General features: G+C 60.7%; 57 protein-coding genes and 1 tRNA gene (2 of these 58 cut by a window edge). 31 read left to right on the top strand and 27 right to left on the bottom strand.

The genetic code is table 11. The features are described 5' to 3' along the window. Positions 1-60 carry the 3' end of an EamA family transporter gene (locus GR198_RS24860; RefSeq protein WP_029872867.1) on the top strand. 777 nt of this gene lie to the left of the window's left edge, so 60 of the gene's 837 nt are visible here — the last part of the coding sequence; its start codon lies beyond the left edge, outside the window; its stop codon occupies positions 58-60. Here GR198_RS24860 and GR198_RS24855 read toward each other — a convergent pair whose 3' ends face one another. From GR198_RS24855 to GR198_RS24845, 3 genes are all read right to left on the bottom strand, one after another. Continuing rightward, a complete protein-coding gene (locus GR198_RS24855) occupies positions 61-294 on the bottom strand; it encodes a hypothetical protein (RefSeq protein ID WP_050573681.1) in 234 nt (77 codons plus the stop codon). 2 nt (positions 295-296) lie between these two features. Beyond that, positions 297-1127, bottom strand: a complete 831-nt coding sequence (locus tag GR198_RS24850) for an enoyl-CoA hydratase (RefSeq protein WP_029872869.1) — start codon at positions 1125-1127, stop codon at positions 297-299. Between the two features lie 95 nt (positions 1128-1222). Continuing rightward, on the bottom strand, positions 1223-1453 hold the full coding sequence (locus GR198_RS24845) for a DUF1127 domain-containing protein (RefSeq protein WP_003547308.1): 231 nt from the start codon (positions 1451-1453) through the stop codon (positions 1223-1225). Positions 1454-1526: 73 nt separating this feature from the next. Here GR198_RS24845 and GR198_RS24840 point away from each other — a divergent pair, with 73 nt between their 5' ends. The 7 genes from GR198_RS24840 to GR198_RS24810 all read left to right on the top strand — a co-directional run bounded on the left by GR198_RS24840 (position 1527) and on the right by GR198_RS24810 (position 8322). Beyond that, positions 1527-2426 carry a LysR family transcriptional regulator gene (locus tag GR198_RS24840; protein ID WP_204337216.1) on the top strand — a complete coding sequence of 300 codons (900 nt, stop codon included), beginning with the start codon at positions 1527-1529 and terminating at the stop codon, positions 2424-2426. Positions 2427-2741: 315 nt separating this feature from the next. Continuing rightward, entirely contained in the window at positions 2742-3206 is a 465-nt protein-coding gene (rplM, locus tag GR198_RS24835; RefSeq protein WP_003558420.1) for a 50S ribosomal protein L13, read from the top strand. Position 3207: 1 nt separating this feature from the next. Continuing rightward, positions 3208-3675 (top strand): 30S ribosomal protein S9, encoded by a 468-nt coding sequence (gene rpsI, locus GR198_RS24830; RefSeq protein WP_164045951.1) that lies wholly within the window; start codon positions 3208-3210, stop codon positions 3673-3675. Between the two features lie 307 nt (positions 3676-3982). Continuing rightward, the gene (cml, locus tag GR198_RS24825; protein WP_164069727.1) at positions 3983-5170 is read left to right on the top strand and encodes a CmlA/FloR family chloramphenicol efflux MFS transporter; all 1188 of its coding nucleotides are present in this window, start codon (positions 3983-3985) and stop codon (positions 5168-5170) included. Between the two features lie 221 nt (positions 5171-5391). Then, positions 5392-6354: an agmatinase gene (gene speB / locus GR198_RS24820; RefSeq protein WP_003547297.1), complete on the top strand. Its 963-nt coding sequence runs from the start codon at positions 5392-5394 to the stop codon at positions 6352-6354. A gap of 60 nt (positions 6355-6414) precedes the next feature. Further along, a complete protein-coding gene (argC, locus tag GR198_RS24815) occupies positions 6415-7347 on the top strand; it encodes an N-acetyl-gamma-glutamyl-phosphate reductase (protein ID WP_164069726.1) in 933 nt (310 codons plus the stop codon). Between the two features lie 183 nt (positions 7348-7530). After that, on the top strand, positions 7531-8322 hold the full coding sequence (locus GR198_RS24810; protein ID WP_029872874.1) for a sulfite exporter TauE/SafE family protein: 792 nt from the start codon (positions 7531-7533) through the stop codon (positions 8320-8322). A 26-nt stretch (positions 8323-8348) separates the two neighbouring features. On the opposite strand, the gene GR198_RS24805 is transcribed toward GR198_RS24810, so the two are convergent. Further along, positions 8349-9452 (bottom strand): COX15/CtaA family protein, encoded by a 1104-nt coding sequence (locus GR198_RS24805; RefSeq protein ID WP_164054549.1) that lies wholly within the window; start codon positions 9450-9452, stop codon positions 8349-8351. Between the two features lie 115 nt (positions 9453-9567). Between GR198_RS24805 and GR198_RS24800 the strand changes: the two genes are divergently transcribed. Both GR198_RS24800 and GR198_RS24795 read left to right on the top strand, forming a co-directional pair. After that, the gene (locus tag GR198_RS24800; protein ID WP_164069725.1) at positions 9568-9777 is read left to right on the top strand and encodes a DUF2842 domain-containing protein; all 210 of its coding nucleotides are present in this window, start codon (positions 9568-9570) and stop codon (positions 9775-9777) included. Positions 9778-10000: 223 nt separating this feature from the next. Beyond that, positions 10001-11242 (top strand): GNAT family N-acetyltransferase, encoded by a 1242-nt coding sequence (locus tag GR198_RS24795; RefSeq protein ID WP_164054548.1) that lies wholly within the window; start codon positions 10001-10003, stop codon positions 11240-11242. A gap of 10 nt (positions 11243-11252) precedes the next feature. Here GR198_RS24795 and GR198_RS24790 read toward each other — a convergent pair whose 3' ends face one another. Then, positions 11253-13433, bottom strand: a complete 2181-nt coding sequence (locus tag GR198_RS24790; protein WP_164069724.1) for a GumC family protein — start codon at positions 13431-13433, stop codon at positions 11253-11255. Positions 13434-13622: 189 nt separating this feature from the next. On the opposite strand from GR198_RS24790, the gene GR198_RS24785 reads away from it, so the two are divergent. The 4 genes from GR198_RS24785 (at position 13623) to GR198_RS24770 (ending at position 18261) form a co-directional block, all read left to right on the top strand. Beyond that, entirely contained in the window at positions 13623-14198 is a 576-nt protein-coding gene (locus GR198_RS24785; RefSeq protein ID WP_003547282.1) for a polysaccharide biosynthesis/export family protein, read from the top strand. Between the two features lie 3 nt (positions 14199-14201). Continuing rightward, complete coding sequence (locus GR198_RS24780) at positions 14202-15383, top strand: glycosyltransferase family 4 protein (RefSeq protein WP_029872878.1); 1182 nt, start codon at positions 14202-14204, stop codon at positions 15381-15383. Between the two features lie 74 nt (positions 15384-15457). Next, entirely contained in the window at positions 15458-17020 is a 1563-nt protein-coding gene (locus tag GR198_RS24775; RefSeq protein ID WP_029872879.1) for an undecaprenyl-phosphate glucose phosphotransferase, read from the top strand. Then, the gene (locus GR198_RS24770; protein ID WP_029872880.1) at positions 17017-18261 is read left to right on the top strand and encodes an O-antigen ligase family protein; all 1245 of its coding nucleotides are present in this window, start codon (positions 17017-17019) and stop codon (positions 18259-18261) included. Before GR198_RS24775 ends, GR198_RS24770 begins: the two co-directional genes overlap by 4 nt. 27 nt (positions 18262-18288) lie before the next feature. Here GR198_RS24770 and GR198_RS24765 read toward each other — a convergent pair whose 3' ends face one another. The 3 genes from GR198_RS24765 to GR198_RS24755 form a co-directional block, all read right to left on the bottom strand. Further along, complete coding sequence (locus GR198_RS24765) at positions 18289-19122, bottom strand: carbohydrate ABC transporter permease (protein WP_029872881.1); 834 nt, start codon at positions 19120-19122, stop codon at positions 18289-18291. Continuing rightward, on the bottom strand, positions 19122-20015 hold the full coding sequence (locus tag GR198_RS24760) for a carbohydrate ABC transporter permease (RefSeq protein WP_029872882.1): 894 nt from the start codon (positions 20013-20015) through the stop codon (positions 19122-19124). Before GR198_RS24760 ends, GR198_RS24765 begins: the two co-directional genes overlap by 1 nt. A gap of 128 nt (positions 20016-20143) precedes the next feature. Then, positions 20144-21481 (bottom strand): extracellular solute-binding protein, encoded by a 1338-nt coding sequence (locus tag GR198_RS24755; protein ID WP_029872883.1) that lies wholly within the window; start codon positions 21479-21481, stop codon positions 20144-20146. Between the two features lie 176 nt (positions 21482-21657). Between GR198_RS24755 and GR198_RS24750 the strand changes: the two genes are divergently transcribed. From GR198_RS24750 to GR198_RS35525, 4 genes are all read left to right on the top strand, one after another. Then, positions 21658-22272, top strand: a complete 615-nt coding sequence (locus GR198_RS24750; RefSeq protein ID WP_029872884.1) for a GNAT family N-acetyltransferase — start codon at positions 21658-21660, stop codon at positions 22270-22272. A 470-nt stretch (positions 22273-22742) separates the two neighbouring features. Next, on the top strand, positions 22743-23924 hold the full coding sequence (locus GR198_RS24745; protein WP_029872885.1) for an ROK family transcriptional regulator: 1182 nt from the start codon (positions 22743-22745) through the stop codon (positions 23922-23924). Between the two features lie 73 nt (positions 23925-23997). Next, the gene (locus GR198_RS24740; protein WP_003547265.1) at positions 23998-24291 is read left to right on the top strand and encodes a helix-turn-helix domain-containing protein; all 294 of its coding nucleotides are present in this window, start codon (positions 23998-24000) and stop codon (positions 24289-24291) included. A gap of 92 nt (positions 24292-24383) precedes the next feature. Beyond that, positions 24384-24533 carry a hypothetical protein gene (locus tag GR198_RS35525; protein ID WP_029872886.1) on the top strand — a complete coding sequence of 50 codons (150 nt, stop codon included), beginning with the start codon at positions 24384-24386 and terminating at the stop codon, positions 24531-24533. 3 nt (positions 24534-24536) lie between these two features. On the opposite strand, the gene GR198_RS24735 is transcribed toward GR198_RS35525, so the two are convergent. Then, positions 24537-24749, bottom strand: a complete 213-nt coding sequence (locus GR198_RS24735) for a hypothetical protein (RefSeq protein WP_029872887.1) — start codon at positions 24747-24749, stop codon at positions 24537-24539. 197 nt (positions 24750-24946) lie between these two features. On the opposite strand from GR198_RS24735, the gene GR198_RS24730 reads away from it, so the two are divergent. Further along, entirely contained in the window at positions 24947-25180 is a 234-nt protein-coding gene (locus tag GR198_RS24730) for a DUF982 domain-containing protein (RefSeq protein ID WP_028741415.1), read from the top strand. A 5-nt stretch (positions 25181-25185) separates the two neighbouring features. Here GR198_RS24730 and GR198_RS24725 read toward each other — a convergent pair whose 3' ends face one another. Further along, a complete protein-coding gene (locus GR198_RS24725; RefSeq protein WP_028741416.1) occupies positions 25186-25407 on the bottom strand; it encodes a hypothetical protein in 222 nt (73 codons plus the stop codon). A gap of 536 nt (positions 25408-25943) precedes the next feature. On the opposite strand from GR198_RS24725, the gene GR198_RS24720 reads away from it, so the two are divergent. Next, the gene (locus GR198_RS24720; RefSeq protein ID WP_029872889.1) at positions 25944-26576 is read left to right on the top strand and encodes a class I SAM-dependent methyltransferase; all 633 of its coding nucleotides are present in this window, start codon (positions 25944-25946) and stop codon (positions 26574-26576) included. 187 nt (positions 26577-26763) lie between these two features. Here GR198_RS24720 and GR198_RS24715 read toward each other — a convergent pair. The 7 genes from GR198_RS24715 to bcsN form a co-directional block, all read right to left on the bottom strand. Beyond that, positions 26764-26840: transfer RNA gene (locus tag GR198_RS24715), tRNA-Pro, on the bottom strand. Between the two features lie 98 nt (positions 26841-26938). Beyond that, positions 26939-27607 (bottom strand): HAD family hydrolase, encoded by a 669-nt coding sequence (locus tag GR198_RS24710; protein ID WP_029872890.1) that lies wholly within the window; start codon positions 27605-27607, stop codon positions 26939-26941. A gap of 75 nt (positions 27608-27682) precedes the next feature. Continuing rightward, positions 27683-30043, bottom strand: coding sequence for a cellulose synthase (locus GR198_RS24705; protein WP_164069723.1), 2361 nt, complete (start codon positions 30041-30043; stop codon positions 27683-27685). Further along, positions 30040-31086 (bottom strand): glycosyl hydrolase family 8, encoded by a 1047-nt coding sequence (locus tag GR198_RS24700; RefSeq protein ID WP_029872892.1) that lies wholly within the window; start codon positions 31084-31086, stop codon positions 30040-30042. Before GR198_RS24700 ends, GR198_RS24705 begins: the two co-directional genes overlap by 4 nt. Then, positions 31083-33551, bottom strand: a complete 2469-nt coding sequence (locus GR198_RS24695) for a cellulose biosynthesis cyclic di-GMP-binding regulatory protein BcsB (RefSeq protein ID WP_029872893.1) — start codon at positions 33549-33551, stop codon at positions 31083-31085. The genes GR198_RS24700 and GR198_RS24695 overlap by 4 nt, the downstream gene beginning before the upstream one ends. Then, complete coding sequence (bcsA, locus tag GR198_RS24690) at positions 33548-35740, bottom strand: UDP-forming cellulose synthase catalytic subunit (RefSeq protein WP_029872894.1); 2193 nt, start codon at positions 35738-35740, stop codon at positions 33548-33550. The genes GR198_RS24695 and bcsA overlap by 4 nt, the downstream gene beginning before the upstream one ends. A gap of 171 nt (positions 35741-35911) precedes the next feature. Further along, the gene (gene bcsN / locus GR198_RS24685) at positions 35912-36892 is read right to left on the bottom strand and encodes a cellulose biosynthesis protein BcsN (RefSeq protein ID WP_029872895.1); all 981 of its coding nucleotides are present in this window, start codon (positions 36890-36892) and stop codon (positions 35912-35914) included. A 325-nt stretch (positions 36893-37217) separates the two neighbouring features. Between bcsN and GR198_RS24680 the strand changes: the two genes are divergently transcribed. Continuing rightward, positions 37218-37532 (top strand): DUF1236 domain-containing protein, encoded by a 315-nt coding sequence (locus GR198_RS24680; RefSeq protein ID WP_029872896.1) that lies wholly within the window; start codon positions 37218-37220, stop codon positions 37530-37532. A gap of 40 nt (positions 37533-37572) precedes the next feature. Here GR198_RS24680 and GR198_RS24675 read toward each other — a convergent pair whose 3' ends face one another. Next, entirely contained in the window at positions 37573-39219 is a 1647-nt protein-coding gene (locus GR198_RS24675; RefSeq protein ID WP_029872897.1) for an ATP-binding protein, read from the bottom strand. 378 nt (positions 39220-39597) lie between these two features. Here GR198_RS24675 and GR198_RS24670 point away from each other — a divergent pair, with 378 nt between their 5' ends. Further along, positions 39598-39945, top strand: coding sequence for a response regulator (locus tag GR198_RS24670; RefSeq protein ID WP_011651319.1), 348 nt, complete (start codon positions 39598-39600; stop codon positions 39943-39945). A gap of 9 nt (positions 39946-39954) precedes the next feature. Here GR198_RS24670 and GR198_RS24665 read toward each other — a convergent pair whose 3' ends face one another. The 6 genes from GR198_RS24665 to GR198_RS24640 all read right to left on the bottom strand — a co-directional run bounded on the left by GR198_RS24665 (position 39955) and on the right by GR198_RS24640 (position 44433). Then, on the bottom strand, positions 39955-40494 hold the full coding sequence (locus GR198_RS24665; RefSeq protein ID WP_020049428.1) for a MerR family transcriptional regulator: 540 nt from the start codon (positions 40492-40494) through the stop codon (positions 39955-39957). Between the two features lie 151 nt (positions 40495-40645). After that, entirely contained in the window at positions 40646-40984 is a 339-nt protein-coding gene (locus tag GR198_RS24660; protein WP_003547228.1) for an integration host factor subunit alpha, read from the bottom strand. 104 nt (positions 40985-41088) lie between these two features. Then, on the bottom strand, positions 41089-42060 hold the full coding sequence (locus GR198_RS24655) for a beta-ketoacyl-ACP synthase III (RefSeq protein WP_029872898.1): 972 nt from the start codon (positions 42058-42060) through the stop codon (positions 41089-41091). A 20-nt stretch (positions 42061-42080) separates the two neighbouring features. Beyond that, positions 42081-43127, bottom strand: a complete 1047-nt coding sequence (gene plsX, locus GR198_RS24650; protein WP_011651316.1) for a phosphate acyltransferase PlsX — start codon at positions 43125-43127, stop codon at positions 42081-42083. A 98-nt stretch (positions 43128-43225) separates the two neighbouring features. Continuing rightward, the gene (locus GR198_RS24645) at positions 43226-43780 is read right to left on the bottom strand and encodes a YceD family protein (protein ID WP_029872899.1); all 555 of its coding nucleotides are present in this window, start codon (positions 43778-43780) and stop codon (positions 43226-43228) included. 11 nt (positions 43781-43791) lie between these two features. Then, the gene (locus GR198_RS24640; RefSeq protein WP_029872900.1) at positions 43792-44433 is read right to left on the bottom strand and encodes a ubiquinol-cytochrome C chaperone family protein; all 642 of its coding nucleotides are present in this window, start codon (positions 44431-44433) and stop codon (positions 43792-43794) included. A gap of 138 nt (positions 44434-44571) precedes the next feature. Here GR198_RS24640 and GR198_RS24635 point away from each other — a divergent pair, with 138 nt between their 5' ends. After that, complete coding sequence (locus tag GR198_RS24635; protein WP_020049423.1) at positions 44572-45105, top strand: outer membrane protein assembly factor BamE; 534 nt, start codon at positions 44572-44574, stop codon at positions 45103-45105. 97 nt (positions 45106-45202) lie between these two features. Here the strand turns inward: GR198_RS24635 and GR198_RS24630 are convergent, their stop codons facing one another. The 3 genes from GR198_RS24630 to ribH form a co-directional block, all read right to left on the bottom strand. Continuing rightward, positions 45203-47341: a sodium-translocating pyrophosphatase gene (locus tag GR198_RS24630; RefSeq protein WP_029872901.1), complete on the bottom strand. Its 2139-nt coding sequence runs from the start codon at positions 47339-47341 to the stop codon at positions 45203-45205. A gap of 198 nt (positions 47342-47539) precedes the next feature. Further along, positions 47540-48022: a transcription antitermination factor NusB gene (gene nusB / locus GR198_RS24625; protein WP_025394041.1), complete on the bottom strand. Its 483-nt coding sequence runs from the start codon at positions 48020-48022 to the stop codon at positions 47540-47542. A gap of 3 nt (positions 48023-48025) precedes the next feature. After that, complete coding sequence (ribH, locus tag GR198_RS24620) at positions 48026-48481, bottom strand: 6,7-dimethyl-8-ribityllumazine synthase (protein ID WP_029872902.1); 456 nt, start codon at positions 48479-48481, stop codon at positions 48026-48028. Positions 48482-48827: 346 nt separating this feature from the next. Here ribH and GR198_RS24615 point away from each other — a divergent pair, with 346 nt between their 5' ends. The 8 genes from GR198_RS24615 to rfbD all read left to right on the top strand — a co-directional run. Further along, a complete protein-coding gene (locus GR198_RS24615; RefSeq protein ID WP_018483612.1) occupies positions 48828-49187 on the top strand; it encodes a hypothetical protein in 360 nt (119 codons plus the stop codon). Between the two features lie 203 nt (positions 49188-49390). Further along, positions 49391-49909: a cupin domain-containing protein gene (locus tag GR198_RS24610; RefSeq protein WP_029872903.1), complete on the top strand. Its 519-nt coding sequence runs from the start codon at positions 49391-49393 to the stop codon at positions 49907-49909. Positions 49910-49935: 26 nt separating this feature from the next. Next, positions 49936-50451: a GNAT family N-acetyltransferase gene (locus tag GR198_RS24605; protein WP_029872904.1), complete on the top strand. Its 516-nt coding sequence runs from the start codon at positions 49936-49938 to the stop codon at positions 50449-50451. A 310-nt stretch (positions 50452-50761) separates the two neighbouring features. Beyond that, the gene (locus tag GR198_RS24600; protein ID WP_017959873.1) at positions 50762-51568 is read left to right on the top strand and encodes a hypothetical protein; all 807 of its coding nucleotides are present in this window, start codon (positions 50762-50764) and stop codon (positions 51566-51568) included. Positions 51569-51920: 352 nt separating this feature from the next. Further along, positions 51921-53888, top strand: a complete 1968-nt coding sequence (locus GR198_RS24595) for a hypothetical protein (protein WP_029872905.1) — start codon at positions 51921-51923, stop codon at positions 53886-53888. A gap of 24 nt (positions 53889-53912) precedes the next feature. Beyond that, entirely contained in the window at positions 53913-54491 is a 579-nt protein-coding gene (rfbC, locus tag GR198_RS24590; RefSeq protein WP_029872906.1) for a dTDP-4-dehydrorhamnose 3,5-epimerase, read from the top strand. Positions 54492-54496: 5 nt separating this feature from the next. Further along, entirely contained in the window at positions 54497-55552 is a 1056-nt protein-coding gene (gene rfbB, locus GR198_RS24585; RefSeq protein ID WP_029872907.1) for a dTDP-glucose 4,6-dehydratase, read from the top strand. Between the two features lie 3 nt (positions 55553-55555). Beyond that, positions 55556-56325, top strand: the 5' portion of a protein-coding gene (gene rfbD / locus GR198_RS24580) for a dTDP-4-dehydrorhamnose reductase (protein WP_029872908.1). 118 nt of this gene lie beyond the right edge of the window; only the first 770 of its 888 coding nucleotides appear in the window; the start codon lies at positions 55556-55558; the stop codon falls past the right edge of the window.

Raw genomic sequence — 56325 nt, 5'->3', positions numbered from 1 at the left:
TGGCGCTACGTCGCCGCCGTCGTTATCGCGATCGGCGGGCTGCTTCTGAAACTGGCGTGATCATTTGAAACCAAATTCACGGCGAAGTATCTGAAAAAGCTCGCCTGCCGCCTCTTCATCTAATTGAATGGTTTGACTGAGTTTACCTGGCTCTTGACGGCTAACTCTTCCGTAAGTTGATATTTGGATCAATTTTCGGCCATCATATTCATGGGCGAAAATTTTCGCATCTATGGGATCATGCAGCTGAAAACGCTGCATTTTTGCCAGCTCAAATTTCGTGATCCGCGCCACTATTACTCACCCTTCCATTCGGCCTTGCGCTTGCCGAGGAAGGCGCCGATCCCTTCCTGCGCATCCTCAGTCAGCATGTTCTCGACCATCACCCTGGCGGTATAATCATATGCCGCCTCCACCGGCAGTTCGAGCTGCCGGTTAAAGGCTTCCTTGCCGATCTTCAGCGTCAGCGGCGACTTGCTGGCGATCACTGCCGCATATTTGGAAACCACCTGCGCCAGATACTGCATCGGCACGATACGGTTGACGAGGCCGAAATCCTTGGCGGTCGAGGCGTCGATCGTCTCACCGGTCAGCAGCATCTCCATCGCCTGTTTGCGGTGCGCGGCACGGGAAACGGCCACCATCGGCGTCGAACAGAAGAGGCCGATATTGACGCCCGGGGTGCAGAATGTCGAACTATCGGTGCAGATCGCCAGATCGCAGGAAGCAACGAGCTGGCAGCCCGCAGCCGTTGCAAGCCCGTCGATCTCGGCGATGACAGGCTTCGGCAGATGCGCGATCTTCAGCATCAGATCGGCGCAAAGCCGGAAGGATCTTTCGAAGAAACCGACCCCCTGATCTTCATCGGCGCGATGGGCGGTGAGTTCCTTGAGATCATGCCCGGCGGAAAAGACATTGCCGGTCGAGGCGATGACGACCACGCGCGCATCCGGCTCCGCCCCGGCCGTCTCGAGCTCCTCCAGCAGCGCTTCGAGAAGCGCGATCGAAAGCACATTGGCCGGTGGGTTGTTGAGCACGAGCCGCAGCACGCCGTCGCGCAGCGAGCGGGTCAGCAAGCCGCCCTCTTCCGCTCCGGCGTCCTTCCGGAAGGATACGATTTCGGCCATGCTGCTCTCCCTGCGCTCGATTCCAGGCAGACGTTTTGCCACAAGGCGCCGGAAATTTCGAGCAGGATCCGCACTCCACGCGGAGACCGCTGCCGTCAGGACCAGAACCACGACTTGGATGTCTCAGCGCTTGCCTGCGCACGGGTCAGACCGACATCGCAAAGCTCGTCGTCGGTGAGTTCCAAAAGCGTGCGGCGGCTGCGGCGCTTTTCGAGGTGATGCTCGATCGTCATCAGCAGCCGCAGGCTCCAGCGCGCCATGCCGTGAAGTCTCGACCGAACGATATCGCGAGGTGTGTCAAGGATCCCGCTTAATTCCAGGGCCATCTCTTCTTCCTTTCTTCAACGGATGAAAGATGCGCTGGAAGATGCCGCGAAAGAAGCTTATGGATATTATGATATGCATAAGGATTTCTTTTGTATGCCTCTCCACCTCGATCAGCTTGCCGCCTTCGTCAATGTCGCCGATCTCGGAAGCTTCACGGCTGCGGCCGACAAGGAAGGCCTGACCCAGCCGGCCGTCAGCCTGCAGGTGAAGGGGCTCGAACAGCGGCTCGGCGTACGCCTGATCGAGCGTGTCGGGCGGCGGGCGCAGCCGACCGCTGCAGGCCTCGACCTGCTCGTGCATGCAAGGCGGCTGCTTCAGGAATCGGCCGCCGCGGAAGAAGCGATGATGCCGTACAGAGATGGCGCCTGCGGCCGTGTGCGCATCGGCAGCGGCGGCACGGCGTCGATCCATCTGCTTCCTCGCGCCATCGCCGTTGCCAGAAAATCCATGCCCGGCCTCGAAATCACCGTGCGCATCGGCGATGCCGACGACATTCTGCGTGATCTGGAGGCCAACAGCCTCGACATCGCCGTCGTCGCCCTGCCGGCATCCGGAAGGAACTTCGAGATCGAGCCGTTCTACGAGGAGGAATTGCTGGCCGTCGCCCCTGCGGGCAGCCTGATGCCCGAAGGCGGGCCGGACGCCGCCTTCATGCGCGACAGGACGCTGCTGCTTTATGAGGGAGGCAATACCAGGCGGGCGATCGACGCGTGGCTGGCTGCACCGGATACCAGGATCCGGCCTGCGATGGAGTTCGGCAGCATCGAGGCGATCAAGGAGCTGGTGGCCGTAGGGCTCGGCTGGTCGATCCTGCCGGGGCTGGCGCTGAAGCGCGACCGCGCCGGCCTTGTGACGACTTCATCGCTGAACCCGCGGCTCACGCGCCGCCTCGGCATGGTTCTGCGCCGGGACAAACATCTGACACGCGGCCTTCGCGAAATGATGAAATGCCTGCGCGCGTTCAAAGGTTGAGAACCGCTTTGGATCAGGGGACGCGATTTCAAACCGGCAGAGATGACCTGAAAAACGTCAGGCGCAGCAGTCCGCGACCGCAGAAATATGAGGTATCAAAATACCACATATCTAAGTATTTGTTTTTACTCCAAAATTTTTCCAATCCTTTGGGATGTCGATATTGACCCAATGTTACATTCCCTTTATACACCGCCCCAGAACGCAGCCTGTCCGGGCTGCTTTCTTTTTGGCATGCCTAAAGCCCGCCAATCCAAGCAACAAGAAACGCCCTTCAAGCCTTCGGGCCAAGGGTCCCAAAAGAGAGTATTCACTATGGCAACCTTCTCCCAGAAGCCTGCAGAGGTGGAGAAGAAGTGGGTGATCATCGACGCCGAAGGGCTGGTCGTTGGCCGTCTCGCTTCCATCATCGCTATGCGCCTGCGCGGCAAGCACAAGGCAACCTTCACGCCTCACGTTGACGACGGCGACAACGTCATCGTCATCAATGCCGAAAAGGTCGTTTTCACCGGCAAGAAGTATTCCGACAAGGTCTACTACTGGCACACCGGTTATGCCGGCGGCATCAAGGAACGCAGCGCACGCCAGATCATCGAAGGCCGCTTCCCGGAGCGCGTCCTCGAAAAGGCCGTCGAACGCATGGTTCCGCGTGGCCCGCTCGGCCGTCGCCAGATGAAGAACCTGCGCGTTTACGCCGGCTCCAACCATCCCCATGAAGCCCAGCAGCCGGTCGCCCTCGACGTTGCCGCGCTCAACAAAAAGAACGTAAGGAGCGCCTGATATGGCTGACCTCTCCTCCCTGAAGGATCTCGGCACGGTTTCCGAAGCTACTGCTCCGGCCCACGTCCGCAAGGTCGACTCGCTCGGCCGCTCCTACGCGACCGGCAAGCGCAAGAACGCTGTCGCCCGCGTCTGGGTCAAGCCGGGCTCCGGCAAGATCACCGTCAACGGCAAGGAATTCGCGGAATATTTCGCACGTCCGGTGCTGCAGATGATCCTGCGCCAGCCGATCGTTGCGGCTGCCCGTGACGGCCAGTTCGACATCGTCGCAACCGTTGCCGGCGGCGGCCTTTCCGGCCAGGCCGGTGCCGTTCGCCATGGCGTGTCCAAGGCGCTCACCTACTTCGAACCGGGCCTGCGCGCGGTACTGAAGAAGGGCGGCTTCCTGACCCGCGACAGCCGCGTCGTCGAACGCAAGAAGTACGGCAAGGCGAAGGCCCGCCGCTCGTTCCAGTTCTCCAAGCGTTAATCGCTTCGGACAGACGGAATTTACGAAGGCCGGGGCAACCCGGCCTTTTTGTTTTGCGCTGTTTAAACCAATCGGAAGCGTGCCGGCATGCCATTGTCGCATTCCCGCTCTGCTGGTAGAAACTTGGCAAAGCGCTTCGGAAATGAGCGAAGCCGCAGTCAGGGTCGCATCATGGGAACAACCAAGTCCGCAGACAAATAAGCCGCAACAACTCTGCCCTGTTGTTGCGGCGTCTGTCCGGTCAATCCCGATACTGATGAAGAGACAGATCGCCGCCGAATGAAATCATTTGAGCGGGTTCTTTCCCATGTCTTATCCCAAAATCCAGCAATGGACCTATCCCCTGCCGGCAGCCTTACTGCTGATGGCACCCTTCGACATCCTGGCCTCGCTCGCCATGGATATCTATCTGCCGATCGTACCGGTCATGCCGCAGGCGCTCGGCACTTCGCCGGCGGTCATCCAACTGACCCTCAGCCTCTACATGCTCGTGCTCGGTATCGGCCAGATCGTCTTCGGCCCAATTTCCGATATTGTCGGACGACGGCCTGTCCTGCTTGGAGGTGCTGCACTCTTTGCCGCTTCATCCTTCCTGCTTGCCGGCTCCTCGTCGGCGCCGATCTTCGTGGTCTTGAGATTGTTGCAGGCAGTCGGCGCGTCGGCGGCACTCGTCGCAACTTTCGCAACCGTGCGTGACGTCTACGCCGGACGTCCCGAAAGCAGCACGATCTATAGCCTTCTCGGCTCCATCCTCTCCTTCGTGCCGGCACTCGGCCCGATCATCGGAGCCTTGATCGCGGATCGCTTCGGCTGGCGCGCCATCTTCCTCGTCATCGGCTTCCTTTCGGTTGTCGCCCTTTTCAACGCCGGCACGCGATGGCACGAAACCCGCCCTGCCGTCACCGCGAAGATCGCTCTCCGCCCGATCCTTACAAGTCTTCCCTTCTGGGTTTATACGGGCGGCTTCGGCACGGCGATGGGCGCCTTCTTCGTCTTCTTCTCGACGGCACCCCGTATCCTGATCGACAAAGCCGGTTTTTCCGGCATCGCCTTCAGCTTCATCTTTGCCACGGTGGCGCTGGTGATGATCGTGACGGCACGTTTCGCCAAACGCTTCGTCATGCGCTGGGGCATTGCAGGCAGCCTTGCCAGAGGCATGGCAATGCTGCTTCTCGGCGCCGTGCTGCTTGCCTTTGGAGAGTTGCTTCTGCAGCCTTCCCTCGTCAGCTTCGTCGTGCCGATGTGGATCATCGCGATCGGCATCGTCGTTGCGACGGCGGTCACCGCCAACGGCGCGCTCGACGCCTTTGGCGACATGGCCGGGACAGCGGTCGCGCTCTATTCCTGCGTCGCGAGCATCATCGTCGGCTTTGCCGGAACCGTCTTCGTGATTCTGCTCGGCGGCGACAGCGCCTGGCCGCTTGTGGGCTATGTCTCAGCGACCGCGCTGACGACGCTGGCTGGATTGTGGTGCCTGCGGGAGCCGGCCCGATAAGCAGCGGGCAAATGACGGTCGCTCGACGATAACGACCGGCCGTCGTCCGAACGATTGCTTGAAATCCGTCCGCACCTCGCCTACCCCTTTCTGCGCGCGGGGGATCGGCCAATTCCCTCGCGAGACCCGCCGCCCGACGCTCTGGCGTCAAACGGCGATCCTGCAATGCAGCGTCCGTATCGAACGCGACTATGATTTTGCGACCGAAAAAGGAGCATGATTTGGCGAACAGATCGATTGACCACGCCTTTACGGCGACCAGCCTCACCTCCGCCGCCAGCGATCCGACCTTTGCCGGTGCCCTGTCCTTCATGCGGCGCCGCTTCACCAAGGAGCTCGCCGGCGTCGACGTCGCCGTCTGGGGCATTCCCTTCGATGCTGCGACCTCAAACAGGCCGGGCACACGCTTCGGGCCGCAGGCGATCCGGCGCGCTTCGGCGATCTTCGACAATGATGCGCAATATCCCTTCAACCGCGAACTCTTCGCCGAAATGGCCGTGATCGACTACGGTGATTGCCTGCTCGACTATGGCAATCATCAGGACACGCCGGCCGCCATCGAACGCCAGGCGAATGTCATCCTCGACAGCGGCGCCTTCCTGCTGACGCTTGGCGGCGATCACTACGTCACCTGGCCGCTGCTGAAAGCCCATGTGGCAAAACATGGGCCGCTGGCGCTCGTGCAGTTCGACGCGCATCAGGACACCTGGTTCGACGAGGAACGGCGCATCGACCACGGTTCTTTCGTGGCGCGGGCCGCCCGCGAAGGCATCATCGATCCCGACCGCTCCATTCAGATCGGCATCCGCACCCATGCGCCTGAGGATTGCGGCGTCAATATTCTATACGGTCATCAGGTCGAGGAGATGAGCGCCAGCGATATCGCCTCGGCGATCATCTCCCATACGCGCGGGGCGCCGGCCTATCTCACCTTCGATATCGATTGCCTCGATCCGGCTTTTGCGCCGGGCACCGGCACGCCGGTTTCAGGCGGGCCATCGAGCGCCAAGATCCTCTCGGTGCTGCAGCGTCTGCACCAGCTCGATATCCGCGGCGCCGACGTCGTCGAGGTATCGCCGCCCTATGATCATGCCGATATCACCGCCATTGCGGGGGCAACGGTGGCGATGTATATGCTGGGGCTTCATGCCGAGCGACGCGCCATCGCCGTGTCACAAGGCTGACCTATCATCCTCAAACTGAATCCGGAAACCTTCAGAACCCATTGAAAGCGCAGGTTTAACATGGCACCGAAAATCTTCATCGACGGCGAACACGGCACGACGGGTCTGCAGATCCGCACGCGCATGGCCGGCCGCCGCGATGTCGAACTTCTGTCCATACCCGAAGCCGAGCGGCGCAACGCCGCGATGCGCGAGGACATGCTGAACGGCGCCGACATCGCCATTCTCTGCCTGCCCGACGATGCGTCGAAGGAAGCGGTGCAGATGGTTTCGGCCAACAACAATGTGCGCGTCATCGACACCTCGACCGCCTTCCGCGTCAATCCCGGCTGGGCCTATGGTTTTGCCGAAATGGATAAGCAGCAGGCCGACAAGATCGCTGCCGCCCGTTTCGTCGCCAATCCCGGCTGCTATCCTACCGGAGCGATCGGCCTCATCCGGCCGCTGCGCGCCGCCGGCATTCTGCCGGACGGCTATCCGATTACGGTGAACGCGGTCTCCGGCTATACCGGCGGCGGCAAGCAGATGATCGCCCAAATGGAAAACCCGGATCACCTGGATGCGATCACCGCGCCGCATTTCCTCTACGGCCTGCCGCTCACCCACAAACACGTGCCCGAGATGACCGTGCACGGCCTGCTCGATCGCGCGCCGATCTTCTCGCCGTCCGTCGGCAAGTTTGCTCAAGGGATGATCGTGCAGGTGCCGCTGCATCTCGACGATCTCGCCGAGGGCACGACGATGGAGAGCATCCATGCCGCCCTCGTCGCCCATTATGCCGGCCAGGATATCGTCAGTGTCGTGCCGTTGGCCGAAAGCAAGGCCCTGCCCCGCGTCAATGCCATCGAACTCGAAGGCAAGGACACGATGAAGCTCTTCGTCTTCGGCACATCAGGTGCATCGCAGATCAATTTGGTGGCGCTGCTCGACAATCTCGGCAAGGGCGCCTCGGGCGCCGCCGTCCAGAACATGGACCTGATGCTCGCCTCGTAAGGCGCAGACGACGGCCTCAACGTGGTGCCGCTCGAGCTTTGTATCGATGACTTCATCATGATCTTTCCGCGGCCGCTTGCATCGGCGGCCGCAGCATCGCTTTCGCGCTCGATCATCGATGACGATTGGGCTATGAAACCGGATCCTTCCTCGCTGCCCATCCCGAATCACGGAGCCGATGTCATGACGCTGGATGCGCTTATCGCTGGCGTCGGCGCATGGTTTGCCGCAGCCTTGCCCGATCATGGCATCTATGCGCTGATGGCGTTTGCCTTCATCGCCGGGCTTGCCCGCGGCTTTTCGGGTTTCGGCGCCGCATTGATCTTCATTCCGCTCGGCGGCGCGATCGTCGGGCCGAAGCTGATCTCACCGATCCTGCTCGTCATCGACGGCATTGCCACGCTCGGGATGATCCCGCCGGCCTGGCGCGGCGCCAACCGACGCGAGGTTTTCGTCATGGCGGCGGGTGCCGCGCTCGGCGTCCCGGCCGGCACGGCGATGCTGGCGCTGCTCGACCCGATGCTGTTGCGCTGGAGTATCACGATCATCGCCATCTCCTTGCTTGCGCTGCTGGTATCGGGATGGCGTTACCACGGCGCACCTTCGGCGCCAATCAGCAGCGGCGTCGGCCTGATCGCCGGGCTTTTCAGCGGCGCTGCGCAGCTCGGCGGGCCGCCGGTCGTCGCCTACTGGCTCGGCGGCAAGAGCGACTTCACCCGTGTCAGGGCGAACGTCGTGCTCTACTTCTCGATCTCGTCCGTCTTCAGCGCCATCAGCTACTATATCGGCGGACTGTTCGTGCCCGCCGTCTTTGCGCTCACCGTCGTCATCCTGCCGAGTTATGTGGTCGGACTCTACGGCGGCTCGAAACTGTTCGGGCTTGCCGAGGAACGAACTTTCCGCATCGCCTGCTACATCCTGATCGCCGCCGCCGCAATCATCGGCATGCCGCTGCTCGACAGCGTGCTACGGTAGATCCGCCCCTGAGAAGGCCGCTCGCTTCAGTCGCGTTCGGCGATCATCGTCCCGTGCGGATATTCGCCGTAAAAGCCGCGCCAGTTGGCGACGGCGAAGCCGAAAACCACAAGCGCGCCGGCTTGATGCAGCAGGCCCCAGTGAAGTGGCACCTGCATCAGCAGCGTCGCTATGCCGATCGCTGCCTGCAGCGTAACCAGCGCGAAGAGCAGGACGGCTCGGCGTGCATGGGTGGTCCAAGGTGCTGCACGAAGGGCGATTACCATGTTGATCAGCGTCAGTGCGAACAGCGTATAGGCGCCGATGCGATGGATGAACTGCACCGTCTTCGGGTTCTCGAAAGCATTGATCCAGAAGGGCTGCTGGATCAGCAGATCGGAAGGGATGACGGCGCCATCCATCAGCGGCCAGGTATTGTAGGAAAAACCGGCGTCGAGCCCCGCCACCAGCGCGCCGAGATAGATCTGGAACAGTGAAAAAATAGCGATCGCGGCGGCAAAACCGCGCGAGCTTCTTGTCGGCGCCGGATCATCGGAATGTCTGGAGAGACCGCGCATGATCCACATGCAGCCGGCAAAGATCAGGCAGGCCATGACGAGATGCGTCGCCAGCCTGTACTGGCTGACGTCGGTGCGGACGGAAAGGCCCGAGGATACCATCCACCAACCGATAAATCCCTGCAGGCCGCCAAGCGCCAGGATGCCGACGAGCGGCCAACGCAGACGCTTCTCGATCCGCCCCGTCAGCCAGAAATAGATGAGCGGCAGCGCGAAAATTACGCCGATGGCACGCGCGATCAACCGGTGCGCCCATTCCCACCAGAAGATGCCCTTGAACTCATCGACGGTCATGGAACTGTTCAGCTGCTGAAATTCGGGAATGCGCTGGTAGAGGCGGAATTCCTCTTCCCATTCGGCGGCCGACAGCGGCGGGATGACGCCGTGGATCGGCTTCCACTCGGTGATCGACAGGCCGGAATTGGTCAGCCGCGTGGCGCCGCCGACGAGCACGAGACAGAAGAGCGCCAAAAGCACGAAGCCGAGCCAGAAGCGCAAGGCGCGGCGGTCGCGATTCTGCTTGCGCATTTCGCTCAGGATCGCCTGTTCCGTGGTCGGGTTTGCGACGGCCATGATGTCTCCTTCTATCCGGCAGTTGATTTGCCCCACCGGCTCATGCAAAACAAGCCCCGAACCTTTGCGGCATGCCGTCGCGCCGGTTCGTCCCCTCCATGCCGAGAGATAACCGATGCCCGTCCGCCTCCGCAAATTCATCGGCACGATCCTCATCATCGTGCTCGTGGTCGTCTATGCGCTGGTGGCCAATACGATCGCGGTGGCAACGCTCGGCAACGCCCCCTGGTGGGGACATCTGCTCTATTTCCTGCTCACCGGCCTGCTCTGGGTATTGCCGGCGATGGTGATCATCAGATGGATGGCCGGACCACCGCAGCGCTAAAGCGCGTCTCGATCTTTCAGATTCGCTTGTCGCGCTTTAGGTCTTTGTTTTTACGCATGTCGTTGTCGCAAAACCGCGGCACACTTTTGCGCGACATGCTTTAGGGCCATTAACGGCCGAATAACCGTGATCTGCGGAAAACCTCGCCCATCGCCTGCGGTTAAACCAAATATACGTCTGGCATACCTACCTTCCCGTTCAGCATTCTTGACCGGAGAAAACCGTGCAGACGCAACAGCTCGATGTCCATGAACAGCCGTCCGACGACGTGGCGCTGGCCGATACGGCCATTTCGCGCCTGCGCCAGCTGAGCATGAAACTCGCCATGGCCCAACTCGACATCGAAGTCTTCGACGCGATGCAGCCGCTGGAGGATGACTGGCGGGCACTGGAGCGCGACAACCTCCAGTCCCTGCATCAGAGCTACGACTGGTGCGCCGCCTGGGTGAGCGCATTCCAGCGGCCGCTTGCGATCCTCAAAGCCACTCATGCGGGTCAGACCGCCTTCATTCTGCCGGTCGAGATCGTCAAGTCCCGCGGACTCAGGACGGCGAGATTCATTGCCGCCGATCACAGCAATATCAATACCGGCCTGTTCGCAGAGAGCTTTGCCGAAGCCGGCAGGACCATCGCCCCCCATGAGTTCGCCGGCCAGCTCCGGCATGCGCTGAAGGGCCGCGCCGATCTGCTGCTGCTGCAGAACATACCGCTGGAATGGCGCGGGCGAGAGAGCCCGCTCGCCGGGCTGCCAATGGTGCAGAACCAGAATCACGCCTATCAGCTGCCGTTTCTTCCCGCTTTCGAGGACACGCTGAAGCAGCTCAACGCCAAGAACCGGCGCAAGAAATTCCGTGTTCAGTCGAAGCGTCTCGAGGCGGCCGGCGGCTTCGAATACGTCATTCCCGAGACATCGGCAGAACAGCACGGCCTGCTCGATATCTTCTTCCGCCTGAAAAGCGCCCGCTTCGCCAGCCTCGGCCTGCCCGACGTCTTTGCCGACAGAGAAACGCAAACCTTCCTGCACGGTCTCATCGACAAGCAGGACGACACCAGGCAGTACTTCGGGCTGCAGATACATATGCTCCGGCTCAAGGGCGAGCATGAGGGTAAGATCGCCGCGATTTCAGGGATTTCGCGCAAGGGCGACCATATCATCTGCCAGTTCGGCGCGATCGATGAAGAGCTCGTGCCGGATACGAGCCCCGGCGAATTCCTCTATTGGCAGACCATCTCGGGACTGCATGGCAAGGGTGTCGCGCTGTTCGATTTCGGCCTCGGCGACCAGACCTACAAGCGTTCCTGGGCGCCGGTCGAGACCGCGCATTACGACGTGGTGCTGCCGGTATCGCCGTTCGGCGTCGTCGCCGGCGCCGCACACCGGCTCGTCACCCGCGGCAAGGCGCACATCAAGGTGCGCCCGAAGCTCTATAAATTCGCCCAGGGCATCCGGGCACGGATCGGCTGACCGTCAAAAACTAGGCGGCCCGGCCGAGCGTCTGTTCGGCCCCTTCGCCGCCCGACATCAGCACGACGCGCTCATAGCCGGCAGCCTGGAATTCCGTCATCAGTGCAACGAAAATGGTCTCCTCGACCTCAGGCAGCGAGAGAATGATCTCGACGTCCCGGCTGCGCGTCAGCCGCGATACGCCCGCGACATCGGCCGAACCGCATTCGACCACCACGAGATCGTAGGCGGCGGCGAGCGCATCGAGCAGCAACGACAGCCAGTCGACACCGCGCATGGCGCGGCGTACGTCGCTCCGGCCCTGGGGAATGAGATGGGCATCGGAAAGGCGGTCGCCGTGGATCGTGTCACCGAAGGCGGCCTCGCCGCAAAGCAGATCGGTGACGCCAAGGGCGGCCGTGTCCTCGGCCATCAGTTCCGTGGGGTAGCCGGAGCCGGTCATATCGATCAGGATGACGCGGTGGCCGGCATCGGCGAGCATGCGGGTCAGCGAAACCGTCGCCGCCGAGCCATTGTCACCAGTCGGAGATATGGCGATTGCCAGCGGCGCGCGGCTGCCGGTGAGATAATCCGCAACTGAGGCGACGGAGAATTCATTGTCATCCTCCGGCTCGTCCTCTGGTGCCACATCGGCAGCCTTCACGTCCTCGATCGTATCCTCTTCGTCGGCGACGACGGCGAGCATGCTCGGCCGAACGGGTTTTCCGGCGGCAGCGGCGATCGGAGCGGCCTGCGGCACATGTTTCTCCTCGACGACTGCTTCTGCCTCGAGTGTCTCTGAAGCCGCATCTGTCGGGCGGAGTGCCCGGCCGCTGAAGAGTTCGGCCAGCATGGTGACGATGGCGCTCATGATCAGTGTCGCGACGGCAGCGACGACGACGATCGGCACCACCTTCGGGAAATAGGGATCGACCGGCTCGACGGCCCTGGAAACGATACGGGCATCGGCCGGGCTCGAATTGCTGTCGGCACGGGAGGCGGCCTCGCGGTAGCGCACCAGATAGGTTTCGAGCAGTTGGCGCTGGGCGTTCGCCTCGCGCTCCAGCGCATTGAGACCGACCTCGTCCTCACCGGCGCGGGCGCTGGTGGCCTGCACAGTCTCGGACTGGCGCTCCAGCTCGCTCGCCCTCAGATCAGCAACCTTGGATTCGTTTTCGATGCTCGCCAGGATCTTCTGCGTCTCCTGGCGGATCTGCGTGCGGATATCGGAGAGCTGGGCGCGCAGGCTTTTCAGCCGCGGATGGTTGTTGAGAAGGCTGGTCTGCAGGTCGGAGACCTGTGACTGCAGGCCGGACTCGGTCCCTTTCAGCCGCTGGATTGCCTGTGAGGACATGATGTCTGGCAGCGTATCGGAGGCTTCGCCCGACTTCAGCGCATTGCGCACCGCCTGCGCCCTTGCCTCGGCATTGGCCTTGTCGCCCCGCACGCGGGTCAGTTCGGCGGAAATATCGTTCAATTGCTGGGCCGGAAAAGTAGTCGTGCCGTTCGTCTGCAGCAACCCATGCGAGGTGCGATATTCGGCGACCTTCTTTTCGGCCTCGCTGACCTTCAGGCGCATGCCTTCGATCTCGGGCTCCAGCCAGCGCGTCGCCTCGGAGTTGGAATCGAGCTTGGCACCGCTCTGGGTCGAGAGATAGACATTCGCCATGGCGTTCGGGATGGCGGCGGCGAGCTTCGGGTCCTTGGAGGTGAAACTGATGCCGATGACGCGTGAACCCGGCACCTGATAGACTTGCAGGCGTTCGACGAAGGCGTCGATGACGCGCTCTTCCGGCGGATTTTCCAGCGGGTTCTTCTTCAGGTGCAGCTTCACCAGGATACTGCTCATGGCCGAGCCGCTGGCGGCATCGTCGAATTCCGGCAGGTTATAAAGCTTCAGATCGTTAATGACCTTCTTGAGGAGATCGGCCGATTGCAGCAGTTGCACCTGGCTAGCGATGTTCAGTTCATCCATCAGCGGACCGGCGCTGGCGTCATTGGCCTGCTGCGTGCTGGCAAAGGCCGGCGCACGGGGTTCGATGAGGATGCGCGTTTCGCTGCGATATTGCGGCGACATGATTTTGGCGCCGGCAAAGGCGACGCCCGCCCCCACGAGGGTGATTGTCAAAATCCGCAGACGGCGCGCCCAGACCGCACGGACCAACTGGCCGAGGTCGATGTCCACATCCTGATCACGAGCTACGCCGGACATGCTCTTACTCCACAACAAAGGTGCCGTAAGCGTAAACGACCATGGTAACTCAACGGTTAATGGTGATCTCGCCGGGAATGAGCGACGATCGATGAAGGAAACCGGGAAATTGCAGGCGTCCTTTACCGGGCATTAACCCTAACGGATCGATAACGGCTTCACCGAGTTCATTTTTGTGAGCACAAGCGGATGTCTGTCGTCCAGCCCAAGATCCTTTTGGCCCTGAGCCTTGCAGCCATGACGGCAGCATTGGGCGGCTGCACGACGTACAGGCCGGCGCCGAAGGCCTTCAACGAGGCCACCATCCAGCCCTATACGCTGGACAGCGGCGATCGGCTGCGCATTACCGTCTTCGACCAGCAGAGCCTGACCAATACCTATACGGTGGATCAGGCCGGCTATGTCGCCTTCCCGCTCATCGGCCAGGTCCCTGCCCGCGGCCGAACCCTGCAGCAACTCTCGGGACAGATCGCCCAGAAACTGCAGCAGGGCTATCTTCGCGATCCCGACGTCACCATCGATGTCGATCGCTACCGTTCGGTCTTCATCATGGGTGAAGTCGGCCAGCCCGGCCAGTATGCCTACGTTCCCGGCATGACGGTGCAGAATGCCATCGCGGTTGCCGGCGGCTTCACCAGCCGCGCCAACCAGCGCATGGTCGATGTCACCCGCAAGATCAACGGACAGGTGCTGACCGGCCGCATCAACATATCGGGGCCGATCATCGCAGGTGACACGATCTACGTTCGCGAACGGCTTTTCTGAGCGATGGCAGAACAGCAGCCGCTCCGCATCCTTCATTGCTTCAGGTCGCCGATCGGCGGAATTTTCCGCCATGTCCGCGATCTCGTCGAGGAACACAGCAAGGCCGGCCATGAAATCGGCATCCTCTGCGACAGCTCGACCGGCGGCGAGTACGAGGACAGCCTGTTCGACGATATCCGTCCCTATCTCTCGCTCGGCCTGACGCGCGTGCCGATCCGGCGCTCGATCAGCCCGTCCGATATTGCGACGATGTGGGATACATACAAGAAAATCAAAAGTTTGCGGCCGGATGTGCTGCACGGACACGGCGCCAAGGGCGGCGTGCTCGCGCGACTTGCCGGCTCAGCGTTGCGGGTGAACAGGTATCGCGTAGCCCGCCTCTATACCGCGCATGGCGGAAGCCTGCATTATTCGCGCTCCTCGCTCGGCGGACAGTTCGTCCTCAGGATGGAGCGCCTGCAGGAATATTTCACCGATGCGCTGGTCTTCATCTGCGAATATGAGCGCGACACCTATGCGCGCAAGGTGGGTAAGCCACGGACGAAGACGAGACTGATCTACAACGGCATCGGCGAGCGCGATTTCGAGCCGATCCCGACCCGCTCGGATGCCGTGCATTTCATCTATGTCGGAATGCTCCGGGACCTCAAGGGTCCCGATCTGTTTGTCGATGCCTTCGCCAAGACCGAACGGCTGCTCGGCAGGCCGCTGTCGGCGCTGATGATCGGCGACGGGCCGGATCGCGACCGCTACCGTGAGATGATGGTCGAACGCGGCCTTGGCAAACGCATCGGCATGCTGCCGGCCATGCGGGTCCACGAAGCCTTCTCTATGGCGCAGAACCTCGTCGTTCCCTCGCGCGCCGAAGCCATGCCCTATATCGTGCTCGAGGGGCTCGGCGCCGGCAAGACGATCATTGCAAGCCGTGTCGGCGGCATTCCCGAGGTGCTCGGCTCGGACAGTGCAGCACTGGTGGAGCCCGGCAATTCCGACGATCTCGCCCGCGTCATGGCGGAAACGCTGAGCACGCCCGACTGGCACGCCAGGACGATGCCGAAGCCCGAGGCGGTGAAGGCGGTGTTTTCCTCCGCCGTCATGGCACGTGATGTCCTGAAACTGTACCATGAGCTCGTCAATCCCACTGCTGGCCCCACTGCCGGCCAAGCAATGCCCGTCGCCTCGTAAATATTTCTTAGGGGCTTTCTGGTATTTCGCTTGCTGACAACGAGCGACTACGCCCCATGAACAAGCTGGGCCCCATGAACAAGCTGGAAAAAGGCGATCAATTCGACGTGGAAGCACTGCGCAAGCAGGTCTCCGACGTCGAGGCGCGCGGCGGCGCGGGTCAGGAGAAGCCTTCCGACCCGACCGAAATCAACCCCTATGCCCGGCAGATCGCCGAACAGTTCCGCGACGGAACCAATTCGCCTGTGATCATCATCGGCCAATTGCGGCTGCTGGAATTCCTGGCGCTCTTTGCGATCGCCCTGATCGTCCACTATTTCTGGCCCGGTGATGGCAGCGATTCCACCTGGATGCGGACGGGCATGGCAGCGATCGCTTCGGCGCTGACCGTCATCGGCCTGCAGCTTGCCGACACCTACACCATTCCCGCCCTTCGGGCGAAGCTGCGGCTGATGCCGCGCATCGTCGCTGCGTGGACGATCGCGCTTCTCCTGACCGTCGGCCTGTTCGCGCTCATTCGCGGCACCACATGGGCGATGGTCGATGCCTATATCCCGTGGTTTGTCGCAGGCGCGCTCTTCCTTGCGGCCGAGCGTTTCCTCGTCGCCTACGGCATCCGCAACTGGGCGCGCAACGGCATCATGGAACGCCGCGCCGTGATCGTCGGCGGCGGCGAGCCGGCCAAGGACCTGATCCGCATCCTCGAACAGCAGGCCGACAACGACATCCGCATCTGCGGCATCTTCGACGACCGCGGCGAGAAACGCTCGCCGATCATGGTCGCCGGTTATCCGAAGCTCGGCACTGTCGCCGAACTCGTCGAATTCGTGCGGCTGACGCGCATCGACATGCTGATCATCGCCCTGCCGCTGTCGGCCGAGGCCCGTATCTACGATCTTTTGAAGAAGCTCTGGGTTCTGCCGGTCGATATCCGCCTTGCCGCGCATGCCAACCGGCTGCGCTTCCGGCCGCGCGCCTATTCGCATGTCGGCTCGGTGCCGATGCTCGATATTTTCAAGAAGCCGATCCGCGACTGGGATTCCGTCGCCAAGCGCGGCTTCGACATCTTCTTCACTTTGGTCGCGCTGGCACTGCTCTGGCCGCTGATGATCGCGACCGCGATCGCCATCAAGGTGACGTCGGAAGGCCCGGTCTTCTTCATGCAGAAGCGCCACGGCTTCAACAACGAAATCATCAACGTCTTCAAGTTCCGTTCGATGTACACCAACATGGCCGACCCCACAGGCAAGGCCGCGGTGATCAAGGGCGATCCGCGCGTCACCCGCGTCGGCCGCTTCATCCGCAAGACCTCGATCGACGAATTGCCGCAGCTTTTCAACGTTTTGAGGGGCGAGCTCTCGCTGGTCGGCCCCCGCCCGCATGCCGTTCTCGCCCAGGCGCGCGATCGCGCCTTCGCCGATGTCGTCGAGGGTTATTTCGCCCGCCACCGCGTCAAGCCCGGCGTCACCGGCTGGGCGCAGATCAACGGCTGGCGCGGCGAAGTGGACAATGACGAGAAGATCAAATTCCGCACGGCCTACGACCTCTACTACATCGAGAACTGGTCGCTCTGGTTCGATCTCAAGATCCTGTTCCTGACGCCGATCCGACTGCTCAACACGGAAAACGCCTATTGAGCGCGATCGAGGCGACATATCCCCGTGTCGCCCAACCGCAGCGGATGACGCTGCGCCTGATCGGCTCGGCCTTCGTCGCCTTCGGCGTCTTCCTTTCCGGTTTCGTGATCGACGAGCCGGCGCCCTATGAACTCTGGATGGCGGGGCTGATCGGCCTCTGGTTCATCCTGGGCCTCAGGATTTCGCGCAGCGTGGCGCCGCTGCTTGCCCTGCTGCTGACCTTCAATATCGGCGGCATGCTGTCACTGACGCAGATGAAGGACCTGGCAACGGCGCCGATGTATATCGCGGTGTCGACCTTCCTGGCGCTGACGGCGGTCTTCTACGCGGCAATCATCGAGGACAGCCACAAGCGGCTGCCGCTGATCTTCAATGCCTGGACCTTCGCCGCCGTCGCCACCTCCGCGCTCGGCATACTCGGCTATTTCCATGCCTTTCCGGGCGCGGAAATCTTCACGCTCTACGACCGCGCCAAGGGCGCCTTCCAGGATCCGAATGTTTTCGGCCCCTTCCTGGTGCCGCCATCGCTCTATCTCGTCCACGGTATCCTGGTCGGCGACCTGAAGAAATCGCCGCTGAAGGCCGCCGCCCTGCTCGTCCTTGCGCTCGGAATTTTCCTCTCCTTTTCCCGCGCCGCCTGGGGGCTCTTCGCGCTCGGCGTGGTGCTGCTGATCTTCATCATGCTGCTGAAGGAGCGCAGCGGCGCCTTTCGCTTGCGCGTCCTGGTCCTGTCGCTGGCGGCGATCATCATGCTGATCGCGTCGCTGTTGGTGGCGCTGCAGATCCCGAAGGTCGCCGAACTGTTTTCCGCACGCGCCCAGCTGGTGCAGCAATATGACGGCGAACATCTCGGCCGCTTCGAGCGCCACCGGATCGGCTTCACCATGATGATGGAGCGCCCGCTCGGCATCGGCCCGCTGGTGTTCGGCACGATGTTTCCCGAGGACGAGCACAATATCTGGCTGAAATCTCTCACCTCCTATGGCTGGCTCGGCTTTGTCAGCTATGTCGGCATGCTTCTCTGGACGCTGGCTCTCGGTTTCCGAAACCTGCTGCTCGACCGGCCGTGGCAGCCTTTCCTGATGATCGCCTGGATCTCGGTTCTCGGCCATGCGACAATCGGCAACGTCATCGATATCGACCACTGGCGCCATGTCTATCTGCTGCTTGGCACGGTCTGGGGCTGCGCGGCGCTGGAAGTGCGCCACAAGCGCGAGCGAAGAGTGAGGGGCGCGGCGTGAGGTCTTGCCGCCGACCGCATCGGCTGTCTATTTCGTCGCTCCTGCCGTCAAGCCGGCAATAAACCGCCGCTGGAAAATGAGATAAGTCACGATGAGCGGGAAAATGACAATCACCGCGCCGGCGGTCAGAACCGGCGTGTTGACGGTATAGCGCCCTTGGAAAAACAGCATGCCGAGGGGCAGCGTCCGATAGTCGTCGTCGTTGACCAGGATGAACGGAATCAGAAACTCGTTCCAGGTCCATATGAACAGGAACAGCGCCAGTGTCGACATTGCCGGCACCATGAGCGGGATAACGATCTTGCGCAGGATATGGAAGCGTCCGGCGCCATCGAGAACCGCCGCTTCGAGAACTTCTTCCGGCAGTTGCTGCATCGCGCTGGCGAGGAAGATCGTCGAGAACGGTATCGACATCGCGATCTGCGGCAAAATCAGAGCCGCATAGGTATTGATCAATCCCAGATACCGCATTTCGTAATAAAGCGGGATGATGAAGGCTTCCGCCGGCACCATCATGCCGAGCGTCAGGATAGCGAACAACGTGCGCCGGAATGGAAACGACAGGTAGGCGAAGGCAAAACCAGTCAGCAGGCCCAAAAAGACGCTTGCAGCAACGACGGGTATGACAACGATGATCGAATTCCAGAAGTAAATGTTGAAATGTCCGGCATTCCAGGCATCGACGTAATTTTCGAAATGCGGATATGCCGGCAGCGCGAATGCACCCTTCAGAACGTCGGCCTTGCTCTTTATCGAGGTTAGAAGCAGAAGCAGGAACGGCGTGATCGTTACGAAAGCAAGAAGCCAGAGGACAAGGCGAAGGAATAGCGTACCGGGGGAGATGTTAGACCAACGGCTCATCAAGCCCGTCCTTTGTTCTGCGATCCCACAAATCGGTGAATTGCATAGTTGATGACAAATGTGAGGACCGCGCCGACAATGGCGATGGCCGCTGCGGCGCCGAACCGATTAAGCTCGAAGCCGAGCTGATACATGTAGATGTTCGGCACGAGCGTCGCGTTGGCGGGTCCGCCCCTGGTCATTGTAAAAATCAGGTCGAAGCTTTTGATTGACGCTATGACCGTCAGGAGCAAAACCACCCTTATTTCAGGCAAGAGAAGCGGCAGCGTTATCCAGAAAAAGGTTTTTCGCGCCGAAGCGCCATCGACCTTGGCAGCGTCGAAAAGAGACGGGTCGATGCGCTGAATTCCGGTCAGGAAGATGACCATGCAAAAACCGAAGAAATACCAGGTGGCAACGATCCCGACCGCGGGAAGCACAAAATTGAAATTTCCCAGCCACGGGAGTGCGAAGGCGCCTAACCCCACTGCTCTCAGAAACTGATTGAACGGGCCAAATGCAGGATTGTAGAGCCATGCCCAGATGATGCCCAACACGGCGGTCGGCATGATATAAGGCAGGAACAAGAAGGTGCGCAGTGCAAGTTGTTCGCGCTGCTTCAGATTCCAGACGCAAGCGGCGAGAGTTATGCCGAGCACGAGCGGCAGGACACAGTAGAAGATCATGAGCTCGGCATTGTTACGCAAGGCAATATAAAAACGGCTGTCAGAAAAGAGAGCGACGTAATTGCCGAGACCAACCCACTTGGGCATGCTCAGGCCGTCCCAGCTGGTCAGGCTCAAACCCAAAGCCGCGACGATCGGTCCAAAGACAAAAGCCGCGTAGAACAGCAATCCAGGCAATAGATAAATAAAATTGGTCTGTTGCGAGCCATCAAGTGCGGAGCGTTTCATCCATTACTCCATAAAGCTAAAGCTGTGGTCATCGCGCAGCAAGCCGATCGCAGTGCTCATTTATCTGGATCGACGAGACTGAGAGGTCACGACCGCAGGGGACGGCCGTGACCAGCGCCCGCAATCTTTTATTTCTTATCCTTCAGGTACGCCTGATAATCCTTGTCCATAGCATCGACAAAGGCTTCGGGCGTGATATTGCCGGACAGAAGAAGCGGCGTGTTGTCGTCTATTGTCTTCAGCATCGTCGGGCTCGACCAGTCGGGGTAATGGCCGAGGGCGTCGTTTGCGTTGAGTGTCTTCCACATTTCGATGCCGGAGCTGAGGAGCGGCGTGAGCTTTGGCTTTGCGTCAGCAGCGAGCGACGTTGCCGGAAGATAGCCAGCATTGGCCCAAGTTTCAGCAGCCTTTTCCGAGACCATATAATCGATATATGCGCCGGCTACGTCCTGTGTCGGCTTCGTTTTGGCAAGGCTCGTTATCGCCCAGGCAAGATCCACGCCCCCGACACTCATGGGCTTGGAAATACCTTTCGGGGCGGGAATGGCCATGAAGCCGATATCCGGATTGTGTTGCATGTCACCGAAATACCAGGTCCCGGAGATCAGGAACGCGCCCTGCCCGGAAATGAAAAGCTGGACGGCGTCGTCACCCGAGATGCCTTCGAAACCGGGGAAAAAATAACCGCCCTGCGCCCATTGCTGTACGAGTTTGGCAGATTCGATGTTCCCCTTGGTGTTCCAGGAGCCGCCCCGGCCGTAAATCAGATCGTCAAGCTCGGCACGATTGCTCGCGTCGATATGCGCCTGCTCGATGGCGCCGATCATGTGCAGGGCCAGATGCTGCTTTGCCGAGCCCATCATGAAGGGCGCAACGCCCTTTTCCTTCAGCTTATCAAGACCGGCCAACAGCTCCTCGAAGGTTTGCGGCAGCGCTACTCCCGCATCGCCGAGGATCTTTTTATTGTAGTAGAGGCCAACGATCTCGCCGAGGCCTGATATGCCGTAGGTCTTACCGACCCCAAATTTTCCATCTTCCCAGCGGTCTCGAGCAAGCACGGAATCCGACTGGCGCTTATCCCAGCCATAGCTTTTGATGTAGTCGTCGACCGGCAGGAGCAATCCTTCCTTGACCATCGCCCCCATGTCACCGGCACCCTGATTGACTTTCGTGATGACAGGGCCATCACCTGCCGAAACCGCAAGCTTCAGCGTCAACTTCATGTCATCAAAGGTGCGGGCGGTGCGTTTGATCGTGACGCCGGGATGCGCAGCTTCGAACTCCTTGTTGAGCTGCTCTATGACCGCACTCTGACCTTCATAGGTTTGGTCATCCCACACAGCCAGGTCGTCGGCGCGCGCGGCTGCCGAAAGGCCAAAACAAAAAAGCGCCGCGCCAGCAAGCGCAACAGCTGCTTTCAATCGGTATGCCGGCAGTATGCTGATCGATTTCACGGTTCTATTCATCTGCTCCACCTCATCTGGTTTATTCTCCACTCCCGTTCAGGCCTTGCGCTAAGCAGCGGCCGAACGTTTTCTTCCCCCAGAGCTTTGCCTGGCTGGCGAATCTGAGGTAATCGTCAATGCATCCGCTCCTCTCGCGACCTAAAATGACAAAGCGCCACGCAGGAGGTGGCAAAGTGATGGACACCAACTGCTTCATCCGCCCCGCGATTGAAGCGGATATCGACGCCCTTTTCGACATCTGTCTGAAAACCGCGAATGGCGGTGAGGATGCCAGCGCGCTTTATAGCGACCCGCATCTGCCCGGCTACGTGTGGTCGGTACCCTACCTCAAATTCGCCAAAGACTTTGCCTTTGTTCTCGTTCAGGACGACCGGCCTGTCGGCTATGTCGTAGGGGTGCCGGACACCGGCGGGTTCGACAGAGACTTGCAGACAAACTGGTGGCCGTTCGTCCGCCAACAGATTGCAGGACTGGCACCCACCCGTCCGCGCGACGCCGACGTGATGGAACGAATTCAAAATCCGCGCAGCGGAACGGGGTGGCTTCAAGACCAGTACCCGGCGCATCTTCACATCAACGTCCTTCCCGGACTTCAGGCAAGCGGTTGGGGACGCAGGATGATCGGCACGGAGCTTCAAGCGCTTCGAAATCACGGGGTCGGCGGCGTGCATCTCGGGGTCGACCCAAACAACGAACGCGCCAGGGGTTTCTACCGTCACCTTGGCTTTTCCGAATTCGAGCAGGATGGCTCCGTCGCCTTCGCAATGCGGATCGATGAGGGGTTGGGTTGAAGCATTTCCTGGCTTCTCCGAGCCATGGAAAGGCCCTGTCTCCCGGGTATGAACGTCCGCCTGAAGGCATGATATCATTATCGGCAGTAAAACAGGCTGCTTCGCGAAAAGCTGTCCATCAGTCGAGGGCTTCATCATGAGCAAATCCTCGGCAGCCAGGTTCAAGGAGTCCGCGGGACGCGAAAAAGGAAATAGCCGGTCAAGACCAGGCCAGTTCCTCTTTGGGCGATCCTGGCGGGCGCACAGCTAACCGGACGATAGGTATGGCGCATACTTCACATCGACCCTCTTTATTTCATCGCGCATTTTCATCGCACGTTAATTCAAGCCTACAGCTGACCTCCCATTTGTCAAGGACATAGACAAATTGCCTGCTTCGATGTATTGAATTCCGGTTAGTCGTAATAGTTGTGACTTAATATCGCGTCCATTAAGTATGCGCTCCGAACTAATTGGACTGAGCTAGCCGGATGGCAATGACATCTTCTGTCGCACAGACCCCGATCGCACGAAAAATTTCAACCAATGCCGTCATCCGAACGGTGTTCGCGAACGGATCGATCTCTCGCGCCGATATTGCCAAGCTAACCGGCTTGTCAAAGCAGACGATTTCCGATGTCGTGCGCGACCTTGAGGATGATGGATGGCTAAAACCAGTCGGGCAGACTGATGGTCGCCCGGGCCGAAATGCGATCACCTATGAAATCAATGCCAGGGCGGGACTGGCCGTCTCTATCGACCTCGGGAGCACCAAGATTGCTGCGGCTATTTGCGATCTGTTGGGGAACGTGGTTGCTGAAACCAAAGTATCCACCGACCCGCGCGGCGGAATGCATCTCGTCAATCAGTTCAGCGATCTTATCGTAGAACTCGCGTTTGCAGCCGGGACGACTGCCGACAAACTCCGTCTCGTCGTTCTGGGCAGTCCCGGTGTGCTCGATCCGGCCACCGGGCATATCAACGTAGCGCCAAGCATCCCCGGCATCGACGCCATAAATCTGCGGCAAGTCTTCAGCGACAGAGTGGCTATACCGGTGATCGTTGAAAATGACGTCAATCTTGCCGCGCAAGGGGAGAGATGGCGGGGACACGGTATCGAAACCAGCAATTTTGCTTTCGTTGCTCTCGGAACGGGCGTCGGCATGGGCATCATCGCCAACGGAACTCTGTTGCGCGGCGCGCGTGGGGCGGCTGGTGAAATCGCCTATCTTCCGATCGGTGGAGATGCTTTTGATCCTGGTGGATTTACGCTTGGAACCTTTGAGAGTGCGGTCGGCAGCGTCGCGATGTTGCGCCGCTACGTCGGTTTCGGCGGCCGTAACGCATCCACTGTGGCTGATCTCTTCGCCGCGTTTAATGCAGGAGAAACAAGCGCCGCGGCGGCCATCGAAGAGACGGCAAGGCTGGTCGCAGTCGCTATTGCTGCAATCGGAGCGGCTCTCGATCCTGAATTGGTGATCACCGGCGGCAGCATCGGCTCAAGACCGGAACTCGTAAACGCCATCCGCGGTTTCCTGCCGCGTTGTACGCCTTATCCGCCGCGCATCGAGATCAGTCGCTTTGGGAACCGCGCCGCCCTGATGGGAGGAATGGGGATCGCGGTCGAGCGCATGCATGACGATCTATTTGGTGTCAAATTGAGGGAAGTTTGAAGAGCGCATGCCTTAGGGCCAACGTGCGGTTTCGCCACTTGAGAAGCGCTGGAAATGCGCTAGATTTTCCATCATGATAACAGCAACGCAGATACGCGGCGCGCGCGCCATGATTGGAATGAGCATCGAAGAGCTCGCCGCCGCCAGCGGCCTGCCGGTCGAGACTGTGATGGCGCTGGAAAACGGCGAATTCGCCGGCGAGCCGCACGCGCTGTTCGATGTGCGCAGCACGCTCGAGGCGAACGGCATCATCTTCCTGTCGAGCGGCAATCAGGATGAAGGCGGCCCCGGCATCCGGTTACGCGCACGCACCTCGAGCGATGACGGCATCCGGCCGGAAAACCTCAACGCCGCCAACGACGACTGACGGAACCAATCGCTCACCCGGGCGTTTCACGGTCCCACAACATATCGGGGCCCATAACATATCGGGACCTATCACATATCGGGGGCAGTCTCTTGAACCGCAGCAATGGTCTCTACTTCATCATCGGCGTTCTTGTCGTCGCCGTCATCGGCCTCGGCGCCTATATCTTCCACGAGGAAAGCAAGCCGCAAGGCATCGAGATGAGCATCGGCAAGAACGGTGTCTCGATCGAGCAGAACTGATCTTTATAGATAGGTTTTTGCAAGGTCGGCGAGTTTGCCGCCGTCCTTCACGCCCTGTCTGTAGAGCTGAATGATGACCGCACCGATCCGCTCGGCCTCCGGCGTCGTCCTGGCGAGGCCGCGTTCGTCGCAGACCTTGTCAAGGACCTGCGAAAGCAGATCGAGATCTTCCGAAAATAGCGGTAAATCATGCGGATGAATTGAGGATCGTAACATCACGCCGCATTTCCTCCGAGGGCAAACGCATCCACGCTTGCATCGCCGGCCGCCCTCCGCAACCGACCATAAAGTCATTATGCGCGAGGGTCTGAACTTTAGCAACTACGCAAATTTCTATGGAACAAAATTATGGAACGAAATTTTATCCCGCGCGTTCTGGCCGCGTTTGGTAGCAGGAATCAGTGAGTGCAGACGTGAGTGAAAAACGCTTTCCCTCCCCCGTCCGGGTCGTTTCTCGAAACAGCAGCCTGATCGTTTCGACCGTCTGGGAAGCCGTCGAATATCTGAAGCGGTGGCCGAGCAAGCGTGGGCGCGATTATCGCGTTGCGCGCCAGCACTGCCTGGATGCGCTCGATGGACTGCGCAGCCCGCGCGCAGCACAGGCTTCCTTCATCACGGCAGCGAAAACGGCGGGATTGCTGGTGTAAGATCGTTATCTGTTGCGTCCGCCGCCGGCAGCGATGAGCTGAGGATGGACGGAGCCTTCCATGATCACCTTGGCGGTAACCTCAATCACCCGCTCCTCGGCGAGTTCGGCAAGCGCGAGGGCGACATCACCTTCCGACCAGCCGGCTTTGACGGCCTCGTCCGACAGAGCCTGGAACGCGCTGGCGAGGCTCTGCCTGCAAGTTAGATTGTGCTTCATATCCGCCATGCTCGACTAGGCTATCTGTGACAGGGATAATGTTAATCTACACATATTCACGAGAATGCGAAGAGGCTTCAGGTTTTTTTCAATCCAAATTTGGGTTGTTAACTTCCAAACTGGGTATAACCTTAACAAAAGGCAACAAATACCACCTCTCCCAACTGAGGCAGTACCAAAAAGAACTAAAGGATTTATTTGCGACGCACCTTCAAAGGGTATTTCATCGCGTTATTTAGTTTAAATGGTCGAAACCGGCGGAGCCGGATGCAGCGGCCCTTTGAACCACGAGAATGCGGCAAACCTGAACGCGGCCCGTTTTCAGCAGCTTCAGGGCACCCTGTCAATCAGCTTCGGGATCCGGCGGGCGAGCGTCGGGCGTGCTGGAGAATGCCTCGCGCTGTCGGTGCTGCCAATCGGCAGTGACGCTTAGTCGCCACGAACGCCTTCGGCGTTAATCACCGTAATACCACAACGACACCACACTCCCGTCAAAGTCCGCCGTACCATTGGCGGCTCACTTCTTCAGGTTTTCAGGAGGTAAAATGTCTATCGAACTGGACGCTACTACCTATATACACGCCAAACCGGCGACCGCCCATTCCTATATTCTGCCGGCCGTTGTCGATGTTCTCGAGAACAGTTTCCAGGAGGCAAAAGAAACGGCGGTCTTCGACCTCGGTTGCGGCACCGGCGGTGCTGCCGCCGTGCTTGCGGAAAAAGGGTATGACGTCGTCGGCGTCGATCCCTCGAAGGACGGCATCGCCAAAGCGAGAACGGCCCACCCCGATCTTCCACTGGAAATCGGTTCCGGTTACGAAGATCTTTCCAGCCGGTATGGGACCTTCGATGCGGTGATCAGCCTTGAAGTGGTGGAGCATGTCTATGATCCCAAGGCTTTCTCGACGACTATTTTCGACCTGGTGAAGCCTGGCGGCATCGCGGTCGTATCGACGCCCTTCCACGGCTACTGGAAAAATCTGGCTTTGGCCGTGAGCGGAAAGATGGACGACCATTTTATGCCTCTGAAGGACCATGGTCATATCAAATTCTGGTCTCCCGGAACGCTCAGCACGCTGCTTGTCGAAACAGGCTTCGAAGACGTCGACTTCGAATATGTCGGGAGAATTCCGCTGCTGGCGAAATCGATGATCGCGATCGCTCAGAAACCGCACTGAAGGCGGCCGAAGACCCACCACCCTTTGCAATAGCGGCGCTACGGCTCGTCTGCAACATGAACAAATGACATCTTCGTTCGGGACGTTCGGCTCCCGTTTCAGCATTTCTGCCAATGCCTCGTTCCGTTTCCCGCCGCTAGCGGGACGAAGAAAACTGACATTCTGACTGGGATTTCAAGGGGATAAATGGTCGGGGCGACTGGACTCGAACCAGCGACCCCTTGACCCCCAGTCAAGTGCGCTACCGGGCTGCGCTACGCCCCGACCTGCCGAAACGGCTTGCTTCGTTTAGTTTTTCAGCGCGTGCAATGCAAGCGGAAAAACCTTGCCTCCAACAAAAAGGAGGTGGTTTGCGCGAATGGTCAGATCGCCGCGAGCTTCAGCCGGCCTTCGGCGGTCTGGCGGGGCTGCCATGCCTGGTAGTTGGCGATCGAAAAATGCGGTGTTTCGAAGGGCGTGGCGTGGGTTTCGGTGATGACGGTGACGTCGGCGCCGGCGGCCTCGCCGGCGAGGATGCCGGCGACCGCATCTTCGAAGACCAGGCAATTTTTCGGATCGACACCGAGGCGGCTTGCGCCGAGCAGATAACCTTCGGGGCTGGGCTTGCCTGATTTGACCTCCTGGCCGCTGACGATGACCCTCGGCATCGGGATGCCGGCGGCGGCCATGCGGCGCCTGGCGAGCTCGATCGGCGCCGAAGTGACGATTGCCCACCGGCCCTCAGCGATGGCGGAGAGGAAGCGGACGGCGCCGGGGATCTCGACGATGCCGGAGACATCCTCCATTTCCTCGGCGAGCAGCAGATCCGCCTCATGGGCAGGATCGACGCCGGGCAGGCCGAGCCCGCGGATCACATCGGAGGCGCGGATGCCGTGGATCGTCTTCAGGAAGACCTCCGGCTCGAAGCCGTGGCGTCTTGCCCATTCACTCCAGACGCGTTCGACGACGGCAATGGAATTCAGCAGAGTTCCGTCCATGTCGAAAAGGAAGGCGTCATAGGTTCTGTCGAGGATGTCATGGAGAGCGGGCACGGCTTTTCCTTGCAAACATGAGGCCGGGGCGGCCGTTGCGCAGGCGAGTAGCGGAGAGCGGAAGCGGCGTCAACGTCAGTTGTTGGTGTCCGGGTGGGTGACGCTACGGACGTCGGCCAGACCGCGGGCGGCGTCGCGGCTGCCGGTCGCGGCAGCGGCTTCGAAGATACGGGTCGCATCGCCGTACATTTTGAGATTGAGGTAGCAGTAGCCGCGCAGAACCATCAAGTCGATGCGCTCCTGCTGCAACTGGGCGCGCTGATCGAGATAGATGAGGGTTTCGCGGTAACGTCCGGCGTCGAAGGCTGAAAGCGCACGGTCGGCGAGGATCGCCACCTGAAGCTCGGCGGCGCGCTGGCGGTTCTGCGGCGCCTTGGTGGCCGCGACGGCGGCATTGCCGGAGAGGCCGGCGCGGAGATAGGCAAGGCTCTGGCCGTAGGCTGCGTCTTCGCGGATCTTGCGGGCCGGGCTCTGCAATGCCGCCTCGAAGGCCGAGATTGCCTCCATCGGCCGGTTGATATCCATCAGGCACCAGCCGCGCGATAGCGCGTCGGCCGGCTTAAGCTGCCCCGCATCGATTGTCGTCGAGCAGCCGCGCGTCTGGCGCGGGCCGCGCGGGACGGTCACCTTCTCCATCGCCGGTCTTGCCGCGCGAACGACCACTTCCGCACCCGGCTGCAGGGTCACGCGGCGCTCCGCCGGAAGCGGCTCGGCCGGGGGACGCTGCGTCGGTTGAGCCGGTTGCTGTGCGGCAAGCGCCCCCTTTTCCGGCGGCGGCGTGACGGCATTCGGCGTCAAGGAGGACGTGTCTTCGAGATTGGTGATCCGGCTCGACCGGCCGGCCCAGGCGCGCTGGAGGTCGAGCACGCTCTTGCGGTCGCTCAGTTGCTCGCGGGTGATGACAAGGCCATAGGCGGACGGTTCGTCATCGGGTTTCCAGGCAAGCGCCGTCTCGAACCAGCGCGCGGCGGTCTGGAACTGGTTGAGGGAGCGGGCATACCAGCCGAATTGCTGCGCCGTCGGCACATATTTCCGGGCGATGACCTCGGTGGCGATGCGGTGCAGCACGTCTTCGGCCAGATCGGCCGGCGGCTGCAACGCCATCAGGTTGGCGGTCGCGGCGAGATAGGTTGATGTCGCGTCGTCGGAATCGGCGCGCCAGCGGAACATCACCTCTTCGGCTTCCTTAGGCGCCTTGCGGGCGATCAGTGCCAGCGCCAGCCCCTGCGAAGCGGCCGCCGAATCTTGCTTGGCTCGGGCGGCACGGAACCATTTCTCGGCATCGGCATCATTGTTGCGGCGAAGCTGGTACCAGCCGAGCAGCAGCGCATCGGAGGCAAGCCCCTCCGTCTCGGCGAGTTTTTCGAGGCGGGCGATATAATCGGTCGCGATGGCGAGATTCGGATCGTCATCGCCCTCGGCCATGAAGCGTCGGGCGAGGTTGTCGCGGATCGCATCGAATTCCTTGCTGCCGTCGGCAGCAGGCCTTTCCAGCGCGAGCAGCGCCTGCATCGGCTGGTAGGCAAGCAGCGTCGAAGCCTTCTCGACCGTCGCCTGCCGCTCGGCCGGATTGGTGCAGTTCTTCAGTATATAAGTGTAGGCGTCCTGGCCGCGCTGCGCCCTCTCCGTCTGGATGAAGGCTTCAGCGACGCGCCAGAGAACATCGACCTCGCTGCAGGTGAGCAGGCTCGGTGTTGCAGCAGCGATATCGACCACAGTCGCATATTGCTTGAGGTCCGAAGCATTGACGAGGCGGGCACGGCCCTCGGCGACGTCAAGCCGGTCGAGCAGATCGGCCGGCGGTTGCCATCCGGCATCGGCTGCCTGGCGGTCGGCGACGGCCTTGCGCAGCTCCGCATAGCGGCCATCCGAATAGAGCTGCCACATGGCCTCGAGCTGCTTGTCGCCATTCTGCGGCACGGCGAGCGGATCGGCCGGCGGAACCCAGTTCGGGTAGAGCGCCTGAAGACGGGAGATTTCGGCCTGCAGGCGCACTTTGTCGCCGCGGCTGGCGAAATAACGAAGTGCACTTTCATCGACGGCAGGCTGCGGCGCCGCGGCCGCCTGCTGTGGTGCCGGCGGCTCGGAAACGATGGGGGGGGTGACTGGTGCCGGCTGGGCGACCGTCTGAGCCGGCGGAGCAGCCGTCTGAGGTGCAGCAGGCTGCGATGCGGCGGCATCCGGCTCGGACGTGTCCGGTGCTGGCGGCGGGGAAGTGATCGCCTCTATCTTCTCGGCGACGAGTTGCGCATTGAATTCGGGATTGCCGGCAGGACCATCTGTCGGCTTGATGCGGCCCATCATCATCAGCTCCGGCGCCGGCTTGCCGGCAGACGCGAGGCCGAATTTTTCCTGCAGAGCGGCACGATCTTTCAGCCCGGTGACGAGGGTCGCCACCACGATTGCCGCTGAAATCGCCACGAGAGAAGACTTCACAGACACTCCGGATGCTTCTCCCCAATATAGGCCAGCCCCAGCAGCTGAAGCGTGGACGGATAATAGAGTGCGGGCGCAAATTGCAGGGCCGAGCCCGGCAGCTTGGTCCCATCGACTACACAGGCCACAACATCGTTAACAATTCTATAACCGGGATCCGACAACACGGTCTTCGGCCGGCCGGTGGTCAGATCGATGGTGGCGGGAACGCCGTCTTGCGACATACCCTCGCGCAGATGGGTCAGCAGCGCCTTGTCGGTGACGCCGCCACGAACGAGATAGAGCGGAATGCGGATGGCATTATAGGCAAATTCCGCATCGAAACCTTCGGCCGGCTGCGGCTGGCCGTTGAGACTCACCCATTCGGCGGGAAGTTTGCGCGGGCCGAACTGCATCGTCTTCAACAGCGTTAGACCATCGTCCGACAGTTTTTGCCAGGCATCCGACGGCGCGAGTGCCGCCATCACCGGGATCGCCTCGTAAATCCAGTAGGACGGGTTGACGACCGGACCGTCGTCGCGGTCGGTGGCGGCAAAACCCTCACTCCCCGGCAACAGGAGTGTGTGGCCGGACGCGTGCACGACGGTTTCCGCAAGCAGCGCCTGCGCCATGCGGGAGGCGGCGAGGATATAGTCGTTGCGTTTCCACGCCGTGCCGGCAAGCGCCAGTGCGTAGGCGATCAGCATGTCGCCGTCCGAGGCGTTGTTGGTGTCGGTGACGTGCGGCTTGACGTTCGGATCCCACTTCCAGACGGCCAGGCCATCGTCGCGCAGCAGCAGCTCGGTTCGGGTAAAATACCAGATCTGTTCGAAATCGGCGGGGCTGGCTGCGAGATAGGCGAGCAGCATGCCATAGCCCTGCCCTTCGCTGTGGCTGATATTGCCGTTGCCGTTATCGATGATGCGGCCGGTCGCATCGAGAAATTTCGTCTTGTAGGCCGACCATGCGCCGGCATTGATCATCGGCTGCTGGGCGACGGCGGGCTGGCCTGCAGGGGCAAGCGCGACCGTTGCCGCCAGCAGGAGTGCGCGCCACCGCCTCATTTGGACCGGCCCAGTTTTCTGAGCATGCTCGAAGTGGTGATCCCGATCAGCAACAGGAAGACGACCAGCAGGAAGGCGTAGGAGAGGATATTCGTCGACAGCCAGTTGGCGGCGATCAGGCGGTAATTGGCGATCGACCAGGGGGTGGACGGCACGAAATCGAAACGGGTGACGGGCACGGTTTCGATCTTGCCTGTCTTGCTCGAATAGGTGGTGATGTGGCCCGATATCTGCGGCCAGTTCAGCTGCGTGGTCAGAACCTCGAGCCCTTCGCGCAAATCCTTCGCCGACGGCGCCGCCACCACGGTCCATGCGCCGGCTCCGGCGGGGCTGGAGCCCTGTGCAACCAGCAGCGTGTCGGCGTTGGCCGGCGTGAAAATCTGCTCGGCGCCGGGGATGAATTGCAGCGAGCTGCGGGAGATATCGAAATTGCGCGACAGCCACTCGCGGAAGGCGGTGACCCGGTTATGCAAGACACCGCCGCTGACCTTGGAGTTCCACTCCTCGAAGGCCGTACCGGTATCGACGACGTCCGGCTGCGTATCCGCCACTGGACGCCACGAGGCCTGGCTCGTCGTGGAGATATTGGTCTGCGACAGCGCCGTTGTCGGCATCTGCGAGATGGAGCCGATGAAGATTGCATCACGATCGCCGATCGTATTCGGCGAGGCGACAGTTTCGACGGCGATCGGATGGCCGGCGGTGATCGCCATCTGGCCGAGCAGCGTCGCGGCTGCCGAAAGCGTGTCGGCATCGATGCGGTCGATGAAAAGCGGCGTCGGTTCCGTGGCCCGGCCATAGGGATAGGCGGTGCCGGCCATTGCGGCCAGGTTCGGACGCTGACCGACGCGGGCGAAATCCGGAATCTGCAGCTCGGACGTATCGAACAGAGCAAAGCGCGGGGTCGCGCCGGCGGTCGCGCCCGGCGCGCAAGCCGCATCGTCCTTGGTCATCAGGATCGCCTCGATCGCCACCGAATTGAGACCGGGCTTGAAGTGCCGCATCGTCACGCGGATCGGCAGATGACGGAGAATGCCGCCTGATGTCGTGGTGATCGGCACGGTGGAGGCGATGTTGTCGTTGACGTAGATATCGATGTGGCTGCCGGGCAGCACGTTGTCGGTATAGGCGGCGTCGAGCAGCACCTTCGCCTCACCATAGGCATTGGCATAAAAATCGGCCGGCACGGCGATATTGAAGCTGGTCCGCAACCGCCGGCCGGAGAATTCGGTGGTTTTCACGCCGAGCTGCGACAGGGCGATATTCGTATCGGAAAAGACCAGCGGCGCGTTCGGCGCGCTCCAGCGCTCGGTGGTCAGCACGTCGCGGCGAACATCCGAGGACCGGTCTGTCGGTGAGACGATGGTATCGATCGCCGAGGAGACCGCCTGCCAGGAGGGGCCGCTGATCAGAAGTACCGGCGAGCCACTGCGCGGATCGGTGACGAAAGCGGCGAGTGCTGCACTTTCGGCGCCGGGCGGCAGGCCGGGAAAGAGCGGCCGCAGTTCCGCTGCAGTACCGACGAGCACACTGAGCTTGCCGGGCCCGCCGGCCGGAAGCGAAGCGGTGCTGAAGGCGAAGATCTGGTTCGGCATGCTGCTCAGCACCGACAGGCCCTGCGCCAGCCGTAACAGCGGCTTGGTGGTTCCCGGCTGCTCCAGCGCCGGGACAACGATGTCGAACTCCGTCTTGCCGGCACCGTCGACGCCGATGGCGCGGATTGCGTCGGCGCTCGATAGCTGGGCGGCGTCCCTGCCGGCAAAGCTCAGATAGGTTCCGGCCGGATCGATATTCGACCAGAGTTCATAAGTGGATTGGATGCTGCAATCGGTGCGGTGACGCTGATCGGCTTCGAAGGTGACGAGATTGGCGCCCGGCTGCAGCAGACCGGGCGGAACCTCGAACGTGACGGTCGACGGACCATCCGGCGAGCCGACGCGCTGCTGGCCGATCGGGCGATTGTTGAGATAGACGGTCAGCGCTGAGGCCTCAGGCGCGACGACGATCGAATTCTGGTAGGCGAAGGTGAAGCTTGCCTTGGCCGCCGCCTGCTCCGGCGTCAGATAGACCGACCATGACCGGCGGTCGTATTCGCCGCCGAGACCGAGTTTCGAAAACGGCACGACGAAGCGACGGACATCGCCGGGACGCGGCGGCGCAACGCTATTTGCTGCTGCGGCAGGCTGGGGCGCAGGCCTCGCCGGCTGCGGTTGGGCGGCGACCGCCGGAGGAACAGGGGTAGGAACGGGACCAGGAGCAGCCGGGGTTGCAGGTGAGGGTATGACGGAAACCGGAGGCGTGACGGGAACCGGCGCAGGGGCTGGGGACGGCGTGGGCGACGTCAATCTTGGGGTAACGGACGCACCGGGCGGCCGCTCGCCGGACATGTCGAAGGGCGCCGTCTGCGCCTGGGCAAAGGCGGAGGCATTCAGCAGGAGAAGCGAGGCGGCGACGATCCTTCTCATCCGGCGTTGACCTTTGCCGCCTGCTGCTGGGCTTCTCGCTCCGGCCGCATGCTGCGGAAGAAGTAAACGAGGCCGCGGCTCGTCTGGTAGAACGACATGCCGAGAAACCAAATGGTGCCGCGGATCAGGCCCGGATTGCGGCGGCGCGAGGCCTGGAACTCTGTCCACTGATCGGAATTGGCAAACATCAGGTCGGCGATCAGGCGATGGTCAAGCGCGCTTTTCGGAACGTATTGACAGCCGACATTGCTGATGTCGCCCGACGGCTCGATATTGCGGACGATGAGCGGCAGGGTTTCCAGATCCGCGCCGCTATAAGGCCGGAAGCGGATTTCGCCGACGGCGCCGACCAGCATCTCGTCGAGCTGCTTGTTGAAGATGTGAAGCCTCGCGCCGTGGACGGAGACGTCCTCGATCGAGGCCGTGTACCATTTACCGTTGGCGCCGAATTCGCAGCGCCGGTTGACCCGGACGCGACGGGACGAGGCGCGCTCGCCGCGCTCCGACACGACACCCAGCGCGCAGCCGGCCATGATCAGGTTGATGACATTCCATCCGCCGACGACGAGCGTGACGTCGGCCTTATAGGGCTCGGCGTAGATCTTGTAGATGGTGATGACGAGCGCGACGATCTGCACCGCAAAGATGACGAAGAACGGACGGCTGATTTCCGACAGACGGCTGACGGCGATCGATTCGTCCTTGGCGGTGACCTTGAAGGTCGGCTTCCTCGGATTGAGCATGACGGAAACGACGGCCGGCAGCAGATGTACGGTCTGGACATATTCGTAGAGCTCGGAAATCCAGGGCCAGCGGAACGACCCGTAAAGGTAGTTCTGCATCATCAGGTTCACCAGCATATAGGCCAGCGTATAGGCGAGGAACTCACCGCCCGAGGCGGTGAAGATTTCCAGATCGAAGAACAGATAGAAGAGCGGCGCAAACAGGAAGATCGTGCGCGGGAACGGGAAGAGCCAGAAAAGCGTGGAGGACATGTAGCAGAAGCGCTGCGGGATCGTCAGGCCGCGCTTCAGAAGCGGAAAGCGGAAGCGCAGGATCTGCATCATGCCCTGCGCCCAGCGGCTGCGCTGGCCGATGAAGCTTGCAAAGGTGGCTGGCTGCAGGCCGGCGATCAGCGGCTTGTCGACATAGATGCTGTTCCAACCGCTGCCGTGGAGCGCCAGCGCCGTCTCGCAATCCTCGGTGATGCTGATGCCGCTGAAACCGTTCTGCGATTCGAGCGCCTTGCGGCTCAAAACCGCGGCCGAGCCGCAGAAGAAGGCGGCGTTCCATTTATCGAGACCGCGCTGGATGATGCCATAGAACATCTCGTTCTCGCTCGGCATCTTGTCGAAGGTGCGCAGGTTGCGCTCAAGCGGATCGGGATTGATGAAGAAGTGCGGGGTCTGGACGAGGAAGAGCTTCGGATCGTCTTCGAAGTAACCGACGGTCTCGAGCAGGAAATCGCGGGCCGGCGCGTGGTCGGCATCGAAGACGGCGATGAGTTCGCCGGTCGAATGTTTCATGCCGTTGTTGAGATTGCCGGCCTTGGCGTGCTCGTTGCGGTCGCGCGTGAGGTAATGGACATCGAGATCGTCGCAGAGCTGCTTCAGCTCGATATGGCGGGCGGCGGCGGCCTGGGCTTCGAGCAGCTTGCCGGAATTGCGCTTCTGCAAGGTGGCGCCGTCGTCGAGCAGCCAGACATGCAGCTTCTCGGCCGGATAATCCATGGCCTTGGCGGCGGCCAGCGTGTTTCCCAGCAGGCCGGCATCCTCATTGTAGGATGGCACGAAGACGTCGACATGAGGGAAACGCTCATTCTTGGCGGCACGCGAGGGGCGCGACGGCAGCGGCGTCGCGACGATGAACAGGCTGAGCGCCAGCATCGCGACGCTATACATTTCGGCAAGATAGAGCAGCAGGCCGGGAATGAAATTTTCCAGCTGATTCACAGGCGGCAGCGTATTGGTGGTGCGCCAGTAGACATAGCGCAGCACGATCGACGTGCCGAAGGCGAGCGCCACCAGGCGCCACGTCCCCTCGCCCTTCAGAATCTTGATCAGCGCCATCACAGTCACGACCGTGATGCTGGTGATGAGCTGGGTCTGCAGGTTGACCGGCAGCGTGATCAGCACGATCATGCAGAGCGAAACCACGGCCCATATGATGACACTGCGGGCTTTGCGCATCGACGTTCCTTCGAAATTGCTCAACCGGGGCACCATCTGGCGCCCGCGGGCATGCTCACTAGAACAGGATGATTTTTGGGCCGGGTCGGCCCAAAATCTGAATCCTGTTCTAAATTAAAGAGTTAGAGCATGATGTCGTCCGAAACCGCTCACACTTTTCGGCATCATGCTCTATCTCCGGCAGGCGGCCGTCATGGCCGCATCGCCTATGCAGTCCGGCGAAGGCACGGTAACGCCGATCGCCCTTACCGATTGTTCGATTGGCGCAGCGGCCGCAGCCGGCCTTGCGTTCGTCTGTGGCGGCTCGCCCGGCAGCGGCACGCGCGGGCCGATGGGTGCCGGCACCGCTGCCACACCTTGAGCCGGTTGCGCGGCCGAGGCGCTGCGAACGGCAGCGGCCCGCGGCCGGCTGACAATGGCAGGCGCCGGCTCGTAGCCGATCGGCATCGGGCTGGCGCGGTAACCGCCCTCGTCGGGATAGATCGGCACGCCGGTGCGCCCGAGTGCAGCATCGGCGGGCGGCGGATTGCCGTAAGGGTTCCAGATCTCGCCGTCGAAGGTGCCGGTGACGGTGTAGCCATAGACGATGCCAAGCAGCTGGCGCTCGCTCGCTCTCGCATCGCAAAGGCGCAGGCGCAGCTGAATCATGCCGAAATTACGCGCCTGGGTATTGGCGTTGGTGCTCGAGCGGATCTGCTGCCAGGCATAGACGCAGGTGTCGCCGCCACGGCTGCGGCCGGAGGCATAACCGAAGGGACCATAGGCGTTCTGCAGGAAGGTCGCCGACGTCGCCATCGGCACGCCGGGGGCCGAACGGGCCACCTCGCGGGCAATGCCGCTCTCAGTGATCTTGCTGAAGCCGGCATTGCCGGCGCCGGGATTGGCCCCCGAAGCGCCGAAGAACTGGACCTTCAGGGAATTCTGACCGGGCACGGAGGATGAGGTAAACAGCGAGATCGTCTGCTCGACGCCGTTGCCGCGCTTGCGCTCGACGACGCTGACGATCGACGGGCCGCCCGGCGGCGGCAGCACCAGCGCCTTTTCAGGCGCCACGGTTTCCGGCGCTGAAGGCTGGCGCACATTGCCCGTCGATGTGCAGCCGGCCATCATGCCCGCCATGGCCACCAGCAATATCGTCTTTCGCAAGCGCATGTCTCGAGCCGCCGCAATCGTCTTTCTAGAGATCCATTCGCAAGCCGAAACGCGACGGATCGTCGAATCAACGACCGGTTGGTCGTCCGTTCAGAATAAACGTCCAACATGGTTAGCGAAAAGTAAACAAGCGAGCTCTAACATCACCATCTGCACTCTTTTCGAAACGCTGTTCAGACAGCTCAACCGTATGATGCAAAAATTAATTTAGTAACAACTAAATGCTCTCATTGCGTCTGTTACCGCTGTCGCGAAAAGCCCGCGGGGAACTATGCCGCATGGCTCGCGTTGCCTTGATGTCTCAGGTAGGAAAAGGAGAAATCCCATGCGCAAGACCATGCTGGCTGCGGCCGCCATGCTGACCATCAGCTCCGCCGCCTTCGCGCAGAGCACCGTCATCGTCACCGATCCCGCACCGACCGGCTCCGTCGTATTACCCGGCGAGGTGCGCACCTATGTGATGGAGCAAAACACACCTTCCGTCGTCTATGAAGGCGATATCGCGGTCGGCGCGACGCTGCCCGATACCGTCGAAGTGCATACCGTGCCTGATATCGACGGCTACGGCTATACCGTCGTCAACGAGCGGCGCGTGATCGTCGAGCCGAAGACGCATCGCATAATCCAGGTCCTGGAATAACGCGGACAGAGAATTGCGGACGTGGGGCCGTATTCCGGCTTCACGTCCGCTCGTCTCCCACCCTCACCGCGACATTCAGAAGTTCGCGGATCTTATGAGCGAGCTGCTCCAGGCTGAAGGGCTTGGCAAGCAGGGAAACGCCGTGATCGAGCACACCATTATGGACGATGGCGTTGCGGGTGTAGCCCGTCGTGTAGAGTATCCGGATCGCCGGCCATTTTTCCTGGACGATATCGGCAAGCTGGCGTCCGCTCATCTGCGGCATGACGATATCTGTGAAGATCAGGTCGACTGCCGCGTTCTGCTCCAGAAGCATAAGTGCCTCCATGCCGCTAGCCGCCTGCAACACTGTGTAACCGAGTTCATGCAGGCTTTCGGCGGTCATGGTGCGGACGTTCTCATCGTCCTCCACCACCAGGATCGTATCTTTGACGCTGCCCTGAGGAAGCGGCTGGGCGCCGGCGACGTTCAACCGGGCATCCGCCGTGCCGACATGACGGGGGAGATAGATCTTCAACGTCGTACCCCTGTCGATCTCTGAATAGATCTTGATGTGGCCGCCGCTCTGCTTGATGTAGCCATAGACCTGGCTGAGGCCGAGACCTGTGCCTTTGCCGGGTCCCTTGGTCGTGTAGAACGGGTCGAAGGCGCGGTCGATCACCTCCGGCGACATGCCGGTGCCGGTGTCGGTGATGCTGATCATCACATATTGGCCTGCCTCGACCTCCGAATGCATGCGCGAATATCGCTCGTCGAGTTCGGTATTGGCGGTCTCGATCGTCAGATTTCCACCGCCCGGCATGGCATCGCGAGCGTTGACGGCAAGGTTCAGGATGGCATTCTCGAGCTGGCTCAAATCGGCAAAGCTCGGCCAGAGACCGCCGGCAAGCACGGTCTCGATCCGGATGTGCTCGCCGAGCGTGCGCCGCAGCAGCTCCGACATGCCGCCGACCAGCTTGTTGAGGTCGATCACCTCCGGGGCGAGCGGCTGCTGGCGCGAGAAGGCGAGAAGACGCGCGGTCAGCACCGCCGCCCTCTGCGCACCATCTCTGGCGTTCTGGATGGAGTATAGCAGGCGGGGATCCTCGCTGCCGGTCAGGCGCCGCTGGGCGAGATCGAGATTGCCGATGATGATTGCCAGCATGTTGTTGAAATCGTGGGCGACGCCGCCGGTCAGCTGGCCGATCGTCTCCATCTTTTGCAACTGGCGGACCTGCGCCTGAGCGGCGGCATTCTCTTCCATCTCGTGCCTGAGCTCGGCAGTGCGCTGGACCACTGTCTGTTCGAGGCGCGTGTTGAAGCTGTTGAGCTCGTTGCGAAGGCGGCTCTGCCTGCCGTGGGCGATGATGATCATCTCCATCAGGCCGACGATGATCACGGCATTGATGAGATAGGTGGAAAGGCCGACCCATTGGCCGGCGGTGGCCGGCCAGAAAACATTGTGCGGCTCGACGAAAAACTGCTGGACAATGAAACCGGCAACCAAGGTCGCGACAAAGCCCGGCCCGGCGCCGCCTATGAAACTCGCGAGCAATATCGCCGGAAGGAAGCTCAGGAAGGGAAATCCGGAGAGAGTGTCGCTGGCGGCAAACCTTAGAAGAAACGTCAGACCAACGAAGGCAATGGCCAGCGGATATGTATAACCCGGCCTGTGACGCAGCCAATCCGTGGCACTCAGCAAATCCATTCGACACCCCTTCTTACAGCGCCGCGCATCTTTTCGAGAGCGGCAAAAGACGCTGCAACACTTTGAATTGCTGCATAATTTTGTCCATAAATCGATTCCGATTTAAGGAATTATGCAGGAGCCGTTGCGGAGACGGCATTCCAGCTTTTGCACATCGAATTTCAACCGGCAATATGCTGTTTCTCGCACTGCCGGCCACGACGTCTTGACGAGCCGTGCAAGCAGTCCACATAAGCCTCCATGCCTAAAGCGTGTCGCAATCTTTCAGATTCGCTCCTTGCGCTTTAGGTCTTTGTTTTTACGCATGTCGTTATCGCAAAACCGCGGCACACTTTTGCGCGACATGCTTTAGCAAGGGGGCAATGGGTGAACCGGATCATGAAAGATATATTCATCGTCGAAGACGACGCGCTGATTGCCATGCTGCTCGAGGACATGCTAGCCGATCTGGGCTACCGGGTCTGCGCCAGCGCGCCCGACCTGGAACGGGCGCTGACAGCCGCCAGGGATACGGAGTTCGACGCTGCAATTCTCGATGTCTCGCTTGCCGGGCAGAGTTCGCTGCCGGTCGCAAAGCTGCTCGACGAACGCGGCAAACCCTATCTCTATGCGACGGGATACGGTACCGCACCTGATGGCAGCAGCCCAAGCACGCTGCCCGTGCTGCAAAAACCCTTCCAGCTCAGCGAACTCGAACAGGCGATGAAGCGGCTTACCGAAGCCTGACGTTCCTGTTCAGCGCACCTGATCGAGCAGGCGCTTGCATTCCAGGAGATCGTAGAGCGCCTCCTGCAGCAGAGCCCTGTCTTCCTTGCCAACGCTCGATTTGCCGATCGAGACTTCCTGCTCGTCGTCTCCGGCGACAAAATTGAAGAACCGGCGGGTGATCGGCGGCTTGGCGCGGCCGACGATCTGGTCTTCGTCGGCCATGCCGACGCGCGGTTCCCCGGCACCCATGTCCTGGACGCCCGACGCAAGCGCCTCGACGCTGGCGAGATCGCCATGACCGACGGATATGACGAACTTGTTGCCGTTGGTCTTCAGAAGCTTCTGCACACCCTTGATCGTATAGCCGTGATCATAGAGCAAATGCCGGATGCCCTTGAGGAGATCCACATCTTCCGGCCGATAGTAGCGACGGCCGCCGCCGCGCTTCATTGGCTTTATCTGGGGAAAACGCGTCTCCCAGAAGCGCAGCACGTGCTGCGGCAGATCAAGATCGTCTGCGACTTCGCTGATGGTGCGAAAGGCATCGGGGCTCTTGTCCAACGTCATACTGCTACGCGACCTCGCGGCTCGATCCTACGGCGACTCATCATATTTCAACGGTTTGGCGCCGACAATTCAAGTCATGTCTTGACGTTGCACACAAGGATGGAGAGTGCGAGGGAGAAAAAAAGCCGTTTCCGAAACGGGAAGCCGATTATCAGGGAGCCGGATTTAGCGGCTTCAGCTTGATCTTGCGAGCGACATGCGACTTGAGGATGCGTGTCTTCAACACGTTCGACGCCTTGAAGGTCATGACCCGGCGGGGGGAAATCGGAACCTCCTCGCCGGTCTTCGGGTTGCGGCCGATCCGCTCGTTCTTGTCGCGCACCTGGAAAGTGGCGAAGGAGGAAAGCTTGACGGTTTCACCACGCACGATGGCGTTGCAGATCTCGTCGATGACGGTTTCCACAAGTTCGGCAGATTCGGTCCGGGAAAGCCCAACCTTTCGGAAAACGGATTCCGCCAGGTCTGCTCGCGTCACTGTTTTTCCGGTCATGGTTTCCCCGCCCATACAAATATTTTGTGAAATCGCACGAAGAGTATTTGTCTTGCGCCTTACGGTCAAGCTCTTGTTCGCCGCCAGTTTTTTAGGATTCGTGCCTACCAGCGCAGCAGAACCGCACCCCAGGTAAAGCCGCCGCCCATCGCTTCGAGCATCACCAGGTCGCCCTTCTTGATGCGGCCGTCGCCGGCAGCGGTCGCAAGTGCCAACGGGATCGAGGCGGCCGACGTGTTGCCGTGCAGGTCGACGGTGATGACGACCTTCGCGGCATCGATGTTCAGCTTCTTCGCCGAACCGTCGATGATGCGGCGATTGGCCTGGTGCGGCACCAACCAGTCGAGGTCATCGGCGGTGGTGCCGGTCGAATCGAATGCCGCCTGAATGACATCGGTGATCATGCCGACGGCATATTTGAAGACCTCGCGGCCTTCCATGCGCAGCTTGCCGACAGTGCCCGTCGTCGACGGTCCGCCGTCAACATAAAGCTTTTCCTTGTGCGAGCCGTCGGAACGCAGATGTGCGGTCAGCACGCCGCGATCGGCAGTGGTGCCCTCGCCTTCGGTCGCTTCGAGTATGATCGCGCCGGCGCCGTCGCCGAAAAGAACGCAGGTGGTGCGGTCGTTCCAGTCGAGAATGCGCGAAAAAGTTTCGGCGCCGATGACGAGAACGCGCTTGGCAAGCCCGCCGCGGATATAGGCATCCGCAGTCGTCACCGCATAGACGAAACCGGTGCAGACCGCCTGGACGTCGAAGGCGAAGCCGTGGCTCATGCCGAGCCGGTTCTGGATGTTGACCGACGTCGCCGGAAACGTGTTGTCCGGCGTCGAGGTGGCACAGATGACAAGATCGATATCGGCAGGCGTCAGGCCGCCATTGGCAAGCGCTGCGCGCGCAGCCGCCTCGCCGAGCGACGCCGTTGTTTCGTCATCGCCGGCGACATAACGCTGGCGGATACCGGTGCGCTGGACGATCCATTCGTCTGATGTATCGACGATGGCCTCCATGTCACGATTGGTCATCACGCGCTTCGGAAGTGCGGCTCCGAACCCGCGAACCACTGAACGGATCATCTTTGATTGAACCCCATCGCTCATGCCGCTTCCGGGCCCATCGGGGGCAGCCGCTTGGCATGATATTTCTTAAGATCGTTTTCTATTTTCTGATTGAGGCCGTTCTTGGCCATGTCGTAGCCGACCTCGATGGCGGCTGCGATGCCTTCGGCATTCGCCCCGCCATGGCTCTTGATGACGATGCCGTTCAGGCCGAGAAACACGCCGCCATTGACCTTGCTCGGATCGAGCTTTTCGCGAAGCATGTCGAAGGCGCTTTTGGCGAAGAGGTAGCCGATACGGGCGAGCAGCGTGCGCGACATGGCGGCACGCAGATATTCGCCGATCTGCTTGGCGGTGCCTTCGGCGGTCTTGAGCGCGATATTGCCGGAAAATCCTTCGGTGACGACGACGTCGACCGTGCCCTTGCCAAGGTCGTTGCCCTCGACGAAGCCGGAATATTCGAGCGAATCGATGTTCGCCTCACGCAACAGCCGGCCGGCCTCCTTGACCTCCTCCTGGCCCTTCATCTCCTCGACGCCGACGTTGAGAAGGCCGACCGTCGGACGTTCGACCTCGAAAAGCGCGCGCGCCATGGCGCCGCCCATCAGGGCAAAATCCATCAGCTGCTGCGCATCGGCGCCGATCGTCGCCCCGACATCGAGCACGATGCTCTCACCCTTCAGCGTCGGCCAGATCGCGGCGATCGCCGGACGCTCGATATTGGCCATGGTGCGCAGACAGAACTTCGCCATCGCCATCAGCGCGCCGGTATTGCCGGCCGAGACCGCGACATCGGCGTCACCCGTCTTCACCGCCGCGATCGAGCGCCACATGGTGGAGATGTAGCGGCCACGGCGCAGTGCCTGGCTCGGCTTCTCATCCATGGCGACGGCAAGCTCGCAGTCGTGAAAGATCGATTTTTCCCTGAGCTTCGGAAACTTGGCGAGAACCGGATCGCACTGTTCCTTGAGACCATAGAGAACGAAGGAAATATCCGGATGCCGATCCAACGCCTTGGCGGCGCCGGGGATGACAACCTGGGGACCAAAGTCGCCACCCATGAGGTCGAGAGATATTCTGATCACGCGTCCCTGATCCTTCTTTTCGCCGAGGGCGAAATTTCGGCCAAAATACCGGTTTTGGCGTCGCTTACAACTGAATTGTGTCAAATGCCAGAGGGGCTTCAGTCCTTTTTCCAGTCCTTGAGGGCTGCGAAAGCGGAGGGCTTTTTATCGCCCTCGCCGCTGTCTTCGACATGGCCTGAGAATTCGATACCATGCTTGCGCGGATAGGGATCGATCGCCAGAGCGGCGAATTCGGCAACCACCTCGCCGGCGTCGATCGTGTCGCCGACAAAGTTCTCGGGCAGATCAGGACCGTCGGGATCGAGCAGCATCTCGCCGGCGTCGTTGCCGGCCTGACGGGCAAGCTTGGAGCCTTCCGGCACGAAGATCTGCTCGAAGCTCTCGTCGATGGCGGATTCGACCGGTTCCAGCGTCACGACGCAGGACTGGACGATCTTCGCCTGCACGCGGCCCTTGATGCGCACGCCGTCGCGCTTCCAGCGGGCAATCTGCAGATCGGCGCTGAGATCGTCGACGGAGACGACGTTCCAGGTCTTGGCCAAAGCCTTCAGTTCGCTGGCGTCGGCCTCGACATGGACCTCGACGGGGTTGGCCGAGATGTGGCCGACCTTGACGTGATAGGAGAAGGGAACATCGTCCCGATCATTCTGCATCGTTTCCTCCTTCAGCTGACCGGCGGGAGCGTTGCCGAACCGGTGGCGATTACCTCTTCGGCAACCGCGGACAGATGCGATTCTGCGGCCATCATCCATCCGGCAAGGCCGGACATATCGGCCGGCGCCGCGGTTTCGGGGTAGATATTGCGCTGAAGGGCAAGAGCGAGGGCTTCGGCATCGCCTGCGTCCATCGCCTTCGAATAGGCTTCGAGCCGTCCGTAAAACATGCCGGCGAGCTTTTTCATGCGCTTCGGCACACTGTTGTCGCCGATGCCGAGTTCGCGGATCGAATAGTCGATATCCTGGAAGAAAGCGTCGACGATCTCCTGGGCGATTTCCTGGCCGCTGGTGGCGGAAGCACGGGTGCGGCGAAAAAACAGAATCATGGCGATCGACAGCATCTCGAAACGGCCCATGACCGTATCCGGCACATTGAGCCGCTCATAGAGTTCCGGCATGCGCGCGGCCGCCGCCAAGGCCGCATATTGCCTGTCGACGATCGCCTGATTGTTGTTTTTCTTGCGGAAGAACCCGAGGATCATTGTTTTTTCCGGAAATGCCTCATTCTTCATGCCGGCTGGCGTATGGCCTTGTTGCATGATTTCGAAAGCTGGTTTACCGAAGCAGGCGCGAATTGCAATGCCGATCATGGCCAGTTTCGGGACGACGCCTTCGATGCGTCAGCGAAGCGAATTCGGGAAATTCGACCCGGAATGGCCACAATGGTTTTGCAGGAGGTAAAGCGTGCAAGGCCCAGAATGGCTGCTATCGACACTCACAGGGAGTAGATGTCGTTGAAGAAACGGTATTTCAAGTCTGACATGAAATTCTTCAGCAGTGCGGCCATTGCCCTCATAATTGCCTCCACTACCGCTCTCTCCGGTTGCCAGACCAGCACCGTTCTCAACGGCGGCTACGTCGCCGACCAGCAGTCGCTGAACCTCGTTCCGGAAGGCTCCAGCCGCGAGCAGGTGCTGCTTTCGCTCGGCACCCCGTCGACGACGGCGACCTTCGACGGCGAAGTCTTCTATTACATCTCGCAGCGGCGCACGCGTGCGGTCGCCTTCCAGAAACTGAAGGTCGTCGATCAGAGCGTTCTGGCGATCTATTTCGACAAGGACGGCGTCGTCAGCCGCCGCGCCAACTATGCGCTGCAGGACGGCAAGGTGTTCGACACGATCGGACGCGTCACGCCGACCGGCGGCAAGGAACTCACCTTCCTGCAACAGATGCTTTCAGGCGGCAGCGCCGCGAGTGCCGCCCGCAGCCTGTTCGGCGGTGGCGCCGGCGGCACGCCGCAGAACCCAAGCAGCCTGCGCTGATCGGACACGCCTGATACGCAAAACCCGCCGGATCGCTCCGGCGGGTTTTTTAATGGTCGCTGCGTCAGCTTGAAGTGTGCCAAGCCGGCGGCGCTGTTTATCCGGCGAGAACGGCGAGCAGCAGCAGCGCGACGATGTTGGTGATCTTGATCGCCGGGTTGACGGCGGGGCCGGCGGTATCCTTGTAGGGATCGCCGACGGTATCGCCGGTGACGGATGCCTTGTGCGCATCCGAACCCTTCATGTGACGCACGCCGTCCTTGTCGACGAAACCGTCTTCGAAGCTCTTCTTGGCATTGTCCCAGGCGCCGCCGCCTGATGTCATCGAGATGGCGACGAAGAGGCCGTTGATAATGACGCCGAGCAGCGATGCGCCGAGGGCGGCAAAGGCGGATGCCTTGGAGCCGGAGATGAGAAGCACGCCGAAATAGACAACGATCGGCGCCAGCACCGGCAGCAGCGACGGCACGATCATCTCACGGATGGCGGCCTTGGTCAGAATGTCGACCGCCCTGCCGTAATCCGGCTTTTCCGTGCCCTGCATGATGCCGGGCTTTTCCTTGAACTGACGGCGCACTTCCTCGACGATCGCGCTGGCCGCACGGCCGACGGCGGTCATCGCGATGCCACCGAAGAGGTAGGGAATGAGACCTCCGAAGATCAATCCCGCCACCACGTAAGGGTTGGAAAGATCGAAGGAAATTTCACCGATGCCGGCGAAATAAGGGAACTTGTCGCCATTCGCCGCAAAATATTTGAGGTCGTAGGAGTAGGCTGCGAAGAGAACGAGGGCGCCCAGACCGGCGGAGCCGATGGCATAGCCCTTGGTGACGGCCTTGGTCGTATTGCCGACGGCATCGAGCGCATCCGTGGATTTGCGCACCTCCGGCGGCAGGTGTGCCATTTCAGCGATACCGCCGGCATTGTCCGTCACCGGTCCGAACGCGTCGAGCGCGACGATCATTCCAGCGATGCCGAGCATGGCCGTGACGGCAATGCCGGTGCCGAACAGGCCGCCGAGCTGGTAGGTGGCGAGAATGCCGCCAACGATGACGATCGCCGGCAGTGCCGTCGATTCCAACGAGACGGCCAGGCCCTGGATGACATTGGTGCCGTGACCGGTGACCGAGGCCTGGGCGATCGAAACGACCGGGCGCTTGCCCGTGCCGGTATAATATTCAGTGATCACCACGATCAACGCGGTGACAACGAGGCCGATAATGCCGCAGAAGAAGAGGTTCGCGCCTGATATGTCGGCGCCTCCGACGGAGCCGATCGATCCCCAGCCGATGGTGAGCGAGGTGGCAGCACCAAGTCCGACGATCGACAGCAGGCCGGTGACGATGAGGCCCTTGTAGAGAGCGCCCATGATCGAGCCGTTCGAGCCGAGCTTGACGAAGAAAGTGCCGATGATCGAGGTGATGATGCAGGCGCCGCAGATCGCCAGCGGATAGACCATCGCAGACTGGAGGATCGGCGCGCCGGCAAAGAAGATCGCGGCGAGAACCATGGTGGCGACGACCGAGACCGCGTAGGTCTCGAAAAGGTCGGCGGCCATGCCGGCGCAGTCGCCGACATTGTCGCCGACGTTATCGGCAATCGTTGCCGGGTTGCGCGGATCGTCTTCTGGAATGCCGGCTTCCACCTTGCCGACCAGATCGCCGCCGACATCGGCGCCCTTGGTGAAGATGCCGCCGCCGAGACGGGCGAAGATCGAGATCAGCGACGCGCCGAAGCCGAGCGCCACCAGCGCATCGATGACTTCGCGCGAGCCGCTCTCATGGCCGAGCCCGATGGTCAAGACCGTATAATAGATGGAGACGCCGAGCAGCGCCAGGCCAGCCACCAGCATGCCGGTGATCGCACCCGACTTGAAGGCGATGTCGAGGCCGGCGGAAAGGCTCACGGAAGCTGCCTGAGCGGTGCGCACATTGGCGCGGACGGAGACGTGCATGCCGATGAAACCAGCAGCACCGGAAAGCACGGCGCCAATCAGGAAGCCGATCGCGGCCTCGCCGGAAAGAAGCAGCCAGGCTAAAATGAAAACAACAACGCCGACAATGGCAATGGTTCTGTACTGGCGCGTCAGATAGGCTTGCGCACCTTCGCGGATATAGCCCGCGATCTCCTGCATGCGGCTGTTGCCCTGATCGGCGGCAAGCACCGACCGGGTTGCCCAGGCGGCATAAACCACCGAGAGCAGACCGCATGCGATTACGCATAAAAGAATCGTCATTTCGCTCTTTCCTCCCATAGGCCGGAGATCACTCCTTCTCCGGCAGATACGCCGCCGAATCGCCTTCCTCTCCACAGAAATGCCACAGCTAAGCGGTGCGGAGATTGCTTGGTCGATCACGTGGCGTCAAGACCGCAACGGGCGAAAACCATTGCGGTACGAAGAAAGACGTAGGGGGATTGTTTGGCGGCTAAAGACTTATTTCTTCGCCTCGCCGCGGACCTGCTTTGCGATGCGGTCGAGCACGGCGTTGACGAGCTTCGGCTCGTCCTCATCGAAGAACGCCTGGGCGATCTCGACATATTCGGTGACGATGACCGCCACCGGAACGTCCTTGCGGTCGGTGATCTCGAAGACGCCGGCGCGCAGGATGGCGCGCACGGTGCTGTCGAGGCGCGACAAGGCCCAATCATCCTGCAGGGCTGCGGCAATCAGCGGATCGAGGCGAACCTGATCGCGCACGACGCCGGAGACGATGGAACGGAACCAGGCGGCATCGGCTTTCAGATAAGTCGCGCCGTCGATTTCCTGACCAAGACGGTGTGCCTCGTATTCAGCCACGATTTCCAGAACGCCCGTGCCGCCGACATCCATCTGATACAGTGCCTGAACGGCAGCAAGACGGGCAGCGCCCCGCTGGTTCGCAGTCTTGACCGGCCGTTCCGTCTTGTCGTCGTTCATTCGTTATGCACCCAGTTTCTGCTTCAGCTCGATCATGGTCAGAGCTGCACGAGCGGCAAATCCGCCCTTGTCCTTTTCCGAGCGGCGCACGCGCGCCCAGGCCTGTTCGTCGTTTTCGACGGTCAGGATACCATTGCCGATGGCAAGGGACTCGCTGACCGCAAGATCCATCAAGGCACGCGAGGATTCGTTCGACACGATATCGAAGTGATAGGTCTCGCCGCGAATGACCATACCGAGGGCGACATAGCCGTCATAATGCGTTCCGCCATTGTCGTCTCCATCGAGCGACATGGCAATCGCCGCCGGAATTTCCAGTGCGCCGGGAACGGTGACGACCTCGAAGGTGGCGCCGGCCTGCGTCAATGCGAAGGTCGCGCCTTCGAGCAGGGCGTCGGCCATGTCGTCGTAGAAGCGGGCCTCAACGATCAAAATATGGGGAGCGGTCTCTCTCGACATGGTTCACCTTCGGTTGGCGGGACATTTACCCACGCGGCAGCCCGCGGTCAAAACATGCCTTCGTCCGAATGGCAAGCAATTTCGCCCGATGCCGCAATGGGAAAGAGGAAATATCTGCAAGGGGATAGCTGCGCCCTGTATGCACAGCTGGGCAAGCCTCTGAAATCAGCTTTCCCGGACGCCTGGAAAGCGGCAATTCGAAGGCGGTTTTCATGAACAATTCTTAATGGATTTTCAGTGGCTTAACCCATTGAATCGCGGAAGGGAGAGCGCCAATTCCATGTCGTGACGCAGACGATCCCCTGCAACGACAGCCGACCGTCTAAGCAGATGAAAGGATACAATCATGCACCGCGTTCTCACCATCACTATCGCTGCCGCCCTCTCTTCCCTCGCCTTTGCCGGCGTCAGCCGGGCCGAAAGCCTTGGGATGAACACCCCTCAAGGCATCGAGCAGACGCTCAGGAGCTACCAGGGCAATGACTTCAATGTCCAGGAGGTGTACAACTGGCGCAACTTCGACGACGAGACGAGCGGTCCACACTCCGCACCGCAACGCTCCGGCCAGGCTATCCGCGGCATCCAGGCCTCGATCGACGCCAACAAGTCGCTTGCCCACCGGCTCAACAATGAGGGTGTCAATATTCGCAATGTCGTCAATGCCGAGCAGGCGGCCGATGGGAGCCTGACCTTCTACGTTCGTTGACGGCTCCAGCACATACCCCGAAAATCGGATCGATTTTTAGGCTATGCGTGGGATTGGAAGCGATAGAGCGTCTTAGCGTATTGAACGCGCGGCGCTCACAGCATGGGCGGCGGGCTCCTCTCCGCCCATGCCGGGGAATTCCGAGATAAGCATTGAATTTTCCGGCGCGATGATAGTTTCTCCTCCTGCAACAGGAGGACATCATGACGACGGAAGCAAAAGCGGTGATCAATACCGCCGATCTCCAACTCGAGCACTGGAAACAGGGCGAATTTTATGAAAGCGCCGACACCTCGTTCGGCAAGCTTCTAGGCCTTGCCGGCCTCGGCATCAGCTACAACGAAGTGCCATCGGGCAAATCGAGCTGCCCCTTCCACAATCACCATGTCGAAGACGAGCTTTTCTACGTGATCGCGGGCGCCGGCGAATACCGCTTCGGCGACGAGCGCCATGCGATCAAGGCGGGCGACACGCTCGGCGCGCCGGCCGGCGGGCCAGAGACGGCGCATCAGATCATCAATACCGGCACAGCGACACTCGTCTATCTCGGCATCTCGACGATGGCGAAGACGGAGATCGTTGAATACCCCGATTCCGGAAAGTTCCTTGCCAAGACCAACAGGGCCAAGACCAACACAGACAGTGCAGGAACCGGCCGCTTCCGCCATATCGGACGGCCGGAAACCAACCTCGATTATTGGGACGGCGAGCCCGGCGCCTGAAGCGCACTTTTCAGGAAGGACCCATCGTGACAGATATACCAACCATCGAGACGGCGCGGCTGACGCTCCGCCCTCACCGCCTCGACGATTTCGATGCGCATGCGGCGCTCTGGGCGGACGAGGATGTCGTGCGCTTCATCACCGGCGTGGCGTCGACACGCGAGCAGAGCTGGAGCCGCATGCTGCGTGTCGCCGGCATGTGGCACCATATGGGCTTCGGCTTTCTGGCGATCGTGGAAAAGGACAGCGGCCGGTTCATCGGTGAAGCGGGTTTCCTGGAAGCCCGCCGCGAAATGGAACCCTCGATCGAGGGGACAATGGAGGTCGGCTGGGCGCTGATGCCTTCGGCGCACGGCCGCGGTTATGCCACCGAGGCGCTGACCGTCCTGATCGGCTGGGCGGAAAGGCATTTCCCCGGAAAACCGATGAGTTGCATCATCAGCCCCGAGAACCAGGCCTCGCTGCGGGTCGCAGCCAAGCTCGGCTTCCGCGAGACGGCGCGTACGCAGTACAACGGCGAGATCATTCAGTTTTCGCGGTAGGGAATTCCACCAAGCGGGCAACATAGCGCGCGCCATTGCGGGCTTGCTGACATTTGCCGATATCGCCAACTGCAAGCTTAAGCAAAAGGATATCGACGACCTCAGCTTGCAGCACCCGACTTCATCCCCGGATGGGTCCGGGCTTCGCACCTGCTACGCGCAAGGAACGCGCTTTAGAGTCGCTGACAAGAGGCAGAAACGCTTGGAATCCTGACGTCCGCCACCTTGACACAACTAAGCATTGACGGGCGAGCCGCGTGGCAATTGCAGCCGGCAGAAACTCCCCATCCATAAGAGGCTGATCACAAATATGACCGTTTTCATTGTTTGCCATAAGGATTTGCCGAGCTACCCTCCTCCCGAGGGCGCGAAAATCATATGGCTCAATTCTAAGCCTCCTTTGGAAAACAAGGGAATGGATGTCATTGCCGGCTATGATTTTTTCAGCGAGCCGGAGGAGATTCACGCGAAATTGTCAGGATCGCTGGGAACGCTAGTCATCGCGAAAGTCGTTTCGGAAGAAACTGTAAAACCTCGCAACATTACCATCTGGCAGTATCGTAAATTTTTAACAAGACTAAACATCGGAACGCCGAATCCCGAATATCCCGGCATGAATATAGCAACTTCAGAAGAAGTAGAAATCACAAGACCAGAGAATCCGGCGTTTTTTTCAGAGAGTTTCTTTCTGCCTCGTCCATTGAATCTCCATAACATATCGTATCACTATGCAGGCTGCCACAATATTGTTGACTTTTTCAGATATACGGCGTTTTCAGTCGAAGCAAATACTTTACCGCAAGCCGAAGCTTTGCATTTTTTTAATTCCAGCACTCTGGTTCCTGGAGGCATTGAGCTCGGCACATATCCGACGGACTGGTGGCTGGATACTTTTGTGCGCCTTGTGGCGCCGTCTCTTGAATTTGCGAAACGATATCAACCGTTTCAAGCCGAAGATCCCGTGCAGAAACGTGCGATCTCATTTTGCCAGGAGCGTCTGGGAAGCTATCTTCTAATCAAGCGGTTGGCCGAGCTCTATGGCAACAACCTGCCTGGGTTCTTGTTCGGAGATATGGCTACCGTATCGAACGATGGTGTCTATAGAACCGGCGTATAAACCGAGGCAATCCCAAACGTAGTATCGCAAGTCTTTGCGATACTGGCAGCAGAAGCGGCTGAGCGAGCAAAGCTGGCTACTGCATAATTCCTTAAATCGGAATCGATTTAAGGACAAAATTATGCAGCGATTCAAAGTGCTACAGCGTCCTTTGCGCGTCTGAAAAGACGCGCGGCGCTGTAGAGAAAACCGACCCCGGATAGGTCGAGCTCCTGCAATCCCTCCAGGCTGACCAGAGAAAGTCCTGGAAACAGTGTGGCGCAAGCTTCACGTCCAATAGTCGGCTCCTAGACCAGCCCGAATGCCGTTTCGTGAATCGCGGAGACGGCGACCATGCACTGAGGATGATGCCTTGACGATCAATCAGCCCGTTTCCGCTCTGCCCGCCGGTCTTCCTGATCTGGCGCTTCTCACCGAGAAAGCTGCCGGCACGGGGTCCGTCATTATCTACCAGCCTTATCTCGGCCCTTCGCAGCGCAGCCAGCTCGACGCGGCTGCCGTACCGCTCGACATCTCATTCAACCCGCAGGCTGCGACCCGCGAATACGAGCTCTTCCGTATCCTGCATGCGCAGCACGAGGCGATCGGCCTCGGCGAGGACGTGTTCTGGGGACTGCTGTCCAGCAAATTCGAGATGAAGTCCGTCACGAGCTTCCCATCCTTCGTTACCGAGGCGGAAAAGGCCAGGGCGGAAGGTGCGGACGCCTATCTCTACAATCCGCTGATCGGCCACGCCGCGATCTACAGCAACGTCTGGGAGCATTCGCTGCTTGGCGGCCGTCCAGGCATGGAGCCGATCTTCCTGCATATCCAGCAGCTCGGCTATCCGATCGCGCCGCCGCAAGACAAAACCGCCTTCATGTTCTGCAACTATTTCTGCGGCAACAGGAAGTTCTGGTCCGGATATTTCGCCTTTTGCGAAGGCATTCTGGAATCGCTGGAAAATGAAGCGCGCCGCGGCACGCCAGCGGGCATTGCCTATGCCGGTTCGGCGCAGTATTCACGTGACGCCAACGCGACGATGCGCCCCTTCGTGATCGAGCGTCTGCTCGGGCTCTATGTCCAGCAGGCTGCCGCCTCCGGATTGAAGATCGCCGCCTTCGTGCCGGCGCCTGCCGATTTCGAGTGGAAGTTCGGTGTCCGTCTCGGCCGGATGCTGCATGGTCTCTTCACCGCCAAGGAAGCTTTTCTTCAGAGCCCCGACGAGGCCCACTTGGCCTCTTGGCAGGAGGGCCGCCAACCACTGATCAAGCAGCCGCACCTTATCTGGTTCGCCGATGATCCGCCGGCCTGGATGCCGCGCGGCCAGTTCACGGGTGGCCGCGAACTGATGCGTGCCTATGCTCCGCAGGCTTCCGGCGCCGCCCCGGCGCCGCAGCAGGCTGTGCGTACCGAGACACCCGCCGCCCAAAAGATCGAGCAGTCGCTTCGCAACGCATTTCAGCCCTTTGCCGGCGGATGGCAGGCCCACAAGGATCGCCACTGCATCTGGATCGTGACGCCTGCCAATTACAGTCACAGCCACGCCTTCGACGAGGTTGCGCTCGGTCTGCAGGGTGCCTTCCGTGAACTGGGTGGCTCTGCACCGATCGTCAGAGACATGAACGAGTTCGCAGACCGTGCGCCGATCATTTATGGCGGCAACCTGCTTCCGGCCGAAATCGTCGATCATCTGCCGAAGGACAGTGTCATCATCAATCTCGAGCAGGTGTCCGAAGAAAGCATCTGGATCAATTCGCGCTATATGTCGATCCTGCGGGCAATGCCGGTGCTCGACTACAGCCCGCGCAACCGCGAAAACCTTGCCGCCAAGGGTATCGATCACGCCGGTGTGCTCGAAATCGGTTACAACAGTTGCCTGAGCCAGATCCAGCATGCCGTCGTCAAGGATATAGACGTGCTCTTCTATGGCTCGATGAACGAGCGCCGCCACCACATCCTGAAGACGCTTGAAGAGGGTGGGCTCAAGGTCGTGCATCTCTTCAACATCTATGGTGCGGAACGTGATGCGGCGATTGCCCGCGCCAAGATCGTCATAAACATCCATCACTATGCGAGCGGCGTCTTCGAGATCGTCCGCATTTCCTATCTGCTTGCCAATCGCGTTTGCGTGCTGACGGAAGGCGACATCCGCGATCCGGACCTCCAGCCTTTCATCGGCGGCTTGGCAATTGAGCCCTACGACGACATGATCGAGCGCTGCTACAAGCTGATCGCAGATGCCGACGAGCGCGATGCCATTGCCGCGAAGGGCCTTGCGGCCATGCAGAGCCGCTCGCAGGCGGACATGCTGATGAGCGTCATGAGGGCGGACGCTTGATGAAGGCCGCAGAAAAGGTACGGCATGCGGATTGAGACCACGGCCATCGAGGGCATCGTTGCGATCACGCCGCCACGCTTCGGCGATCACCGTGGCTACTTCTCCGAGGTATTCAAGGATGTCTGGTTCCGGGAAAATGTGGCCAACGTCACGTTCATCCAGGACAATGAATCGCTTTCGGCGCAGGCCGGCACCGTCCGAGGGCTGCATTTCCAGATACCGCCCTTCGCACAGGGCAAGCTGGTGCGCTGCCTTGCCGGCCGGATCATGGATGTCGTCGTCGATATCCGCGAGGGATCGCCGAGCTTCGGCAAATGGCTCTCTCAGGAGCTCTCGCCGGAAAACGGCATGCAGCTCTGGGTACCGGCCGGTTTCGCACACGGATTCGCAACGCTCGAGCCGAACAGCATCATCAGCTACAAGGTAACCGCACCCTACAGCCCGCAGCATGATCGGGGCATCGCGTGGAACGATCCGGCGATCGGCATCCGCTGGCCCTTCGATGAGAGAGACATGGTATCGTCCGACAAGGACAAGACGCTGCCGCGGCTCGCCGATCTGCCAGGCCATTTTACCTGTTCAGCACAGCATCCCAAGGATTGATCACGATGCGCATACTGGTCACGGGCGGAGCGGGCTTCATCGGATCGGCATTGGTGCGCCATCTCGTCAGCGAGATCGGCGCCGAGGTGCTGAATGTCGACGCGCTGACCTATGCCGGCAATCTGGCATCGCTGAAATCCGTCGAATCGGCGCCGAACTATCAATTCCTGCAGGCCGACATCTGCGACCGCGCCAGGATGCAGGAAGCATTCGCGTCCTTCCGCCCTGATATCGTCATGCATCTCGCGGCCGAGAGCCATGTCGACCGCTCGATCTCGGGCGCGGCCGATTTCATTCAGACCAACATCGTCGGCACATTCAGCCTGCTGGATGCCGCACGGCAGTATTGGGATGGGCTTGACGCTCGCCGCAAGAGTGCCTTCCGCTTTCTGCATGTCTCGACGGACGAGGTCTACGGTTCGCTCGGCGACGAGGGCCTCTTCGAGGAGACGACGCCTTATGATCCGTCCTCACCCTACTCCGCCTCCAAGGCCGCAAGCGACCATCTGGCGATCGCCTGGCACCGCACCTACGGCCTGCCCGTCGTTGTCTCCAATTGCTCCAACAACTACGGCCCGTTCCATTTCCCGGAAAAGCTCATTCCGCTAATGATCCTGAACGCACTGGAGGGCAAGCCGCTTCCGGTTTACGGCAATGGCGCGAATGTCCGCGACTGGCTCTATGTCGAAGACCACGCCCGCGCGCTCTTCACGATCGCATCCAGAGGGCGCCCCGGCGAAAAATACAATGTGGGCGGCCGCAATGAGCGCAGGAACATCGATGTCGTTCATCGCATCTGCGCTATTCTCGACGGCGTCTACGACGACAAGGGACCGCATGCGCGTCTGATCACCAACGTCACGGACCGCCCAGGACACGACGCACGCTATGCGATCGATGCCTCGAAACTCGAAAGCGAACTCGGCTGGAAGGCGCAAGAGACCTTCGAAACCGGCATCGAGAAGACCGTGCACTGGTATTTGGAAAACGAATGGTGGTGGAGGCCGCTGCGCGAAAACGTCTACTCCGGCGAACGCCTCGGCGTTTTCAAGGGACGGTAAGCGATGCGCATTGCCGTCACCGGCAAACAGGGCCAGGTCGTTCAGTCGCTGCTCAGACGTGGCGCCGAAATGGGCGTCGAAATCAGCGCGGTCGGGCGCCCGGAAATGGACCTCGCGGATCCTGCAAGCATCGCAGCCGCCTTCTCGGCTCTGCGGCCGGATGTGATCGTCTCGGCAGCGGCCTGTACGGCGGTCGACAAGGCCGAGAGCGAACCCGAGCTTGCTTTTTCCGTCAACGCAGCAGGCGCCGGGGCGGTTGCCGAGGCTGCCGCGCGGATCGGGGCCCCGGTCATCCACATTTCGACCGACTACGTCTTCAGCGGCGACAAGGCCTCCGCCTATTCCGAAGAGGATGCGACGGCGCCGATCTCCGTCTATGGGCGTTCGAAGCTCGCGGGCGAGAAGGCCGTCGCGGCGGTGAGCCCGAACCATGTCATCTTACGCACCGCCTGGGTCTATTCGCCCTTTGGCACCAACTTCCTGAAAACGATGCTGCGGCTTTCCGAGACGCGCGATCATCTTCGCGTTGTCGCCGATCAGACAGGATGCCCGACCTCGGCACTCGACATCGCCGACGCGATTCTTGCGATCGCATCCCGTATGGTAGCGGACCCTGAGCCATCGCTCCGCGGCACTTTTCACCTGACCGGCAGCGGCGAGGCAAGCTGGGCGGACTTCGCCGAAGAGATATTCACGGAGCTTTCTAAATCCGGCGGCAGAAACGTCGGCGTCGAGCGCATCCCGACGGCGGACTATCCGACACCGGCGAAGCG

It is taken from the genome of Rhizobium leguminosarum (assembly GCF_010668065.1).
Lineage (GTDB): Bacteria > Pseudomonadota > Alphaproteobacteria > Rhizobiales > Rhizobiaceae > Rhizobium > Rhizobium leguminosarum_S.
The sequence above is the reverse complement of the archived record's forward strand: the minus strand, read 5'-3'. Positions and strand labels throughout refer to the sequence as shown.

Bases quoted from the DNA above. Each gene is read 5' to 3' on its own strand.
- GR198_RS24850 (WP_029872869.1), bottom strand. From the start codon at position 1,127: ATGGCCGAAATCGTATCCTTCCGGAAGGACGCCGGAGCGGAAGAGGGC.
- GR198_RS24845 (WP_003547308.1), bottom strand. From the start codon at position 1,453: ATGGCCCTGGAATTAAGCGGGATCCTTGACACACCTCGCGATATCGTT.
- GR198_RS24840 (WP_204337216.1), top strand. From the start codon at position 1,527: ATGCATAAGGATTTCTTTTGTATGCCTCTCCACCTCGATCAGCTTGCC.
- rplM (WP_003558420.1), top strand. From the start codon at position 2,742: ATGGCAACCTTCTCCCAGAAGCCTGCAGAGGTGGAGAAGAAGTGGGTG.
- rpsI (WP_164045951.1), top strand. From the start codon at position 3,208: ATGGCTGACCTCTCCTCCCTGAAGGATCTCGGCACGGTTTCCGAAGCT.
- cml (WP_164069727.1), top strand. From the start codon at position 3,983: ATGTCTTATCCCAAAATCCAGCAATGGACCTATCCCCTGCCGGCAGCC.
- argC (WP_164069726.1), top strand. From the start codon at position 6,415: ATGGCACCGAAAATCTTCATCGACGGCGAACACGGCACGACGGGTCTG.
- GR198_RS24810 (WP_029872874.1), top strand. From the start codon at position 7,531: ATGACGCTGGATGCGCTTATCGCTGGCGTCGGCGCATGGTTTGCCGCA.
- GR198_RS24805 (WP_164054549.1), bottom strand. From the start codon at position 9,452: ATGGCCGTCGCAAACCCGACCACGGAACAGGCGATCCTGAGCGAAATG.
- GR198_RS24800 (WP_164069725.1), top strand. From the start codon at position 9,568: ATGCCCGTCCGCCTCCGCAAATTCATCGGCACGATCCTCATCATCGTG.
- GR198_RS24790 (WP_164069724.1), bottom strand. From the start codon at position 13,433: ATGTCCGGCGTAGCTCGTGATCAGGATGTGGACATCGACCTCGGCCAG.
- GR198_RS24785 (WP_003547282.1), top strand. From the start codon at position 13,623: ATGTCTGTCGTCCAGCCCAAGATCCTTTTGGCCCTGAGCCTTGCAGCC.
- GR198_RS24780 (WP_029872878.1), top strand. From the start codon at position 14,202: ATGGCAGAACAGCAGCCGCTCCGCATCCTTCATTGCTTCAGGTCGCCG.
- GR198_RS24775 (WP_029872879.1), top strand. From the start codon at position 15,458: ATGAACAAGCTGGAAAAAGGCGATCAATTCGACGTGGAAGCACTGCGC.
- GR198_RS24765 (WP_029872881.1), bottom strand. From the start codon at position 19,122: ATGAGCCGTTGGTCTAACATCTCCCCCGGTACGCTATTCCTTCGCCTT.
- GR198_RS24760 (WP_029872882.1), bottom strand. From the start codon at position 20,015: ATGAAACGCTCCGCACTTGATGGCTCGCAACAGACCAATTTTATTTAT.
- GR198_RS24755 (WP_029872883.1), bottom strand. From the start codon at position 21,481: ATGAATAGAACCGTGAAATCGATCAGCATACTGCCGGCATACCGATTG.
- GR198_RS24750 (WP_029872884.1), top strand. From the start codon at position 21,658: ATGGACACCAACTGCTTCATCCGCCCCGCGATTGAAGCGGATATCGAC.
- GR198_RS24745 (WP_029872885.1), top strand. From the start codon at position 22,743: ATGGCAATGACATCTTCTGTCGCACAGACCCCGATCGCACGAAAAATT.
- GR198_RS24740 (WP_003547265.1), top strand. From the start codon at position 23,998: ATGATAACAGCAACGCAGATACGCGGCGCGCGCGCCATGATTGGAATG.
- GR198_RS24735 (WP_029872887.1), bottom strand. From the start codon at position 24,749: ATGTTACGATCCTCAATTCATCCGCATGATTTACCGCTATTTTCGGAA.
- GR198_RS24725 (WP_028741416.1), bottom strand. From the start codon at position 25,407: ATGGCGGATATGAAGCACAATCTAACTTGCAGGCAGAGCCTCGCCAGC.
- GR198_RS24720 (WP_029872889.1), top strand. From the start codon at position 25,944: ATGTCTATCGAACTGGACGCTACTACCTATATACACGCCAAACCGGCG.
- GR198_RS24700 (WP_029872892.1), bottom strand. From the start codon at position 31,086: ATGAGGCGGTGGCGCGCACTCCTGCTGGCGGCAACGGTCGCGCTTGCC.
- GR198_RS24695 (WP_029872893.1), bottom strand. From the start codon at position 33,551: ATGAGAAGGATCGTCGCCGCCTCGCTTCTCCTGCTGAATGCCTCCGCC.
- bcsA (WP_029872894.1), bottom strand. From the start codon at position 35,740: ATGCGCAAAGCCCGCAGTGTCATCATATGGGCCGTGGTTTCGCTCTGC.
- bcsN (WP_029872895.1), bottom strand. From the start codon at position 36,892: ATGCGCTTGCGAAAGACGATATTGCTGGTGGCCATGGCGGGCATGATG.
- GR198_RS24680 (WP_029872896.1), top strand. From the start codon at position 37,218: ATGCGCAAGACCATGCTGGCTGCGGCCGCCATGCTGACCATCAGCTCC.
- GR198_RS24675 (WP_029872897.1), bottom strand. From the start codon at position 39,219: ATGGATTTGCTGAGTGCCACGGATTGGCTGCGTCACAGGCCGGGTTAT.
- GR198_RS24670 (WP_011651319.1), top strand. From the start codon at position 39,598: ATGAAAGATATATTCATCGTCGAAGACGACGCGCTGATTGCCATGCTG.
- GR198_RS24665 (WP_020049428.1), bottom strand. From the start codon at position 40,494: ATGACGTTGGACAAGAGCCCCGATGCCTTTCGCACCATCAGCGAAGTC.
- GR198_RS24660 (WP_003547228.1), bottom strand. From the start codon at position 40,984: ATGACCGGAAAAACAGTGACGCGAGCAGACCTGGCGGAATCCGTTTTC.
- GR198_RS24655 (WP_029872898.1), bottom strand. From the start codon at position 42,060: ATGATCCGTTCAGTGGTTCGCGGGTTCGGAGCCGCACTTCCGAAGCGC.
- GR198_RS24645 (WP_029872899.1), bottom strand. From the start codon at position 43,780: ATGCAGAATGATCGGGACGATGTTCCCTTCTCCTATCACGTCAAGGTC.
- GR198_RS24640 (WP_029872900.1), bottom strand. From the start codon at position 44,433: ATGATCGGCATTGCAATTCGCGCCTGCTTCGGTAAACCAGCTTTCGAA.
- GR198_RS24635 (WP_020049423.1), top strand. From the start codon at position 44,572: ATGTCGTTGAAGAAACGGTATTTCAAGTCTGACATGAAATTCTTCAGC.
- GR198_RS24630 (WP_029872901.1), bottom strand. From the start codon at position 47,341: ATGACGATTCTTTTATGCGTAATCGCATGCGGTCTGCTCTCGGTGGTT.
- nusB (WP_025394041.1), bottom strand. From the start codon at position 48,022: ATGAACGACGACAAGACGGAACGGCCGGTCAAGACTGCGAACCAGCGG.
- ribH (WP_029872902.1), bottom strand. From the start codon at position 48,481: ATGTCGAGAGAGACCGCTCCCCATATTTTGATCGTTGAGGCCCGCTTC.
- GR198_RS24615 (WP_018483612.1), top strand. From the start codon at position 48,828: ATGCACCGCGTTCTCACCATCACTATCGCTGCCGCCCTCTCTTCCCTC.
- GR198_RS24610 (WP_029872903.1), top strand. From the start codon at position 49,391: ATGACGACGGAAGCAAAAGCGGTGATCAATACCGCCGATCTCCAACTC.
- GR198_RS24600 (WP_017959873.1), top strand. From the start codon at position 50,762: ATGACCGTTTTCATTGTTTGCCATAAGGATTTGCCGAGCTACCCTCCT.
- rfbC (WP_029872906.1), top strand. From the start codon at position 53,913: ATGCGGATTGAGACCACGGCCATCGAGGGCATCGTTGCGATCACGCCG.
- rfbB (WP_029872907.1), top strand. From the start codon at position 54,497: ATGCGCATACTGGTCACGGGCGGAGCGGGCTTCATCGGATCGGCATTG.